Annotated in this window: 33 protein-coding genes (1 of these 33 running past the window's edge); 18 read left to right on the top strand and 15 right to left on the bottom strand. The window is 44.3% G+C overall.

Annotated features, from left to right (window positions below):
- The 5 genes from LX99_RS09195 to LX99_RS09175 form a co-directional block, all read left to right on the top strand.
- Nucleotides 1-289, top strand: a 289-nt coding sequence (locus LX99_RS09195) for a transposase (RefSeq protein WP_146203085.1), incomplete at its 5' end; no start/stop codon positions are given.
- 108 nt (nt 290-397) lie between these two features.
- Nucleotides 398-994, top strand: coding sequence for a TetR/AcrR family transcriptional regulator (locus LX99_RS09190; RefSeq protein WP_245927880.1), 597 nt, complete (start codon nt 398-400; stop codon nt 992-994).
- Between the two features lie 45 nt (nt 995-1,039).
- Nucleotides 1,040-1,855, top strand: a complete 816-nt coding sequence (locus tag LX99_RS09185) for an SDR family NAD(P)-dependent oxidoreductase (protein ID WP_109607571.1) — start codon at nt 1,040-1,042, stop codon at nt 1,853-1,855.
- Between the two features lie 22 nt (nt 1,856-1,877).
- A complete protein-coding gene (locus tag LX99_RS09180; RefSeq protein ID WP_109607570.1) occupies nt 1,878-2,645 on the top strand; it encodes an SDR family oxidoreductase in 768 nt (255 codons plus the stop codon).
- Between the two features lie 40 nt (nt 2,646-2,685).
- A complete protein-coding gene (locus tag LX99_RS09175; protein ID WP_109607569.1) occupies nt 2,686-3,690 on the top strand; it encodes an NADP-dependent oxidoreductase in 1,005 nt (334 codons plus the stop codon).
- Between the two features lie 506 nt (nt 3,691-4,196).
- Here the strand turns inward: LX99_RS09175 and LX99_RS09170 are convergent.
- The 3 genes from LX99_RS09170 to LX99_RS09160 form a co-directional block, all read right to left on the bottom strand.
- Entirely contained in the window at nt 4,197-7,586 is a 3,390-nt protein-coding gene (locus tag LX99_RS09170) for a DEAD/DEAH box helicase (RefSeq protein ID WP_245927879.1), read from the bottom strand.
- A gap of 61 nt (nt 7,587-7,647) precedes the next feature.
- On the bottom strand, nt 7,648-8,730 hold the full coding sequence (locus LX99_RS09165; RefSeq protein WP_109607568.1) for a phosphotransferase enzyme family protein: 1,083 nt from the start codon (nt 8,728-8,730) through the stop codon (nt 7,648-7,650).
- An 84-nt stretch (nt 8,731-8,814) separates the two neighbouring features.
- Nucleotides 8,815-9,840: a LacI family DNA-binding transcriptional regulator gene (locus LX99_RS09160; RefSeq protein WP_109607567.1), complete on the bottom strand. Its 1,026-nt coding sequence runs from the start codon at nt 9,838-9,840 to the stop codon at nt 8,815-8,817.
- A gap of 339 nt (nt 9,841-10,179) precedes the next feature.
- Here LX99_RS09160 and LX99_RS09155 point away from each other — a divergent pair, with 339 nt between their 5' ends.
- The 9 genes from LX99_RS09155 (at nt 10,180) to LX99_RS09115 (ending at nt 27,540) form a co-directional block, all read left to right on the top strand.
- Nucleotides 10,180-11,490, top strand: coding sequence for a DUF3472 domain-containing protein (locus LX99_RS09155; protein ID WP_109607566.1), 1,311 nt, complete (start codon nt 10,180-10,182; stop codon nt 11,488-11,490).
- Nucleotides 11,491-11,514: 24 nt separating this feature from the next.
- Nucleotides 11,515-12,864: a Gfo/Idh/MocA family protein gene (locus tag LX99_RS09150; protein WP_022829764.1), complete on the top strand. Its 1,350-nt coding sequence runs from the start codon at nt 11,515-11,517 to the stop codon at nt 12,862-12,864.
- Between the two features lie 495 nt (nt 12,865-13,359).
- Entirely contained in the window at nt 13,360-16,470 is a 3,111-nt protein-coding gene (locus tag LX99_RS09145) for a SusC/RagA family TonB-linked outer membrane protein (protein WP_109607565.1), read from the top strand.
- A gap of 39 nt (nt 16,471-16,509) precedes the next feature.
- Nucleotides 16,510-18,030: a RagB/SusD family nutrient uptake outer membrane protein gene (locus LX99_RS09140; RefSeq protein ID WP_109607564.1), complete on the top strand. Its 1,521-nt coding sequence runs from the start codon at nt 16,510-16,512 to the stop codon at nt 18,028-18,030.
- Nucleotides 18,031-18,113: 83 nt separating this feature from the next.
- On the top strand, nt 18,114-19,514 hold the full coding sequence (locus LX99_RS09135; protein ID WP_109607563.1) for an aryl-sulfate sulfotransferase: 1,401 nt from the start codon (nt 18,114-18,116) through the stop codon (nt 19,512-19,514).
- On the top strand, nt 19,515-20,537 hold the full coding sequence (locus LX99_RS09130; RefSeq protein ID WP_211318979.1) for a c-type cytochrome: 1,023 nt from the start codon (nt 19,515-19,517) through the stop codon (nt 20,535-20,537). It begins immediately after the preceding gene.
- 65 nt (nt 20,538-20,602) lie between these two features.
- A complete protein-coding gene (locus tag LX99_RS09125; protein WP_109607562.1) occupies nt 20,603-23,590 on the top strand; it encodes a glycoside hydrolase domain-containing protein in 2,988 nt (995 codons plus the stop codon).
- A gap of 7 nt (nt 23,591-23,597) precedes the next feature.
- Nucleotides 23,598-26,705 (top strand): DUF5107 domain-containing protein, encoded by a 3,108-nt coding sequence (locus tag LX99_RS09120; RefSeq protein WP_109607561.1) that lies wholly within the window; start codon nt 23,598-23,600, stop codon nt 26,703-26,705.
- Between the two features lie 139 nt (nt 26,706-26,844).
- A complete protein-coding gene (locus tag LX99_RS09115) occupies nt 26,845-27,540 on the top strand; it encodes an adenylate/guanylate cyclase domain-containing protein (RefSeq protein ID WP_109607560.1) in 696 nt (231 codons plus the stop codon).
- Between the two features lie 22 nt (nt 27,541-27,562).
- Here the strand turns inward: LX99_RS09115 and LX99_RS09110 are convergent, their stop codons facing one another.
- From LX99_RS09110 to LX99_RS09080, 7 genes are all read right to left on the bottom strand, one after another.
- Complete coding sequence (locus tag LX99_RS09110; RefSeq protein WP_109607559.1) at nt 27,563-28,453, bottom strand: SMI1/KNR4 family protein; 891 nt, start codon at nt 28,451-28,453, stop codon at nt 27,563-27,565.
- Between the two features lie 81 nt (nt 28,454-28,534).
- The gene (locus LX99_RS09105) at nt 28,535-28,936 is read right to left on the bottom strand and encodes a DUF1634 domain-containing protein (RefSeq protein ID WP_109607558.1); all 402 of its coding nucleotides are present in this window, start codon (nt 28,934-28,936) and stop codon (nt 28,535-28,537) included.
- Between the two features lie 9 nt (nt 28,937-28,945).
- Nucleotides 28,946-29,779, bottom strand: a complete 834-nt coding sequence (locus tag LX99_RS09100; protein WP_022832102.1) for a sulfite exporter TauE/SafE family protein — start codon at nt 29,777-29,779, stop codon at nt 28,946-28,948.
- A gap of 5 nt (nt 29,780-29,784) precedes the next feature.
- On the bottom strand, nt 29,785-30,432 hold the full coding sequence (locus LX99_RS09095; RefSeq protein WP_109607557.1) for a FadR/GntR family transcriptional regulator: 648 nt from the start codon (nt 30,430-30,432) through the stop codon (nt 29,785-29,787).
- Between the two features lie 244 nt (nt 30,433-30,676).
- The gene (locus LX99_RS09090; protein ID WP_109607556.1) at nt 30,677-31,717 is read right to left on the bottom strand and encodes a DUF6807 domain-containing protein; all 1,041 of its coding nucleotides are present in this window, start codon (nt 31,715-31,717) and stop codon (nt 30,677-30,679) included.
- Nucleotides 31,718-31,785: 68 nt separating this feature from the next.
- A complete protein-coding gene (locus LX99_RS09085; RefSeq protein ID WP_109607555.1) occupies nt 31,786-33,141 on the bottom strand; it encodes a Gfo/Idh/MocA family protein in 1,356 nt (451 codons plus the stop codon).
- 221 nt (nt 33,142-33,362) lie between these two features.
- Nucleotides 33,363-37,664 (bottom strand): hybrid sensor histidine kinase/response regulator, encoded by a 4,302-nt coding sequence (locus LX99_RS09080; RefSeq protein ID WP_109607554.1) that lies wholly within the window; start codon nt 37,662-37,664, stop codon nt 33,363-33,365.
- A gap of 174 nt (nt 37,665-37,838) precedes the next feature.
- On the opposite strand from LX99_RS09080, the gene LX99_RS09075 reads away from it, so the two are divergent.
- Nucleotides 37,839-38,051 carry a VF530 family protein gene (locus LX99_RS09075; protein ID WP_109607553.1) on the top strand — a complete coding sequence of 71 codons (213 nt, stop codon included), beginning with the start codon at nt 37,839-37,841 and terminating at the stop codon, nt 38,049-38,051.
- 105 nt (nt 38,052-38,156) lie between these two features.
- Here the strand turns inward: LX99_RS09075 and glgP are convergent, their stop codons facing one another.
- On the bottom strand, nt 38,157-39,806 hold the full coding sequence (gene glgP / locus LX99_RS09070; protein ID WP_109607552.1) for an alpha-glucan family phosphorylase: 1,650 nt from the start codon (nt 39,804-39,806) through the stop codon (nt 38,157-38,159).
- Nucleotides 39,807-40,071: 265 nt separating this feature from the next.
- Between glgP and LX99_RS09065 the strand changes: the two genes are divergently transcribed.
- Both LX99_RS09065 and LX99_RS09060 read left to right on the top strand, forming a co-directional pair.
- Nucleotides 40,072-40,455 (top strand): hypothetical protein, encoded by a 384-nt coding sequence (locus tag LX99_RS09065; protein WP_109607551.1) that lies wholly within the window; start codon nt 40,072-40,074, stop codon nt 40,453-40,455.
- A 117-nt stretch (nt 40,456-40,572) separates the two neighbouring features.
- The gene (locus LX99_RS09060) at nt 40,573-43,068 is read left to right on the top strand and encodes a cation-translocating P-type ATPase (protein ID WP_109607550.1); all 2,496 of its coding nucleotides are present in this window, start codon (nt 40,573-40,575) and stop codon (nt 43,066-43,068) included.
- Between the two features lie 104 nt (nt 43,069-43,172).
- On the opposite strand, the gene LX99_RS09055 is transcribed toward LX99_RS09060, so the two are convergent.
- The 4 genes from LX99_RS09055 to LX99_RS09040 form a co-directional block, all read right to left on the bottom strand.
- Nucleotides 43,173-44,678: an ATP-binding protein gene (locus LX99_RS09055; RefSeq protein ID WP_022833541.1), complete on the bottom strand. Its 1,506-nt coding sequence runs from the start codon at nt 44,676-44,678 to the stop codon at nt 43,173-43,175.
- Nucleotides 44,665-45,825, bottom strand: coding sequence for an FIST signal transduction protein (locus LX99_RS09050; protein ID WP_109607549.1), 1,161 nt, complete (start codon nt 45,823-45,825; stop codon nt 44,665-44,667). The genes LX99_RS09055 and LX99_RS09050 overlap by 14 nt, the downstream gene beginning before the upstream one ends.
- Before the next feature lie 11 nt (nt 45,826-45,836).
- On the bottom strand, nt 45,837-49,319 hold the full coding sequence (locus LX99_RS09045) for a PAS domain S-box protein (RefSeq protein WP_109607548.1): 3,483 nt from the start codon (nt 49,317-49,319) through the stop codon (nt 45,837-45,839).
- A 182-nt stretch (nt 49,320-49,501) separates the two neighbouring features.
- Complete coding sequence (locus tag LX99_RS09040; RefSeq protein WP_109607547.1) at nt 49,502-50,848, bottom strand: sigma-54-dependent transcriptional regulator; 1,347 nt, start codon at nt 50,846-50,848, stop codon at nt 49,502-49,504.
- Nucleotides 50,849-51,165: 317 nt separating this feature from the next.
- Here LX99_RS09040 and LX99_RS09035 point away from each other — a divergent pair, with 317 nt between their 5' ends.
- Nucleotides 51,166-52,615: the beginning of a PAS domain S-box protein gene (locus LX99_RS09035; protein ID WP_109607546.1), read on the top strand. Its footprint extends 2,411 nt past the window's final position; the window shows 1,450 of its 3,861 coding nt (coding positions 1-1,450); it begins with the start codon at nt 51,166-51,168; the stop codon falls past the right edge of the window.

Below are 52,615 nucleotides of genomic sequence, written 5' to 3'. Positions count from 1 at the left end.
AAGCAGAAAACTTTCTCATATCTTTTCAAAAACTCAAGACAAAGGTGTCGGGTTAACAAAACTTGCCCGGTGGTATGATGAAGTGGAAAGATCGGGTATTAAGGCTTTTGCTACCGTTTCCAGAACAATCCAAAACCATTATCAAACCATTCTCAATTACTTTGACAAAAGGCACACTAATGCCTCAGCAGAATCTTTCAATGCAAAGATTAAAGCCTTAAGAGCACAATTCAGAGGAGTAAGAAATGTCGAGTTCTTTATGTTTAGACTAATGAAAATCTATGCCTAATAAAACTATCCCCCCAACTTTTTTGCTTGATCCAAACATTGTTTTGTAAAATATACTAAAAAGTATAATTAATTAAACTTTTTAGTATATTTTTGCATCGTTAAACTCATGAGTATGATTACCAAAGCGGAAAGAACAAAGCAATTTATTTTGGAAACAGCGGCTCCTATTTTTAATCAGAAAGGGATATCCGGCGCTAATATAGACGACGTGCTTGCTGCTACTAAACTAACAAAAGGATGCCTTTACGGTCATTTTGAAGGTAAGGAGGACCTGGCCTTACAGGTTATTGAACATATGCTGAATGCTAACGGCGAGAAAATGTTATTGACCATCAGTAAGGGTAAAACAGCCAAGGCTAAGGTATTTGCTTTTCTCGATTTTTATAAGGATCCTTTGAATACTTACCTTAAGGGCGGATGCCCTATATTTAATATCGCGGTGGAATCTGATGATAACTTTCCAGCGATAAAGGAAAAGATTGCGGGTGTCATTCGCCATGGCCAGGAATTGTTTGTCAGCATTTTGAATCAAGGTATTGAAAACGGTGAATTTTCTAACAAACTTGATCCTGTTGTTTACGCTTTTAAGGCAGTAGCTGCCGTTGAAGGTGCTGTTGTGATGTGCAGAGCTATGAATACAGCAAAACCTATGGCAAGTTTACTCAAGAGTCTCAAATCGGAATTAGAGGGCTATGCGCTCTAATTTTTTTTAATATAAAATATACTAAAAAGTCTAAAATAAAAGATTATGAAATTAAAGAAACAAACGGTATTAGTCACCGGTGCTTCATCGGGCATCGGGCTGCTTGTCGCCGCCAAGCTCCACGAAAATGGCTACCAGGTAATCGGCACAAGCCGTAACCCGGAAAAGCACCAGTCAACAGTGCCATTTAAGTTACTGCCATTGGATCTGAATGATGACCATTCTATAGTATCTTTTAGTAAGGAACTGTTCAGCGAGATTAAAACTTTAGATGTGCTGATCAACAACGCGGGCTACCTGGTTAACGGACTTGCCGAAGAAACTCCTATTGAGTTAGGCAAACAGCAGTTTGAGACTAACTTTTGGGGAACCATCAAATTAACCAACGAGTTGCTTCCTCATTTCAGGAAGCAAAAACATGGAAAAATTATTACCATCGGTTCTCTCCTCGGTTTAGTGAGCCTACCATACGTGTCCTACTACGCAGCTTCCAAACATGCCCTCGAAGGCTATTTTAAATCGCTTCGGTTTGAATTGAACCAGTTTAACATCAAAGTGGTAATGGTGGAGCCAATGAGTTTTAAAACTAATATAGGCGAAAGCGGAATGGTAGCAACCGGGAAAAATATCGCAGATTATGATTCGTTCAGGAGAAAAATTATCGCGTACACTAAACAGACATTTGATAAGGCACCCGAGCCTGCACCGGTTATCGATGCCTTGCTGCGGGCGGTAAGGGAAAAAAATCCAACGTTTGGCTTCCCTGTCGGAAAAGGCTCATCGATCATACTGCTGCTTCAACATTTCGCCTATAAGCTGTTCGAAAAATCCATTCTGAAGTCGGTTAACGCATCGAAATAACACTCACATTAAAAAGTATATCATGCAATTAAAAGGGAAAACGGTATTGATCACGGGTGGTGCATCGGGTATCGGGCTGGAAGCAGCAAAACAATTTTTAACCAATGGAGCCCAGGTAATTATTACCGGCAGGAACCATGCAAAATTAGATGAAGCAAGGAAACTGTACCCGGCTATTACGGCCATAAAAAGCGATGTCTCAGATGCAAGTGACGCGCAAAAACTTTTTAACCAGGTACAGCGACTCGGCGGCATAGATATCTTATATAACAACGCAGGGGTGCTAACCGACCCGATCAACCTGGGAATAGCAAACGACCGGCATTTTGAAGACGCGGCTTACGAAATGAACGTCAACTACCTCGGGGTAATCCGGCTTAATAACCTGTTCATGGATATGCTGAAGTCAAGGAATGAAAGTGCTATTATCAATACCACGTCCATACTCAGCTATGTACCCTCATTACTGGAAGCCACTTATTCAGCATCCAAAGTTGCTTTGCGGTTTTATACAGAAACGTTGAGAAAGCACCTGCAAATTTTGAATAGCAGCGTGAAAGTGTTTGAGCTGTTACCACCTGTTGTGGCTACCGAAATGACCGCTGAGCGGAACGGTAAAAAAATGACTTCGGAAGATTTGGTGAAAGCACTTATTCGAGGTTTGAAGAAAGATCAGTTTACGATCAGGGTTGGCGACACGAAAGCGCTTTATATCGTCAACCGGCTTTTTCCAAAGTTGGCTTTTGGTTTGGTTAACCCCAAGCAAAGTCACGCGGTGATAGCATCATAAAATCATTACAATACTAAAAATAATTAAAAAACTAAAAATCATGCGGGCATTCATCGTAAATGGCTACGGCAAAAAAGAAAAATTACAGCTAACCGAATTGCCGGAACCAGCTTTAAAGGAAAATGAGGTATTGGTGCAAATATACTCAGCAGGTGTCAATTTGTTGGATTCGCTTATCAGAAACGGCGATTTCAAATTGTTTTTACCCTACAAGCCACCATTCATAAACGGCCATGATATGGCAGGTGTAGTAACTAAAGTTGGGGCAAAAGTCAGCCGGTTCAAAATCGGTGATGAAGTGTATTCAAGAGTGGGCGATCACAGAATAGGCACTTTTGCGGAATACATCGCAGTAGATGAAGATGATTTAGCCTTAAAGCCTAAAAACCTAACTATGGACGAAGCAGGCTCCATTCCATTGGTTGGCTTAACCGCCTGGCAGGCACTGGCTGAAATAGGGAATGTAAAAAAAGACCAGAAAGTTTTCATTCAGGCAGGTTCCGGTGGTGTGGGTACATTCGCCATCCAGTTGGCCAAACATTTAGGTGCTTATGTTGCCACCACGACAAGTGCGGCTAATAAAGATTGGGTAAAAAAGCTTGGTGCCGACCTCGTTATTGATTACAAAACTCAAGACTTTGAAACCTTATTGAAAGATTATGATTTGGTTATACACAGTAATCGTGACACCAAAATCTTCGACAAATCATTCCGTATCCTGAAAGCCGGCGGGCAGCTGATTTCATTGGTCGGGCCACCTACGCCGGAATTTGCAGCGGAGATCGGCTTGCCGTGGTATCTAAAATTGGTGACAAAGCTTCTGAGTTCCGGCGCAAAGAAAAAAGCAAAAAAAGCAAATGCGACCTTTCGCTTCTTATTTATGAGGGCAGAAGGCAATCAACTTTCAAAAATTACAGCATTAATAGAAGCAGGGGTTATTAAACCGGTGATCGATAAATTATTTGCGTTTGAGCAAACCAACGATGCATTGGCTTATGTGGAATCGGGCCGCGCCAAAGGAAAAGTGGTCATTAAAGTTAAATAATGAATGTTTGAGTGACTGTCCACTCCATCACAGTTGCAAAACAAAGTGTAGGAGGTTATAAATTAAGTCATAAGTATTTGTGTCGCTTTATGTTTAAACCGCCACATTACCGGCTTAACATTGAACTTACTACTTTAGGTTGGTAGGGCACTTTGGCGGAACGGTTTATACAATTGAGATAGTATTGTAGCCCCCACCCGCATGTTGAACTTAAAGCCAAACTATGTAACAGTAACGAATTCTGATTTATTTTAAGTTAGTTATGTATCCACCTGAAACTCCTTTTCGTTGTGCATTAATCCATTTAGAATTTTGAAAGGAATGCAATAACATCCGGCAAAAGTCTGATAAAGTTGGCTATGTTTTTTTATGTAGCTGTGAGATTACCTAATACCGATAAATCTTTTAAAAACTGGTTCGAATTCTGTACCGTCAGGTGCACTTAAAAGTAAGAGCCTTCAAAATCATCGATTTTGGAGGCTTTTCTATGTTCAAATTGACCCGGCCTAATTCAGCAGATCCAGCAGGTCATCCTTTGAAAGCGATGCCACAACCGCTTTATCGGGCCTGATGAGGTTATCGGCGAGGTCTTTTTTGGTTTGTTGCATGATCATGATCTTTTCCTCAACCGTTCCGGGGCAGATTAGGCGTACAGCTACTATGTTTTTATCCTGCCCGATACGGTGACAGCGGTCGATGGCCTGATTTTCAACCGCGGGATTCCACCATGGGTCTACCAAATACACGTAATCGGCTTCAGTTAGGTTTAAACCGGTACCGCCCGCCTTAAGGCTGATGAGAAACACCCGGACACCCGGATCGTTTTGAAATTCGGCTACTGCTGCTTCCCGCTTACGCGTTTGGCCGGTGAGGTAGGAGTAGCGGATATACCGGTTTTTCAACTCCTTGCGGATAAGATCTAGCATGGATACGAATTGCGAGAAAACCAGTATTTTATGCTGACGCATTTTACCCTCAATTTCCTCCATCAACATGTCGATCTTCGCGGATGCTTCACCGGGCATTTTTTCACCCTTTAATAACATAGGCGAATCGCAGATCTGCCTTAGCTTTCCCAAACCCTTTAATACGTTCATGGGGCTTTTTTTGAGCACCTCATTGGTAGTAGCCGAAATGTATTCCCTGAATTCTTTCTCATACGAATCGTAAATATAGCGCTGTTCCTGCTGCATTTCGCAATACAGTACCATTTCGGTTTTTTCGGGCAGGTCTTTAGCTACTTGTTGTTTGGTACGCCGAAGAATGAATGGTTTAACTTTGTTTTGTAATTCGAGCGCCCGCTTGCTGCCTTTAAACTTATCGATAGGCACGGCGTAAATATCCTTGAAATACTGCTTGCTGCCCAATAAGCCGGGGGATGCAAACGAAAGCTGACCATACAGGTCAAAAGTGTTATTCTCGATCGGGGTGCCAGTTATGGTGATCTTGTTACGCGATTTTAGCAATCGCGCTGCCTTGTACCGTTGCGATTCTGGATTTTTGATATTCTGCGATTCATCCAGGAAAACATAATTGAACCGGAAGCTTTTTAAAAAGTTAATATCCGAAAGCAGCGTTCCGTAAGAGGTAAGTACAACTTCATATTTATGCAGATCATCCGCATGCCGGGCCCGGTCTGCCCCATAAATTGTATGTACGCTGACAGAAGGCGCGAATTTCCGGAATTCCTGTTGCCAGTTAAACAAAAGGGATGTTGGTACCACGATCAGGTTGGTGTTGTTATCCGCTTTTGTTCTTTGCAAGAGTATAAACGCTATGATCTGGATCGATTTACCTAATCCCATATCATCAGCCAGGCATCCGCCAAAATTAAGTTCATCCAGATAGTTAAGCCAGCTTAAGCCCCGCCGCTGGTAGGGGCGAAGTGTACCGTTTAGCCCCTCAGGAACGGCGACCTCCGCAATTTCATCAGTGTTGCTTAGTTTCTTGTGGTAGGTATTGATCTCGTCGCGCACATCATTATCCAGCATCTCTTCATCATAAAACTGTTGAATTGCGCTGTAATTGCTTTTAGATGTATGTAGGGTGTCGTCATCACCAATCTCGCCCGAGTTAAAATAATCTGTAAACTTTTCAATCCATTCGGCGGGTAAAATGCCTTGGGTACCGTCATCCAGTTTAATGTATTTATTTTTGTTTTTAACCGCCTGGTGTACCTGTTTTAAGCTTGCCCGCTTTTTGCCAAATTTTACATCAATGATGGTGTTAAACCAATTGATTCCGCTTAACACCTTGATGTGTATGGTAACTTTATTGGCGTTTAATTTATTACCTTCCAGTTCGTTAAAGCCAAGTATCTCGATCTGGTGGGTACGCCATTGTTCAAAAACATCCAGGAACCAGTCCTCATCTAAAAAATGCCTTTTATGCAGGTAAAAGTATTCCAGGTCGTTATCAACCTGCTCGTCAAAATAAGGGTGCTGTTTCATCAGCAGGGCGGTAAACGCAATCTCCTCGTCGTCGCGCCGCTTTACCATAAACTGGTTACCCTTTTCGTCGGTACCGTAAATTTGTTTTTTGGTGCGGATGGGTATCTCCGCCTCGCCGTAACGCATCACCGGGATGATCATCACATGCGCGCCAAAATCCGAAAGGTAGATGATCTTTTCGGCAGGTTGGTCAAAACCTTCGTCTTTTATTTGCGTTGGTGTCGCCGGTTTAATATAAGTGTAATCGATAGTAAGCCTGGTTTCCAGTTTGTTAAGCAATTGCGTTTTTACATCGGCATATTTGCTTTTATGCACCTGCAGGCTGCCTTGCTTTTTCTTCAGTAACTCTACCACATTTAATACCTGCAGGTTATTGATAAAGTATAGCGTATCCCCAACCGAAATAAAATAATTGAACTTAACTTCAAGATCTTTAACATCATAAAGTAAACCATCAATATTAAATACGCCGTTTATTTCATAAAAATCGCCCCAGGTATTCACCTTCAAGTTGATGTCGCTTTGCAGCAGTTTCACTTTCACAGCGCTCACAGAACCTGCTGTAACATTGTTGGATATGTTAATGTTGTGAATATAAAAACTATAGTTCAGCGGGTTTTTAACTATAGCTTTCAGGGCTGACAGATCAGCTGGCGTCCGTTGCGTATTAATATGGTTTTGAAATTTGTGTACGCCGGTAAAAAACCTGAGCCTTGCTGCATCTTCCGTATCCCAAACCTGATCTAAAGGCGCCACAGGGGTTAAAGGATTTTTGATATTCCCGTCTTTAGTAGTCTGGGCGTTGTAAAGTTCAACAAATAGGTAATTGTAGTATTTGTGCTGTTTAAGCACCACACAAACTATCCTGTCGTCGGTCTCCGGGGGCGAAGATGGTTCGGGGTTATCTTTAATAATGACTGATTGCAGCGCGGCCAGGCTTTCTTTAGTTACAACTGTTAAGGCTGCTGAGCGCGGCGTTATTTCGAAACGTTTATGATGATAGCTTACCTCGAAGTATTGGTCGAGGTTGGTTTCATTTTCCAAACCGTAACCTCTCGCTATTTTCCTGATGTTTTGCTGCCTGAGATCATCATCAAAAAAAATGCGCAATTCATCGCGCTGAATAATAGCTGATAGCACCTGGGCCTGGTGCTCGCATAATTTATCATTTGGGGCGCTGCAGGCGCACGATAGTGAAAGCTGCCCGGGCTGTGCGGTTACCACAACTTCCGGAAAAGCTACTGCGGCGGCATGGTTAGTAAAAGCGCCATGATCAATTTCGATATGTTTTGGTATGATTTGCCGGTAGCTTTCTTTATCAAAATAAATACCCGCAGCGGTATGCCGCGCTATCAGGCTTTCGGTAAGGCCGTTAACAGTAATACCTTTGATGATGATATTGTGATTACCCGAATTATCGTCCCTATAGCTTGTTATCCCGATCAAGTGGCGTTTCTTTTCAGGATGGAATATTACGCATTATTTGGCAATAAGCCGAAACAATGTTTTAAACGCCGGTGGTATTCAGCAATTCTTTATTTACACTTGCAATAAGCGCTTCAAATTCTGGAATAGCTTTTTGATATTCGCTTAGCAACCTGAACTGGTTTTTTGCCCGCATCAGGTTATGCCCTTTGTATTGTGCGCCATAATAAATATCGTTATTTAAAAAATCAGTTAAAAAGCGCAGCCCCTGCATGTAGATCATCATCTCGCCCGAAAAAATAAACAATTGCTTTTCGGTTTCAGTGAGTATATTGCCCATTTCGGCCATGTAGCCGCCGTATATCGCCTTGAAAAAGTTATGCCTGATAACAATTTCATCCAGTTTTTTTTCCTCTTCATTTGCTGCGGATAGATACGTGCGCATCATATCGCCTACGTCGCTCAGGTAATAGCCCGGCATAACGGTATCCAGGTCAACCAGGCACAGGGCATTGTGGTTGTCATCAAACAGCACGTTATTTATTTTTGTATCGTGATGAATTACCCGAAGCGGGATTTCGCTGTTTTTTACTATCTGGCTGTAAGTATGGGCAATATTGGCGTTACCGTATGCTTCCCGTATCTCGGTAGCAGCTTCTTCCAGTTTATCGGTGTCGGTATGGGTAGCAGCCTGTTTAAACTGATCAAAGCGCAGCTTCAGGTTATGAAAATCTGGTAAGGTATAGCTAAGCTGATCAATGTCGAAATTATTGAGCAAACGGGTAAAACGACCGAATTGAAGTGCCGCGTTATAAGCTTCTTTCTCTGCCTTTAAAAAATTAACGGTGTGCGATCCTTCAATAAAAGGAAATAAACGATAATAGTCGCCGTTGGTATACCGGATAATTGATTTGCCATCCTTGCCTTTAATGGGTGCTACAAACAGGTAATCGGGGTTGTTTTCGGCAAGGTAACCCTTAATGAGGGCAAGGTTTTGGTCTATCGCGTCGGGGTTTTTAAATACCGCGTTGTTAATCTGCTGTAAAATATATGATTGGTTAACACCGCTTACTTTATAAGTATGGTTAATAAGGCCTGAACCAAACGGCTGCGCCTTGTAATCAGAAGCGTTTAATCCAAAATTAATAAGGATATCTTTAAACATAATACGGGCATTAACTCGCTCCAAACATAGCCATTTGGTTAATGATAGCCATGCGCAAACGTTTGACTGTTTTTTTATTCAGGTTTATTTTTTGTTCTCTACCAGTTGCGATTCGATGATCACCTTATAAAACGCGCTTGGTTCATTACCGGTGGCGCCCTGGTGGTGCAGCAAATCCATTAAAATATCGGTGGCTTTTTGCCCCTGTAAATAGGGGAACTGCTCAACCGAAGCCGCCGGGATATTCTCCATATAGTTAATGATCGGCAGGTTGGCATAGCTCACAAACTCCAGTTCTTTGTTTATGTTGATATGGAGCTTTTGCGCGTATTTGATGGCAAAAAGCGCCACATAATCGTTAAATGTTACAATTGCGGTTGGTTTACGTTTGTTGTTAAGCAGTTCATCAAGCGCTTTTTGGGTGCCTTGCTCTGTAAGATCGCAGGATACGATAAGCGACGGATCATATTTAAGCCGGTTTTTGGTCATGGCCTTGATATAACCCTCTTTACGCTCGCCGGTAGCTACCATAGTTTGCGGCCCGTTGATCATGCCGATGGTGCGGTGCCCCTTTTTCAATAAATAACTCACAGCTTCGATAGTGCCTATCTCCATATTGCAGGCCACATAATGGATATTGGGGATAGAAGGGATCCTGTCGAAATAAACAACCGGGATATTATATTTTTTAAGATTTTCGAAATGCTGGTACGATGAGGTGTTTTTGCCAACCGAAACCAGCAGCCCATCAACCCGGTGGTTTTTCATCTTTTCAACCAGTTGCTTTTCTTTTACCTCATCATCGTGCGATTGTGCCAATAATACCGTATAATTTTTCTTGTACGCGGTATCCTCGATGGCGCTGATGGCCGAGGAGAAAAAGGCTTCCGAAAGTTCGGGCAGGATAACGCCAATGGTGTGGGTTTTTCCTTTTTGCAGGAATATGGCGGTTTGATTGGGTTCGTAACTGAGTTCGGTAGCCAGCTTTTTTACTTTGGCCCTGGTGGTAATACCAATACTCGGATGATCATGCAATGCCCTCGAAACTGTTGAAACAGAAATACCTAAAATTTGCGCTATCTCTTTAATTGTAGTTGGTTTGCCCTGCATGTATGCCCTTTTTTGCCCGTTTTATTTTTAAAGTTAAATGATTATATCGAGATAAGCTACTGCAAACGTTTGCGTGGCACTTTTGCTTAACGGAAGAATTGACTGTAATGTGCCGCCCGATTATCTCAGTTGAATATTGGGCAAATCGCTGCCGTATTGTTTTGATAAATAACCGCTTATCATCATACTGTTTGTATAGCAGTCCATGAGCAATTATGGCAATATTTAAGATAAAAACAGCCATATTTCAAACGTTTGCGTTAAAATTACGCGTGGTATTCTTTTCCAAAACAAGTAATGCAACTACATTTATAAAAACAAGTCGCTGATAAGCCGATCATGAAGAAAATCATTTCAATTTGTGTAACCCTATTTTTCGCTTTTACTTACTGCCATAACGTAATGGCCCAGGAACCCCGTATCGATGCATCAAAACTGCGGCATAGTATTCCGCTTGGAGGCAATGCATGGGTTAACAGGCCTGACTCGATTACCGATGAGGGCCTTTACAACTGGAGTAACCCCAAATCAACTGCCAACGTGTATGTTAGGTTGAGTGAGGCGCAGGATGTAAAACTCGCTTTAAGGGTAAGGGTGCAAGAGGGTGTAAGCACCATAAAGCTATCCGCGGCGAAAAAGGAGTTTATAAAAAAGCTGAGCAATAAAGCGTTTGATACGGTTGAATTCGGCACTATCCATGTAAGCCAGGCCGGTCATTTGAAGGTAAGCTTAACAGGGATCAGCAAAACAGGAAAGACTTTTGCCGATGTATCTGATCTGATCGTTACCTTGCAGCACCCTGATCAGGATATCGCTTATGTTCCCCAGGGCAGTTCATTCCATTTTGGCAGGAGGGGGCCATCGGTACACTTACGCTACCCTGTTGCCGAAGACAAACACGCTAAGGTAAAGTGGTTTTACAACGAGATTATCGTACCTAAAGGGCAGGATGTTATAGGGTCGTATTTTATGGCCGATGGCTTTGGCGAAGGTTATTTTGGCATGCAGGTAAATTCAGCTACCGAGCGGCGGGTACTGTTTTCGGTATGGAGCCCTTTCAACACCGAAGACCCGAAAAGCATTCCTGATAGTATGCGGATAAAGCTGGTTAAAAGCGGTGACGGAGTTCATATAGGCGAATTTGGCAACGAGGGTTCGGGCGGCCAAAGTTATATGCGCTTTACGTGGAAAGCCGGACAAGCCTATGCCTTTCTGTTAAGCGCCGAGCCTGATTTTGCAAAGAAAACAACCACTTATACCGCGTACTTTAAAGATGTTGAAGCAGGTAAATGGTATTTAATAGCAAGTTTTACACGGCCGCAAAAAGCAACTTATTTAACTAACCTGTATTCGTTTGTAGAAAATTTTGAGCCGGAGAACGGCGATAAAATCCGCAGAGCGTTATTCACTAATCAGTGGATAGGCGATAGCAACGGAATTTGGCAGGAGCTAACCCACGCCATTTATACGGGCGATGCAACAGCCAATGCCAACTACCGTAAAGATTATGCGGGTGGAACAGAGGGCAACAAATTTTACCTGCAAAACGGCGGTTTTTTTGATAATTATACCCGGCTTAAATCGCCATTCGACCGGAAAGCAACAGGCCAGAAGCCGGTAATCGATTTTAAAAATCTACCCAATAAATAAGCCCCAAAACATAGAAATATAAATATGGAAAGAAGACAGTTTCTTAAAACCGGCGCCCTTGCGGCGGCAGGTTTCAGTATTTTACCAACAGGGAGCCTTTTCGCTTCGGCCCCGGCAAAGGTAAGGTTAGGTTACATTGGTGTAGGTGCCCGCGGCATGAGCCACATTGCCGAGGGCTTGCTGCGCGATGATGTGGAAATCATAGCTATTTGTGATACCCAGGAAAGCTCCCTGAAAATTTGCCGTGAATATATCGCCAAAAAAGGGCATGCACCGGTAAAAGAATACACCGGCGGTTTAGACGCTTACAAGAAACTGCTCGATCATAAAGATATCGACGCCGTGATCATTGCTACCCCATGGCAGTTTCACCACCCGCAGGCTATCGATGCCATGAAAGCGGGTAAATACGTAGGCTGCGAAGTAATTGCCGGCTTAACGGTAGAAGATCACTGGGATATTGTCAATACTTCCGAAAAAACAGGTATACCTTACATGACCCTCGAAAACGTTTGCTACCGCCGCGATGTAATGGCCGCCCTGAACATGGTACGCCAGAATTTATTCGGAGAAATCATTCATCTTGAAGGCGGTTATCAGCATAACCTGCGGCAGGTATTGTTTAACAATGGTAAGCAATATTATGGCGGCGGCGTGGAGTTTGGTCCAAAAGCGCTAAGCGAAGCACAATGGCGTACACAATTCAATATTGATGTAGATGGCGATATTTACCCCACCCATGGCGCAGGCCCCTGCATGCATTATGCCAATATCAATGCAGGTAACCGTTTTACCAACCTGGTATCATTCAGCAGCAAGGCCCGCGGTTTGGCAGCCTATGTTGAAGAGCAATCACCAGGGCATCCCAATGCCAGGATCAAGTATAAAAACGGCGATGTGACCACCACCATGATCAACTGCGCTAATGGCGAAACCGTATTGCTCAGCCATGATACCCATCTGCCGCGTCCGTACTCATTAGGTTTCCGTGTTCAGGGCACCAAGGGCTTGTGGATGGATGTAAACAAAAGTGTTTACATCGACCATCAATCCAAAGAGGATGATGTATGGGACCCGGCCAAAGACTGGTTTGATAAATACGACCACCCGCTATGGAAAAAATACGAGAAGTTTGCCGAAGGCGCGGGGCATGGCGGTATGGACTGGTTTGTATTCAACGCCTTTATCGAATCGGTTAAGCAAAAACGCCAAACGCCTATTGATGTTTATGATTCGGTTACCATGAGCGTAATTACACCGCTATCAACCCAATCGCTTAAAAAAGGCAATGCCAGCGTGGAGTTTCCCGATTTTACCAGGGGTAAATGGAGGGAGAGGAAGAATACTTTTGCGCTGGACGACAGCGGATTTTAATTATTAAGTTCTGATAGTTTAAATACCAGGCCCGGCGCAAGCCGGGCTTTTTTATTGTAATAGGCTACCGCGGGTTTAGCGGCAGCGTAACGATCTCTGGTCGAAGTTTAGCGCACCTTCGGCCGGTATCGGCTTACACCACGGGTTACGCTATCCTAAAACCGCGGCCGTTGGGGAGGGGGAATCGCCTCGTAATCAATTTCTTCAAGCTACTCATCAAAACGCGCCGATTCTCTCAAATTGATAATCAAAAGCTTAGGGTAATCCATCATAATTACCTCAAAAAACTCCTTATTTACCCGATTCTTTCCCCGCAAACCGCTTCTGGTCAAACGTTTGCGTAAAGCTAAAATCTTCCAAAACAAACGTTTGCGCTGTGTTTGAGGGCCTGATTTTTTGCTTTCGCATCCCGGTATCTCTAATTTCCAATATTCAAAAACAGAACTAAATCACAACAAAAAACTAACAATTAATTAATACTAACACCCACCACGTATGATTAAAATCTACTCAACCCCAAAACAGGGTTCAGGTAAACCGATTAATTTAAGAGGGCAGTTGAACGGCCTTTTTAAATTAATTTGCTGTACCCTCTTTTTTTTATTGCCGGTACTGGCCAGTGCGCAAACAGTGATCAGCGGCAGTGTAAAGGATAAAGACGGACCGATAATAGGCGCCACCGTTACTCAAAAAGGTTTAAAAAACACCACCTCAACAGATGTTAACGGTAAATTTAAGTTAACGCTTAAAGGTAACGCCACAGCGCTCCTTGTTTCGTACATTGGCTATAAAACCCAGGAAGTAGCCATCGGCAACTCAACTGAGCTAACCATCACCCTGCAGGAAGACCTCAACAAACTGAATGAGGTAGTGGTGGTGGGTTACGGTACAGTTAAAAAAGGAGATATCACCGGTTCGGTAAGTTCTATAAAAAGCGATAACCTTACGTTGGGCGGTACCACAACCAACATCGGCCAGGCTATCCAGGGTAAAGCCGCCGGTGTGCAGGTGCAGCAATCAAGTTTTGCGCCGGGGGCGGGCATTAATATTACCGTTAGGGGTGGTAACTCTATCAATACATCTACTCAGCCGCTATATGTAATAGATGGTTTTATCAGCGAAGTTGGTAACCAGGTTAACCCTAATGATATTGAAGATATCCAGGTTTTAAAGGATGCCGCCGCTACCGCGATTTACGGTTCAAGGGGAGGAAATGGCGTTGTTTTGATCACCACAAAAAAGGGAAAAAATGGTAAGGTTACCTTAGATGCCGACATATCCGGCGGTACGCAATATCTCACTTACAAGCCCGATTTGCTAACCGGTCAGCAATATACTGATATACAGAACGCTACTGCCATTGAAGATGGGAAACCACAACCGTATCCTTCAAGCTTTCAGGTGGCCAATACAAACTGGTTGAAGCTGGCTACCCGTAACGCAACGGTGCAAAATCAAAGCATCAGTTTAAGCGCCGGCGATCAAAGCTCAAAAATTTATGTTGCCGGTAATCATATCAGGCAGTTTGGTGTGTTGCAGCACACCGGCTTTGAAAGGTACACCGCACGAATTGGCGCTGAAAAAACGGCGAGCGAAAACCTGAAGATCAGTGCTAACTTTTATGGTGCCAGTTCCACATCAACGTTACAATCTTATTCGGGCGATATTACTGCGCCTCTGTTTAGTTTACTTACCGCGCCACCAAATGTTGCACCCTATAATGCCGATGGTACTTATAACTATTATGTTACCCAGGGCACTAAAACCAATGCTTTGGCGGGCCTTTTGGAGCCAACTAACAATAGTGGTAATAAGTTATTCAACGCTAATATTGGTTTGGATTATAAAATCATCAACGGCTTAACTTACCACCTTAACGCGGGCAGCGAATATAATCAAACCACTACCGGCCAATACCTGCCAACAACTACTATTGCGGGCGCGAAACAGGGTGGGGTAGCCGCCGAGCAGATCTACTCGAATTTCAGATGGATAGTGGAGAATTATCTAACCTACAAGTTCAATATCAAAAAAGATCATGATTTTACAGTGTTGTTAGGTACTTCTAACCAAAAAGACGTTTCAGAATCATTGCTCTCCGGCTCTAAAGGCTTTTCTACCGATGCTTTTTTATATTACAATCTTGGCGCGGGATCGTTAACTAATGGCTACGGGAGCAGCAAAGGCGAGGCTTTCCTTACCTCTTATTTTACCAGGTTAAACTACGCTTACAAGGATAAGATACTGGCATCGTTCTCTTTCCGTGATGACCGTTCATCTCAGTTCGGCCCCAACAAACGTTCGGGCTTCTTCCCTGCAGGTGCTATAGCTTACAAGCTTACCGATGAGGACTTTGTGAAAAATCTCAACACCTTCTCCAGCTTAAAGGCACGCGTTAGCTACGGTATCACCGGTAACGACCGGATCCCATCGAGTCTGTATCTGGCTACCTTTGGTCCTTACGGTGTTGTGCTTAATGAAAGCGGTAATTTGCAAACAGGCATCGAACCTAAAAATCTTTCTAACCCTAACCTCAAATGGGAAAGCACCAGGCAACTTGACATTGGTTTGGATATGGGTTTTGCCAATGGTCGTATTAATGCCACTGTTGATTATTATAGTAAAAAGACTACCGATTTACTGATCCAGGTGCCGATTGGAGCACAGTGGGGCTCTACAAGCGGCACGCAATATATTAACGGCGGCGCAATTCAAAACCGGGGTATCGAACTTTCGCTAAATACCAGTAATTTACGGAGTAAAGATCTGTCGTGGAATACTACAATTACCTTCGCTTATAACAAACAGAAAGCTTTGGACCTTGGCCCAGGTGTAAAGATCATCAGCACTAATACCGCAAACCCAAGCGGAACTGTTTCCGGACAGGAGTTTACGAGGGTAGTTCCGGGTATTGAATTGGGTGAGCTTTACGGGTATGTTTACGAGGGCGTAATCAAAACCGGCGAAAAATACGCGCCACAGCCAAATTCAAAACCAGGTGATCCAAAATATAAAGACGTTAACGGTGACGGCGTGATTACTCCGGCCGACCGTACTTATCTCGGCAATTCGAATCCGCATTACATGGCCGGTTTTGGTAACGATTTTCATTACAAAGGCATTGATCTGGGGATCTTTTTCCAGGGCGCGTTTGATTATTACCTGTACAACATGAACGCCATGGTATTGGAATCAACCACAGGCGTTGCTGCGCTGAACAGGTTTGTTGCCGGTAAAAACGAAAATACCTCTATCCCCCGCGAAGGTTATTACTTAAGCACTTACGGCAGCTACGTAAACTCACGCTTTGTTGAAAATGCCTCTTATGTGCGCCTGAAATCGTTAACACTGGCTTATAATTTCCCGTCGGCGTGGTTCCAAAACATGAGGATATTACAGGGGGTGAAAGTTTATGCTGAGGCACAAAACCTATGGACTATCACCGGATACAAAGGTACCGATCCCGAAGCGAACGTGCATGCCGATGATACCGGGCTACATCCTGGTCAGGTAGCCTTACGATCGGCGCTTGGCGGCGGCCTGGATTTCAATTCCTTCCCGGCATTTAAAACCGTGACCTTCGGTATCAAGGCATCAATTCATTAATGAATAATCCGTTAAGGGATCATAAAATTTAAATCGAAAATGAAAAAATATAATATCTTCCTATTGGCCGCGGCGGTACTTACACAGTTTTCATGTAATAAAACCAGTCTCGAGCCTAAAATATACAGCAGCTTAACCAGCCAGAACGCTTTCCTCACCAAATCCGACGCTATCGCGGCTGTTAACTCTGTTTATGCCCGCCTGAAGGGCCCGGCTGTTGGCGATAACTTTGATTACTGGACGGTGAGGCACTTCGCCCTTACCGATTTAACTACCGACGTTGGTCACTGCAGTTATGCGGGCGACCCCGGTCAGCTATCGCAGGTGCAATGGAATTCGGCAAACGGTTTGATTGCCGAAGACTACAGGCAGATCTACAAACTAATAGCCAACGCCAATAACGCTATCTACAACATCGGGGGCATGAGTAGTATTTCGGCTGCCGAAAAAAGCCAGTTTTTGGCCGAGATGAAATTTTTGCGCGCAATTGCCTATTCTGATTTAACAGATGCCTGGGGCCCGGTAATTCTGAATACCGAAAAAGACGTAGCCAACCCCGATTATAAAGCGCAAACCAAACCGAGCCCGGTGGCCGATGTGGATGCCCTAATGATCACCGACCTGGAAAATGCCATCAGCGTTTTGCCAATCGATTACACTAAAAGCAGCATTTATTCAACCAATGATGTTGGTCGTGCAACAAAAGGCGCTGCCATGTTTTTACTGGCTAAGATATACCTGCGCGAACATAACTGGCAAAAAGCTGCAGATTTAACCAAACAGGTGATGGATCTGGGTATTTACCAGCTATACCCAAGCTATGCCGGTTTGTTTAAAGAATCGAATACCTGGTGTTCTGAAAACATCTTCTCAGTATTAAGCGATGCCAACGTGAATGGTACCGAACTGCTGAACCACTTCGGGCCGTTAAGTCACCCGGTATTAACCGACAGGTGGCAATATTACGCTGTAACATGGGATTTTTATAACAGCTATGGTGATGAAGACGACCGCAAAAAAATGTTCTTTACCGAATATCAGGGCGTTGACGGTTTAACGCATAAACAGGCCCCATCATTAGGCGCAACCGCTCCGGACGGTGTTTTGTACATGCCCGATGTTGCCACCATGAAATACGCCGACCCGAACGGCGCCAATACCTACTATGATGGCCATAGCGTGGATGTTTTACGCTACGCGGACGTATTACTGAGCCGCGCCGAGGCCCTAAACGAATTAGGCGGTCCTACTGCCGAAGCCGTAGGTTTGGTAAACCAGGTAAAAGCCCGTTCACATGCCAAGCTTTTGGTAGCCGCGAACCTTACACAGGCAACCTTCCGCGACGCGCTGTTGCAGGAACGTGGCTGGGAACTTTACTATGAGGGAAAACGTAGGGCCGATTTGAAACGTTTTGGTAAATACGACGTGATTGTGAACGCATACTTAAAACGTATAGGCTCTACTAACACGGTACAATTACCGCGCGACGAGTATTTTCCATATCCGCTTAACCAGGTTAATATCAACCCTAACCTGAATAATGCGGGCAGGCAGCAATAAGCTTAAATGATGACAGGATAAAGAATATACGGCTCACAAAGCCGTGTATTCTTTATCATTTAACCGCGATACCAAATTAAGTAATGAAGCATTGGTTTAAAATTTTTGCAGCAGGATTGCTGGTAAGCGTTATCAGCGCCTGCTCGGAAGGTAGCCTTGTCAAGGAAATTCACCTTGGGCTTTACAATCATAACGAGTTGAAGATAAGGCTGGACGTTACTACAGCAAAGCCTGTTGAGCTATATGCTGAATATTGGATTGATGGTAAACAGCCCGAAAAATACCGGTCGTTAAATACCGGTAAGGCCTCACCGTATAAGTTGTTGCTCACTAATATTTTACCCGATACTACTTACTCGTATCACATTGTAACGGTTGATAATGGAGATACTACGGTAGGTAAAACCTACAATTTTAAATCGCACCGCTTGCCGCTGTTTTTGCAGGAGCAGTTTAACGCGAAAGTAGCCGCGAACACCACATTACCGGGCGAGTTTAAGGACGGACTGATGCTGATCAATAAACGTTACGCGCCCGGTGTGGCTTATTTGGTTGACTATAAAGGGCAGATCAGGTGGTACCATACCATAGATGACCTGGGCTTTAAGGTGATCAATTTTACTAAAGATAAAACCCTGCTATCCATTTTAGGCCGCAATGACGAGCCAACCAGCTACGGCAGCGAGATATTGGAAATCAATTTATTGGGAGATACTTTGCTGCACCTTAAAAAAGGCCTGGGTGATTTTAAGCAAACCATTCACCACGAAATTTTGAAGAATGATAAAGGGCAACTGGTAGTTATTTATGTAGATAAGCGGGTGACAGACCTTTCGTTAGTTGGCGGGGCTAAACAGGATACCGTAAACGGCGATGGCATCATGGTGATGGATAAAACCGGTAAGCAGCTTTACAAATGGAGTGTGTTTGATGTAATGGATCCGCTTAAAGACCCCAAAATCCTCAAAACAAAAAAAGACTGGATGCATGCCAACAGCCTGAGTTACGACCGGGACGGCAATTACCTGATGTCGTTTTATAACAACGGTCAAATCTGGAAGATCGATGTCAAAACAGGCCAGGTAATCTACAAATTCGGCAAAGGCGGGACGATTGCAATGCCTGCCGGTTGCAATTTTACACAAGCTCACGCCGCACACATCAACGCGCAAGGCAGTCTTATGTTTTTTGATAACGGGGTAGAGAAACATCAATCGGGGGTTTACGCGATGAAGATAGATGAGAAGGATAAAACAGCATCCATAGCGATGCATATCCAATTACCCAAAGAAATTTTTAACGGCCGTATGGGGAGCGCGTATCAAATTAATGATACTACTACGCTTGTATGCTGCTCAAAAAGGCACATTGTGGTTCTTGCCGATAACAAGGGCCGCCTGCACTGGACAATGGAAACATCTGTACCAACCTACCGCGCCGGTTTCATAAAATATGAACAGCTCAGTCCTTATTTAAAACCATAAATGATGATGAACAGGAAATTTAAATATTTAACCATTTTGCTGCTGTTGTTTGTTTTTGCTAACGCGATGCAACTAATATCGTGTAGCGGAAGCAAAGCGGAAGACGCTAATAATGCCGATTCCACGGCATCCGAAAGGCTGGTTTCGGTGGATACCACCAAAATACCGCGTGGCAAATACGGCGCCGCTGTTCGTTATGGTCGTGAACTGATGTTGCATACGGCTTATTATATCGGGCCAGAAGGCATAAACGGCCATTACACCGGCAATAAAATGAACTGTACCAATTGCCATCGTGATGCGGGTACAAGGCCTTACGCTTTTAACCTGATTAGGTCGTTTCGCGATTATCCGCAATACCGGGCCAGGGAGGGGAGGATCCTTTCATTGGCCGAGCGGATCAATAACTGTGTAATGCGGCCAAATTTAGGAAGACCGCTGCCGCTGGATAGCAGAGAGATGGTATCGATTATGGCTTATCTGAAATTTTTAAGCGATTCTTCGGGCGTTACCAAATCAACCAAAGGCATTAAAAACCTGGAGGTGGAGTTGCCTGACGTTGCCGCGTCATCAGACAGGGGAGAAGTGCTGTACGCCCAAAACTGCGAGCGCTGCCATGCCAAAAACGGCGAAGGCAAAATGCGTTTTGATAACGTAACTTACGAGTACCCGCCCGTATGGGGCTTACTGGCTTACCGTCCCGGCTCGAGCATGCACCGGGTGGTTAAACTGGCACAATGGTTAAAAGCTAATATGCCATATGATAAAACAGAGGTGGGCAAACCTTATCTTAGCGATGCCGATGCGCTTGATATTGCCGCTTATGTTAACGATGATAAAAAACACAAACGGCCTTTACCATCAACCACTAAAGAGGTTGATTATCCCAACTACGAAGAAAAGGCGATAGATTATGATAAAGGGCCATTTAAAGATCCTTTTTCAGAACAACAGCATAAGTACGGGCCTTATAAGCCTATTATTGATTATTGGGAAGGAAAAGGAATTACGCCGACGATATAGAAGCCTAAAAACGGATGAAAAAAATCCGAAGGAGATTATAAAAAAGTACTGACTAAATTTATTCCATGAAAAAACAATTTTTGGCTGCAGCCATCCTCTTAACCGGTTTTACGGCATCAGCACAAAATATTCGCTATACCAATTGTGAAAATTGCTGGCTTGCCGATTCCTTAGGCAACCACCGCGTGGTTTTAACTTTTAACGGTACAGGCAGGGTAGCTAAAGCATTGATTAACTGGCGAAGAAGGGATGAGAACCCCGAAAACAAGCGGATCATTATTGAAGATGCCAAAACCAAACAGAAAATAACCAACGTAAAAATCGGTTCCATAAACCGGGAAAGCGGGGAGTTATATTTCGAGCCGACATCGGGTAAGGGCGAATATTTTGTATACTACATGCCTTACAAAAATGAAGGCCGCTCTAATTACCCCAAAGGCGTTTACCTAAAACCGGAAAATACCGCCTCGGGGGATTGGCTGAACATCCTGACCAGTGATGAGCAGATTCCGTTAGCAACAGTAAGGGAATACCAGTCGATAGATGCTTTTAACAGCTTTTACCCCATGGAGGTGATTGCGACCAAAGCCGAAATTGGAGCATTGATCAGTAAGCATAAAGCCGAACCATTCCTGGTTTTCCCGGAGGACAGGATGAACGCTATCCGTATGACGAGGGATTTGCCGCAACGGTGGATAGAGGCCGGTCCGCAGGCAAAATATACCGGGGAAGCGGCCAGGGGCGAGAACTTCGCTTTTCAGTTGGGCGTTTATGCTTTACGAGATGTGGAGAACGTACAGGTAAAATTCAGCGATATGAAAGCGGCTAATGGAAAATCCATCCCCGCAGCTAACCTGTTTTGTATTAATACAGGCGGTACAGCTTATGATGGCAGACCGCTTTCCAAAACCGTGAATGTAAAACAGGGGGAGGTACAGGCCATGTGGTGTGGTATTAACGTTCCTATGTCGGCAGTTGCAGCTACTTATAGCGGAAACGCAACCATCAGCGTTAATGGTAAGGTCGGAAAAACCATTGCGATAACTATCTGTGTAAACAATAAAGTATTGAAAGACGGCGGCGTAAGCGAACCTTACAAAATGACACGTTTAGGCTGGCTAAATTCAACCATGGCGCAGCAAAATACGGTTATTGCGCCTTATACGCCTTTACAGGTGAGCGGCAATACTATCAGTTTATTGGGCCGAAAAGTTGAAGTAAACCAGGACGGTTTCCCTAAACAGGTACAAACATTTTTTACCCCGGAAATGACGGAGTATACCACCGCGCCAAACAACCTGTTAACCGAGGCCATACACTTTCATTTTGTAAATCCCGCCGGCAATAAAGCAAACCTGAAAAGCCGTGGTGTGGTATTCACAAAAAAAGAGGGCGGCACGGTTCAATGGACGGCAATAAGTGCCAACGACAGCCTGGAGATGAATGTTAGCGCCTCGTTGGAGTTTGACGGTTTTATGGCCTATACCGTTAAAGTAAAAGCGTTGAAGGATGTGAGCCTGAAAGATATCACCATGCATATTCCCTTTAAAAAGGAATTTGCAAAATATATGATGGGGCTGGGTCAAAAGGGCGGCTATCGCCCCGAAAACTTTGAATGGAAATGGGATGTAGCGCATAAAAACCAGGACGGGGCCTGGATAGGTAACGTAAACGGAGGCCTGCAGTATTCCTTACGTGACGAAAAATACGTGCGTCCGCTGAATACCAATTTCTACCTGCAAAAACCGTTATTACTGCCAACATCATGGGGTAATGATAACAAAGGCGGTATTAAAGTAGCCTTCGATGGTAACGCGGTGTTGGCTAACAATTACAGCGGCGAACGCGATTTGAAAAAAGGCGATGAGTTGTACTATAATTTTACGTTGCTGATCACGCCGTTTCATACTATCAATACCGATTTTCAGTGGGCTACAAGGTTCTATCATGCCTATAAGCCTATCGATACCATTAAACAGGCCGGTGCTACGTTAATCAATATCCATCACGCCACTGCCATTAACCCAACCATTAATTATCCTTTCATTGCCTGGCAAAAAATGAAGGCTTATGATGATTCGGCACACGCGGCAGGGTTGAGGGTGAAAATTTATAATACCATCCGCGAATTGTCAAATCATGCTTACGAAACCTTTGCCCTGCGCAGTTTGGGCCACGAAATTTACTCGCCGGGTAAAGGGGGAGGCTTCAGCTGGCTGCAGGAACATGTGGGCAACGATTACATAGCCGCCTGGTTTGTACCGGAAATAAAAGACGCGGCCATTATTAATAGCGGTATGAACCGCTGGCATAATTATTATGTTGAGGGGATGAACTGGTTAACCCAAAACGTAGGTATCGATGGTATTTACCTGGATGATGTGGCCTTTGACCGTGTTACCATGAAGCGGATTAAAAGGGTATTGACCAAAGACGGTCACCCCGGTATTATCGATCTGCATTCGGCCAATCAGTACAACAAAAGCGATGGCTTTAACAACAGCGCCAACCTGTATATGGAGCATTTTCCATACTTGAACAGGCTTTGGTTCGGCGAGTATTTTGATTATGAAAAAAATGATCCCGATTTTTTCCTGACCGAAGTTAGCGGCATCCCGTTTGGCTTAATGGGCGAGATGCTGCAGGGGGGCGGTAATAAATGGCGCGGCATGGTTTACGGCATGACCAACAGGATGCCATGGAGCGACGGCGCCGACCCGCGCCCGATCTGGAAAGCCTGGGACGATTTCGGTATGAAAGGCACCAAAATGATTGGTTATTGGGTTGATGATAATCCTGTAAAAACGGATAAAGAGAAAGTGATAGCCACGGTTTACAAAAAAGCCGGAGCCGTTATGGTTGCGGTAGCAAGCTGGGAAAATAGCAATACTGATTTCAAGTTAAACATTAACTGGAAACAGTTAGGCATCGATCCGGCGAAAGCTACCATTACCGCACCCGAGATCAAAAGTTTTCAGGCTGCTAAAACTTTTGGCCTGAACGACAGGATCCCCGTTGAAAAGGGAAAAGGCTGGTTGTTGATCATCAAATAGATAACCCATGCGTAAAAAATGGTTTATAGCCCTGTGCCTTTACATTAGCGGGTTAAGTGCCCTGGCCCAACAACAGGCAAGCGTGCACGAGTACCAGAAAGCGATGACCACTTATCCATTTTCGGACCCGAACGCTATACCGGCGTTTACCAATATTTATCCGTATTTCCGTTACGACGGATTTACGGATAAACCCATCCAAAAACAATGGAAAGTGGTAGAACTGGAAAACCAATATATCCGCTTAACCATTTTGCCGCAAATAGGCGGGAAAATCTGGTCGGCTGTCGAAAAATCTACAGGCAAACCAATTGTTTATGAAAACCACGTTGTAAAATTCAGGGATATTGCGATGCGCGGCCCCTGGACAAGCGGCGGTGTCGAACCTAATTACGGAATTATTGGCCATACCCCCAACTCGGTTACCCCGGTAGATTACCTTACCCGCAAAAACACCGATGGCAGCGTGAGCTGTTTCATCAGCGTTTTAGATTTGCTTACCTCAACCACCTGGACGATGGAAGTAAACCTTCCGGCGGATAAAGCTTTTTTTACAACCAGGTCGTTTTGGCATAACTCAACACCGCTGGAGCAACCTTATTATCATTGGATGAACACCGGTATTAAAACCGGCGGCAAACTGCAATACATTTTTCCGGGTACCCGCTATATCGGTCACCAGGGCGAATACAGCGACTGGCCTATAAACAAACAAAACGGCAAAGACCTTTCGTTTTATGATAACAATAATTTTGGCGGTTATAAATCGTACCATGTATTCGGTAAATACACCGATTTTTTCGGCGCTTACTGGCATAACGACAATTTTGGTATGGTCCGTTACAGCAATCACGCGGATAAAGCCGGTAAAAAGATCTGGATCTGGGGATTATCAGACCAGGGCATGATCTGGGAGAAGCTGCTTACGGATAATGACGGGCAATACTCTGAAATCCAATCCGGCAGGTTATTTAACCAAACCGCCGCCAAAAGCACTTTTACCCCTTTTAAGCACAAAGGTTTCGCGCCGGGCGCAACTGATACGTGGACGGAATATTGGTACCCTGTGCTCAATACCCGCGGCTTTGTAGAGGCCAATAACTACGGAGCCCTTAATGTTAAGGCCGAACAAGGCTGGCTAAAATTATACTTTAACCCTGTACAGCATATTGATGATTTACTGGAAGTTAAACAGGGAGATAAAGTGATCTACACCAAAAAAATAACACTATCCCCGCTTCAGCTTTTTGCTGATTCGGTAAAGGGCGTAAATGGCGATGTGCTGGTAACCTTGGGCGCAAACAAGCTCGTTTATAACTCCAAACCCGATGCGGATAGTTTAAGCCGTCCGCTTGATCTGCCTGAAAATTTTGACTGGAACAGCGCCTATGGTTTATACACGCAGGCAAAGGAACTGATGGACCAGAAAATGTATCGCGAAGCGGAGGAAAAGCTGCAGGCATCTTTGAAAAAGGATCCATATTTTCTGCCTGCCGTTGTACAATCGGCAGCGTTAATGTACCGCGATATGCGCTATGCCGAAGCGCTAAGTTTTGTTAAAACAGCATTAAGCGTGAATACCAATGATGGTGGTGCAAACTATTACTACGGCATCGTCAACGCGCAGGCAGGAAATACGGTTGACGCCAAAGACGGCTTTGATATGGCAGCTTTATCTTTTGAGTATCGCAATGCCGCTTACTCGGAGTTAAGCAGCCTTTATCTTAAAGAAAAGAATTTTCCTAAGGCCCTTGAGTTCGCTACAAAGGCTTTGGATTTTAACCGCTTTGATATTTCATCTTTACAGGTTAAGGCTATGGCGTATCGTTACTTAAATGACAACCGGAACGCCGACCGGGTTTTAGATACCATACTGGCTTATCAGCCGCTAAGCCATTTTGCCCGGTTTGAGCGATATCTTCACCAGCCGGGCGATGATAATAAAACCGCGTTTATATCCATGATCCGCAATGAACAGCCGGTTGAAAGTTATCTTGAACTGTCAGATTTCTATTACAAGAATGGATGTTTTAACGAGAGTGAAAAAGTTTTATTGCTTGCGCCCGTCAACTCGCTGGTAAGCTATAAACTCGCCTACCTTCAAAACAAAACGGGTAAACGCTATACAGAAGAGTTTAATAAAGCTAATGCCTCATGTGTTGCATTTGTATTCCCGTTTCGTAACAGCGATGAAGAGGTATTACAATGGGCTATGCGGCAAAGCAGCAGCTGGAAACCAAGATATTTGCTGGCTTTGCTTTATAAAGACAGGAACCGTATTGCCGAAGCCAGGCAACTGTTTGCCGCCTGTGCAAATGTACCCGATTTTGCTCCTTTTTACGCTGCACGCGCCGCTTTGCGATCGGGGGCTGACCAGCTGACCGACTTAAACCGGGCCTATACGATAGATAAGGACTGGCGTTACAATAAACTACTTGGCGAATATTATATAGACCATCAACAATATGCAATGGCTTTGAATACCGTAGAGCCATTTTACAAATCGCATCCGGCTAATTACATTATTGGGATGTTATATGCCAAAACATTGTTACTGAATAAGCGCTATCATGATTGCGGAAAGCTTTTGGCGCGAATCCATATTTTGCCATTTGAGGGCGCTACCATAGGGAGGGAATTGTACCGGGAAACCGAACTGATGCAAGCCGTTGCAAAAATTAAATCCAAAAACTACAACGCCGCCTTAAATTATATTGCTGAGGGAAGTAAATGGCCCGAAAACCTTGGTGTTGGCAAACCCTATCCCGAAAATGTTGACGACCGGCTGGAGAATTGGATGAGCTACCTGTGTTATGTTCAACAGGGAAAAAGCGATGTAGCCACAGGGTATTTACAAAAAATAATGGCATTTAATCCGCATATCGACAACACGGTAAGCAACTTCCTTTCGGCTAATCACCTCGTAACTGCCTGGGCTACCGAAAAGTTGGCAGGCAAAGAGGCTGCCATTAGATGGCTGGATGCTGAGTTGCAAAAATACCCGGACGATAAACTGATCAAATGGAGTAAAGATGTTTACCTGAGCGGCAAATTCAGTGATGTTGATGTAAATGACGCCGGGGTAAGGATCCTGAAAAGTTTATCGTATAGATAGCGCATAAGGGGTTAGCTGCCGCTTGTCATGTTAAACTCTGAATTAGGTCATCCGTTTATCACAAGCAATGGATTTAAATTTTATTTAAAATGTTTTCGTGAGCTTCGCGTCTGTATTGGTATAACGTAAATACACGCTCATGAAAAACTTCGACGTAGCATTAAACGGAGCATGCTCCATCAACATAAACACCTCTGCCGACGAGGAAAAAGAGTTGGCCATTTTATTTCTGGATATCCGCAATTTCACCGGCCTGATGGAAGCGCAACCGGGCCAGGTAGTGATTAACGTAGTGCGCCGTCTGTTTACCGCTTTTAACCAAATAATCAAAAACTTTCAGGGTAAAGTGGTGGAGATTGCAGGCGATAACTTATACGCCGTGTTTGGTTTACAAACAGGCATCCGCGAAGCGGCTAATAATGCCTACCAGGCAACTAAAGCTATATTTCAAACCGTTGGTATGTTTAATGAAGCTTATGCCGAACCATTTTATGGGGGGCCGCTGGAAATAGGGATAGGCTTGCACACCGGTAAAGTGTTTGTGGGAGAATTTGGCTTGGATGGTACGAGTAACTTAACTGTAATGGGTTTACCTGTAAACATTGCCGCAAGGTTGCAGGCAAAAACCAAAGACCTGAATAACGATCTGTTAATCTCCGAAGAGGCTTATAGCTTATTGGAAAGCGATAGAGATAGTTTCCCTGCGCAGACAATTAACCTGCAGGGAGTATCCTATGGTCAGCAGATACGGTTGGCGGGTAAACCTTATAATAATGGTAAGTATTTAAACGGCGGTGGTCAGGATTTTGATTATTTGCTGGCTATTTCGGGTTAAGAATAAGGTCGCTTACTACTTGTTAGAATGAATTGAATATTTTTGGATCATCTTCTCCACCTTTCGCCGCATTTGTTTTTACGATGGGGTGTATCGTGTCTCCATCGTCGCGGGGTGATTTTTGACCAAAACTTGCCAATCCCGAAGTCCAATACATGATCATTTCCTTCCAGTAAGGTATATCCTTTTTGGCGGCATCAAGGTATGCCCGTTCTTTGATTTCTTTCAGTTCATTGATGTCTTCCGGATAATAAATGCCGTATTCGTCAAAGTAAACAAACGTGGAAAGATTCAGATGAACGGATAACTCATTTAATAAGTATAAACGCATGTCCCAGCCATATACAATAATATCCGACCCCCATACTGATAACACAGGCCTGTCAGCAAGGTAACTTTCGCTTACCAAGAACCGGTGCGATGTTAAGGGGAGCAACCTGGGAACTTTATTAAACCATGCGGAAAATATTGCCTCACGTGCCTCGTCTGTTTCCGGCCGCTTTCCCCATGATTGCAGCCATACGTTATTTACTTCTTGAATATCCTGCAAAATAGTTTCATAAGGCCATTCAAGCTTCTCTTTAATTTGTTCGTCGTCGGTTAACCAGTTGTAAAAAAAAGGGCGCTTATTAATCGTCTGTTTTCCATCGATGTTGTATTCGATTTCTTCTTTCCTGTCGATGGCGTGTAGGATTTTTAAAAATTCGCGGTGTTCGGGCATAAATCTGATGCCATATTTTTCTTCTGTGGCATTGATATCTTCTTCTTTCATCCCAATCCACCGGGCACCCTGCATCCATTTTTCGCAGCCAAAATCTTCGGCAGATGTATCAGGGTTTCTACTCCAGAATAATTCGGTTCGTTCTCTTACCCAATACAAAAAATCGGTGTAGTTCTCAGGTATGCGTAACATGGGTATATTTATTGCCGAACATGTGGTAAAGCTATGCAAGTTTTTGGATTCTGCGGCCACATTTAACCTAAAGTGATTACTTTACACCTTCAATCCGCCTATGGTGCTGAACAGCATTACGCAAAGCACAATGGTGGTGATGGCTACATAAAGCCAGTCTTTTTCTAACCCGAAGCCGAACAATGATAACGCTATCCGTAAAACAGGCGTTGCAATCAGCACCATTACCCCGAATTGAATAATTCCTTTGGGGTTGAGCTGCCAGGTGTTTGAAATAATACCACCGAAGGTAGTGTAATCCATATTCTCGCCATTAAAATGATGATAGGACGGCATTGGTGCCGAGCCATGCCTCATAAGAAACACGATCCCGCCGATCAGTACAATGCAACTCGCGGTTATTACACCTGCACGCAGCAAACGGCCAACAAGCAATTCAATATCGCGGTCGGCCAGGGAGTTGGTTTTATTCTTGATGTCCATTTTGTTTAATTAAAATTTGTGTTGAAATCCATTATAGATCATTTCGGCGGCTACAAATACGATGGCCGCGCAAAAAATATAGCGCAGCACTTTCGGGTCGAGCCGTTTAAGCAGCTTGGCCCCGGTAAAAGCACCGCCTAAAACACCTAAAACTACCGGAAATGCAATAGCCGGATCCATGTAGCCACGCTGCAGGTAAACTACCGCGCTGGCAGCGGCGGTAACGCCAATCATAAAATTGCTTGTGGTAGTGCTTACTTTAAACGGGATATGCATGGCCGAATCCATGGCCAGTACCTTGAGCGCCCCCGAACCTATCCCGAGCAACCCCGAAAGTATGCCGGCCAGTGTCATGATAGAAAAACCTGCGCCTACGTTTTTAAGCTTATAGCTAACAGGCCCGGCAGGGGTAGGGTAGCTCCCGTCGAGCTTTAAAAACGCCGAGGTTTTGCTTCCCTCGGTAAGTGCCACCTGGTTCTTTTTTCTCAACGTCATGGCTGCCGAAAAAAGCAGGATGGCGCCAAAAAGTATAGCGATGGTGTTGGTTGGGGTATATACGGCCAGTAAGGCGCCTATTACCGCGCCAACCGTAGTGGCAATTTCCAGGAACATGCCCAGGCGGATATTGGTGATGCCCTCTTTTACATAGGCGCTTGCCGCGCCCGATGAATTGGCTATTGAAGCAAGGAGCGCCGCGCCAATTGCATAGCGGATATCTACCTGGAATACCAGCGTTAACAAGGGGATTACAATGACGCCCCCGCCGAGGCCGGTTAATGAACCCAGCAGGCCGGCAAGATAAGATCCGGCCAATAGTATGAGGGTGAAAGTTAAAATGGTCATGATTTTTAATAATTATTTTTTAATATTTCGGTAGTGATCTGCCTTGCGGCTTCGGCATTGCCTTTTGCTATGGCCTGGTAAAGCGCCTCGTGCAGGTGATGGCTCATCGCAAAATGACTAATGCCCTGTTTTTCGCGTTTTTCAAAAAAATCGCGGATGATGATGGTGAAGCTATGGTACAGGTCGGCCAGTACGCTGTTTGCGGAAGCCTTTGCAACGGCCGAATGAAATGCCAGGTCGGCATCTATACAAGCCACACGCTGTTCGGCCATGATCGCATCTTTACGTTGCTGCAATTTTTCTTTTATCTCCCGCAGGTTATTTGCTGAGCGGTTTTTCGAGGCCAGTGTAGCGATCTCCAGCTCAAGCATCTGCCGCACCGCGTTGATCTCATCAAAAGCGGCCCTTTTTAACCGTTGGTCAATATTTTCTGATTCAGTTATCGGGTTTACAAATGTTCCAGATCCCTGTTGTACGCGTAGTATTCCGGCATCGGCAAGCGATTTAATGGCCTCGCGTATGGTTGAGCGGCCAACCCCATACAGTTCCATCAACTCAAATTCCGAAGGCATTTTACTTCCTTCGGCCCATTTGCCGGCAACTATATCATTCTTTATGAGCCGGATTATCTTGTTGCTAAGTTTTTCTGCCATTATCTTTTCATTAACGTTGCAAATATATGATGTTTATTTAAACATCTGATGTTTTAAATTATTTTTTATTTCAGAATGAATATTTGTTCGAAGGGGGGCTGTTGATCCTGAGTTTATAAATCGAATGGATATATATGGATGGTGCTTAATGAGCGGGGAGATTTATCACTACTGTATTATAACATAAAAAAGGCCCTCTTTTAGGTTAGGATAGGCCTTTTTTACGTTGTTCTTTATCGGCGTTTTATTTTGCAAAGGCAGCTGCCTGCTCATTTAACCTTAACACGGTGCTGGTTCGTGTACCGTTATGTATTATTATGCGGTACCTGAAGGTAACCGATTCCCCTTTTCTTAATTTCAGGTTTTTTTCCGATTTACCGTTAGTGAAAATCTTTTCGCCAAGAGGGTTGGCTGCAAACAGGCCGTAACCACGAGCATGCCAAAACGTAGGATAGTTTGGGTTTTGCGGATGATCGATAATTGCAACACTTACCGAGTCTGTACCTATTTTACCGTAAACTTTACACCATACGCCGCGGGTACTCCAGGCATTGTTACCGGTTTTGCCCTCGCTGGTAAGGTAGGTTCCGCTGGCGGTTTTATCTGTGCCCCCCTTTACTATGGTTACATTACCTTTGTCATCGGTAAATTTCTGATCGGCGGTATCGGGTATCTGCAGTTCATGCGCCAGGCGCAAACCGAGCATACCATCCTTGGCATCCTTAAAAAATGCCGCTGTATCGGCTGTTAATGTGGTAATCCTGTCAATGGTCCTGTAATGGGCTGTGCCGCTAAATTCAAAGCGGGTGTTTTCCTGCAGTATACTATGCTTTTGTTGATCTGTCCAGTTGGCATGATAAGCGAGGATCCCTTTTTTGCCGCTTTGTATTTTCGTGATCCTATCAGTACGGATCCAGCCATAACTGCCTTTTTTATTGACAGGTATAGCGTAAGAGTTATTCCAGAAATCGAGCCCGTTCAGGTTCTCAAAATTAAACCAAAGCCCGATGTGGTGCGGATGGTCGGTTGGGTCGCCCGGCCGGGTGGCCAGCGGGAAGCCACGGGTAATCAAGGTGCCATTTGCCGACCGGATAGGGTAGAGCACCGGTTTTTCCAGGCTATCTGTGTAAAGAAAACCGGTAAAAGGTTTCCCGCCTATCCAAACCTCAATTTTGTTTTTTGTAGTTTGGGTGATTGTTACTTGTTCGGCTTTTTGGGCCTGAACCGGCAACGCAAGAACGACATTGGCGATGATGCCAAAAATACACTTTCTTGATATTTTCATGTTTGGCAGATGGTTATAGCAAAACCTTTACGGGCGATTGTATAATAACCAGTAAAGGAAAAGCCAGGTTAATATTTAAACACTTTACCATTGGCCATTACTTCCTGCGTGGCTTCGTTAAAGGTGGCCTTATAACCTGTATGTACTGCCGCATTGGTCATGATGTTGGCTATCGAGTGGCTATAGCCCGCCTCCACTGGCGCGTTGGGTTGCTTACGGCTGCGCACACATTCCATCCAGTTACGCACGTGGTTGGAGGTGAGTACATCGCCACCGGTATTTGCCGATGCCACTACCTTTTCGGTATTGGCCAGGCTTAGTTCGGGCAGCAGGTTGGCATTCATGTGCATGGCATCAGCCATTTTTTGGGTGAGGCCGCCTTCGGGCGATACCTTGTTGGTGTTGAGGTTAAGTTCGCCGCCGTTTGAATAATAGATTTCGGCGGGGCGCTCATCGCCGTTGTGCATGCGCGAGCCAAAAGTAACCTGGAAGCCTGTTGTAAGATCATCAAGCGGACCATAATCAAAGGCGGCCAAAATGGTATCCCAGTTGCGGCGCCCATCTTTCCACATATAAATACCTCCGTTGGCAACCACGCTCCGCGGATGTTTCAGGCCCGTAAACCAGTGTACCGTATCAATCTGGTGGCTCATCCACTGGCCCGGCAACCCTGACGAATAGGGCCAAAACAGTCTGTATTCGAGATAAATCCGCGGATCGAAATCTTCATACGGTCGGTTCATGATAAAGCGTTTCCAATCGGTATTCTGTTCTTTTAGCTGGCTTAACAATTCCGGCCTTCGCCAGCGCCCGGGTTGGTTTACATTCCAGGTAAGTTCAACCATGGTTATCGGGCCAAATTTACCCGAACGGATAAACTCGTTGGCCGCATGGTAATTGGCGCCGCTGCGGCGCTGCGAGCCGATCTGCACGATTTTGCCCGATTCTTTAACCGCCTTTAGGGCGGCACGGTTATCTTCCATGGTTTCGGCAAAGGGCTTTTCTACATAAGCGTCGCAACCGGCTTTTACCGCTTCGATGGTATGGCGGGCATGCTGAAAATCGGCCGTGCTGATAAATACGGCATCAACCGTTTTGCTGTCATAAAGTTCCTCATTGTTCCGGTAAGCCTTTACATCGTGCTGCATTTTATCTTTCCACAGCGCGGCGCCCTCTTCACGGCGTTTGTTCCAGATGTCGGATACGCCTACTACATCAAAATTTAGCTCTTTATAGTGGTTCATAAAGCTTGGCACGTGCGAGCCTTTGTGCCTGTCTGAAAAGCCTATTACGCCAACCCTTACCCTGTCGTTAGCGCCGATAATACGCTTATAGCTTTGGGCGCTCCAGCCTTTTGAACTTACAATAACGCCGGCACCGGCCAAAGCGGCCTGCCTGATAAAAGTACGACGCGATTTTTCCATAATGTAGATTTTGAGTTGCAGATTTTGATACAGCAATAACGCATACCAAAGCCATACGCTATTGAGTTGTTAAAGGTAAATTGGTTTAAAAGCCTCGCTTAAACGCAGCTAAATCAAATATCGAAGAATTGCATTAAAATGCAAACGGGGTTGGTAACTGTTACTGTAACAATTGTAGTGAGATACACCCTTTTAGCGCCAATTGGTATTGAACGGCAGGTTTACACATACTTGCCATTAGGCCTTTTCATCATTTTATATGCTGCCCTTAATACATTAATCAGCGCTTCGGTTTTCATGGGTTTGGCAACATAATCGTCCATACCCTCGGCAATGCAAAGGTCGCGGTCGTCAGGGCCTGCGTTGGCTGTCATGGCTATGATAAAAGGTTGCTTAAAGGCATATTGCCTGATGTGCCGGGTAGCTTCAAAACCGTCCATTTCAGGCATCTGCACGTCCATAAAAACAACATCAAAATTTGGGTCGGCTTTTAATTTTTCGAGCGCTTCGTAGCCGTTTTGAGCAAGCGTGAAGTGATAACCCAGTTTTTCGAGCATGCGGCTTATAAGTTTCTGATTTATCACATTGTCTTCGGCAACCAATATGTTCAAAGGGTGGGCACCGGCAAAACCGGCATCAAACAATTTATCTGTTTTATCGCCTGCTGATGGAGCAACTGCTTTGCCCTGAAACTCGGCCTGTATGCTTTTGCCTAACTGAGCCTGCTTTACAGGCTTGGTCAATATACTTGAAAAAAGGCCCGGATATTTACGTTTCGATCCATCGCCTATGGAGCTTAACATAATTACCGGCAAGGCAGAATACTTTTCTTTGATAGCCCTTGCAAGGCTTACCCCGTCCATTTCGGGCATTTCCATGTCGGTGATTACCAGGTTAAAGCTATCGGCTTCGGCGAGGATCTCCATGGCCTGCTTACCCGATGCTGCCACCGCTGTTTCAATTCCCCATTGCTCCAGTTGTGTTTGTAATATAAAACGGTTGGTTTTGTTATCGTCAACAATCAATACGCTTTTACCCGCCAGTTCGGCTGCATCAAATATGATCGGGGCTTTCGATGTTTTTTTACTGATCGTTGTTTTAATGGTAAATACAAATACAGATCCCTCACCAAAAAAGCTCTCCGCCCAAATTTCGCCACCCATAAGTTTCACCAGTCGCTCGCTGATCACCAGCCCCAGGCCTGTGCCGCCGTATTTCCGCGTGGTCGACGAATCTACCTGGGTAAAGGCATTAAAAAGCGTTGGAAGTTTATCTTCGGGGATGCCAATGCCGGTATCCATTACGCTAAAACCTATTTCAATTTCCCGGTCGTTAATGGTTTTCGACAAAAATACCTTGATAAAAACCTCGCCGTGCTCGGTAAATTTTACGGCGTTGCCGGTTAAGTTGGTAAGCACCTGTTTAAGCCGCAGGCTATCGCCGATAATTTGGCCCGGCAGGGCAGGATCAATCTGGTAAACCAGTTCCAGTTCGCGTTTGGCAGCGGTTTGCGAAAAAATGTCCATCACTTCTTCAATACAAAGGCGCAAATCAAAATCTTCCTGTTCCAGGTCCATCTTGCCCGATTCTATCTTCGAAAAATCAAGGATATCATTAATTACATTCACCAGGCTATCACCGCATGATATGATGGTATCGGTATAATCCCGTTGCTCGGGGTTAAGCTCGGTTTCGCCTAACAGGGAAGCCATGCCTATAACACCGTTCATCGGGGTCCTGATCTCATGGCTCATGGTGGCTAAAAATACGCTCTTGGCCTGGTTGGCTTTGTCGGCTTCTTCGCGGGCCTCACGTTCCTGTTCTCTTTGTAATTGCAATTCTTCCGACTGGGCCAGTAATTCTTCGTTAACAGCCTGCAACTCTTCCGATTGGCTTTGCAATTCGTTATTTAATTCCTTCAGGTTTTCAGATTGCACCCGCAGTTCTTCCGATTGCTGCATCACTTCGGCTGTGCGCTCAGCAACTTGTTCTTCAAGTATTCGCTTTTGCCTGATCAGCAGGTTTACCTTATAGCGGTAAGCTCCGTAAATAATGGCGGCTATCAATAAAACAGCGAGGCTGATAAACCACCAGGTAAGCCAGAAAGGCGGCAACACAGTTACCTGAAGGCTAACCTCGTTTTTTGACCATCTGCCTTCAGTATCCCGGCTTTTTACCCTGAAGGTATAGTCTCCGGGCGGGAGATTGGTATAGGTAGCCGAGTTTTTGTTGCCCACATAATTCCAGGCTTTATCAAACCCCTCCAGCATGTAGGCGTAAGATTCCCGGTTGCTCAGCGCGTAATCCATCGAAACATAATCGAAGGAGATTACCGATTGCGAATGCTTCAGGGTGATTGATTTTGCTTCGGAAATGTCTTCTTTTAGCGGCGATGGGTCATTGCTGTTTTGCGCTACCCGGATGGATTTATTAAAGATCTGAAAATCAGTTAATACCAGGGTCGGGTTATAAATATTATCCGCGATGTTATCCGGACGGAACATATTAAAGCCGTTAACGCCGCCGAAATAAAGCGTGCCATCGTGGCTTCGCATGGCCGAATGCGGTTTATACTCGTCGGCCTGCAGCCCGTCTTCGATATTGAAATTTCTGAATTTATTGGTCTGAGGGTTATAACGGGAAAGCCCTTTGTTGGTGCTGATCCACACATTACCTTTATTATCTTCCCTGGCCGCGTAGGTGTAATTGGCCGGGAGACCATCCGCCATCGTGAAATTAGTGACCTTACCTGTAGCCGGATTTAAACGGTAAAGGCCACTGTAAGTACAAATCCATATGTTGCCCAGGTGATCTTCAAACAAATCAAGGGCGGTATTATTGTATAAGGCGCTGTTCAGCTTTTTGCTTTGTACCGGTTCAAACCCGTTAGTCAGGCTATCGTACAAACTAACGCCGCCATAGTTGGTACCTACCCAAAGGTTCCCCTTCGAATCGGTAAGCAGCGAATTGATATTGTCGCTGCCGATACTCCTGGGATTGTTCGCATCGTGCCGGTAATGGGTAAACTTATTGGTTTTAGGATCAAAACGGTCAAGTCCGGCACCTATGGTGCCGAACCACATCTTTCCATCCTTTGTTTTTTCAATGGCGTAAATGTTATTCCCACCTATGCTGTTGGTATCCTTATCATGATGACGGTATGATTTGAACGAGTTGTTTTGCGGGTTCATCACACTCACCCCATCGCCCCAGGTGCCTACCCAAAGGTTGTTTTTGGCATCCTCATTTATAGCCAGTACATAATTGCCGCAAACGGTGTTTTTATCGTTATCGCTGTGTTTATAGGCTTTAAAATTTCCTGTTTCCTGGTCAAAATAATTAAGTCCGCCGCCATCGGTACCCAGCCAGACCCTGTTTTTCCGGTCCTCGTAAATGCTCAGTACAAAATTGTTCGAGAGGCTTGTTTTGGAAGCGTTATGCTTGTAATGGATAAAATTTTCGCGTGTTTTTTTATAAAAATTCAAGCCCGATGCAAAAGCGCCAATCCAGATATTGCCACTCCTGTCGCGCAGGATAACATCTACCGAGTTGTTGGCGATACTGCTGTTATCTACATCATCCTGAAGGTGGTTGTTAAAGTTATTGGTTGCATAATTAAAAATGCTCAGGCCGCCGTTTTCGGTACCTATCCAAAGGTTGCCGCCGCTATCTTCGGTAAGGCACTGCACACTGTTGTACGACAATGAATTACTGTTATGCGGATCATTTTTAAAATGGGTGAAATTTTTTGTTCCCGCGTTGTACAGATTAATCCCGCCATCGCTTACACCTACCCAAAGGCGGCGCCTGCTATCCTCAAAAATAGCGTTGATTTTGTTTGATGAGAGCGATGAAGGATCGCCCGTAACCTGCGTAAACCGGGTGAAATTGTTGGTTTGCCGGTTATACAGGTTAAGGCCACCATAAGTGGTGCCTATCCACAAATTATTTGCCCTGTCAACATAAACAACGCGCGTATTATTGTCGCTCAGGCTATTGCTATCGGCTGGGTTATATTTATAATGGCTGAATTTATTTTTGCCGATATCAAACCGGTCCAACCCTTCCTTCTGATTGCAGATCCACAGGCTGCCCGTTTTATCGAAGGCTATTTTAACCAGCATATCGCTGCTGATGGAATTGGTGCTTTTTGTATTATGACGATAGTGGTAAAAGCGATCTTTGTTGCGATTATACATATTCAAACCGCCGCCGCTGGTCGAGATCCAGAGATTGCCCTTTGCATCTTCAACAATATCCTGCACAATACTGTTGCTAAGGCTGGTGGTATCGCCGTTTATATTTTTAAATACCTTAAATTTATTGCCATCGTAACGGTTAAGCCCATCGCGGGTTCCCACCCATATAAATCCCCGGCTATCCTGGAAAATAGCGTTGATATTTAGTTCAGAAAGACCTTCGTTACTACCTATATGCTGAAAATGGAGCGGACGGTTTTGCGGAAATGCGCATAGTGTAATAGCCTGCAACAGCAAAACAAGGTAACACTTAAAGCTATTCATTAAAATATTATTGGGCAATTTGAAGCAGCGGTTTAAAGGGCGCCTTGCAGCTTTAAATTTAATAAAATTTATTATTTATTAAACGTCAGTCCATAAGCGCTTAGCTGTTTAAACGGAATGTTAACAAATTAGGTTATACTATTTTACCGAAACAAAGATTTACTTTTGTGCGATATGCAACAACAGCCCAATAATCCGCTCCACGGAAAAACACTTGAAGCTATAATAACCGAGCTGGTGGCTCATTATGGATGGAAAGAGCTTGGCACACGTATCCGCATTAATTGCTTTAACGATAACCCGAGCATTAAATCGAGCCTGAAATTTTTAAGGAAAACGGATTGGGCCCGTAAAAAGGTTGAAGAATTATACCTGAACCGCGATTAACTGATTGGATGATCAATTCAGGATTTAATTATTGCCCGGTAAAAAAGCCGGGCAATAAATGTTGCATATCAACGGGGTACAAAATATGTTTGTTTCCGGTACTCATTAACGGTACATTTTTAAATAATATTCGTCGGCCATCCTGGCCGAATCGAAGGCCGGGGCCACGTCATTTGCCGCCTGCTTCATAACAGAGAGCCATTGATCCTGGTTATGATAATACATAGGCAGTACCACGTTTTCCAACGTATCCATAAGGTTCCTGTTCTCTGTAAAATCCTTTTCGTCTTCAGATTCAGTACCCGGAGCAGGCTTAATCAGGAAGCAATTATTCCCGTCCTTCGCAAATTCAGGAACCCAACCATCTGGCATTGAAATGTTTATGCTTCCGTTCATGGCTGCCGTCATGCCGCTGGTGCCCGATGCCTCATGATAAAGCCTCGGGTTGTTAAGCCATACATCCGATCCTTTTTTTAACGTAGCTGATAGTGTAAGCTCGTAACCGGTCAATACCGCGCAGCGTTTAAACAGCCTGGTTTTAACAATGATCTGGTTAAACTCATTTATAGAGTCTTCGTCTTCGGGATAAGGTTTACCTGCCCAGATTAACTGTACCGGTAAATCACTTCGTTCTATCAAACGGGTAAAACGCTCCCAGTCCTTCATGATCAGGTCGGCCCGTTTGTAGCCCGCGAAACGCCGCGCCCAAACAATGGTTAATATGTTTTCGTCAAAAAGCTTACCGCACTGGTCGGCAACCACTTTGAACAAGTTCCTTTTCATTCGTTTTTTCCAGGCGATCATGCGGTCGTCAGCATTACCGGCAAACGCTTCGTTAAGTTCCTGCTCGCCCCAATAAGCTTTGTTTTGCGCGTTGGTGATCGAGGTGATTTCGCATACACCCTGGTTTCCACCCCACATTTGCCGGGCAACCTCACCATGGAGTTTTGAAACACCATTCGCTTTTCCTGCAAATTTGAGTGCCGCGAGGGTATAATTAAACCGGTCGCCTTCTATGCCGGGCATTAGCTTCGCCTCAGCATCCGGTAGGTGATAAAAGAACGACATCTCTTTTAACAGCTTGTAGCTGTGCGATTCGTTACCGGCTATTTCGGGGGTATGGGTTGTAAAAACTACGCGCTTTTTTATTTCGGCAAGGTTTTTAAATTTATCAAACAGGTAAAAATTAAGCGCTACCGAATGCCCCTCGTTCATATGATAGATCTCCGGTTCCAATCCCAAAAGGTCGAGCAAAGTTGCACCACCAATACCCAATACAATGCTTTGCGCGATGCGTGTGGCTTCATTAGGGTCGTACAGGCAATGGGTTATTGACCGCGAAAGCTCATCGTTTTCGCTGATATCAGTACTCAGCAGGAATAACGGGGCCGTTCCGAATGTTGCAGGCGGCAGCAAATATGCCTTTACATGCACAGGGGCATCATGAACGGTTACCTGGAAAACGATGCCTGAATCTTTTAAAAACGCGTATTCTTTACGTATAAACGCTGCTTTCATCAGGCCTTCGCTATCCCTTAACTGGTCATAATAACCATATGTCCACAAAATGCCAATCCCGATCAGATTTTGCTTCAACTCATAGGCGCTACGCAAGTGCGAACCCGATAAAAAACCGAGCCCGCCGCTGTAAATCTTCAGCGCCTGGTCAATAGCAAATTCCATCGAAAAGTAGGCTACGCTGGTTTGGTATTTTTCATCGGGCGTATACCCGAAAATTTCATTCCTGGTTATCATAAATAGTTTGTTTAATAAATTATTTGCGGCACGGCCTTTATACTTACCCCGCCTTTAGTTCCTTGCTAAATATGGCCATTGCCAAGTTTAACAATGCCGCAAATTTAGGTTGCAGCTTTGGCCGCGAAATGACAATACCGCTGTAAAAAAATTGATGATGATCATTTATGCCGTTAAACGTTGATTTAACCCTGCATGACGAAGATCACACTTGCAATTGTCGGCCGTCATTCCGCTCATGCAGCGTACACTGCAGCTTTGTACCATGAAAAATCATATCAATATCAAATACGTTAAAAACCTCAATAATGATGCTTTGAGGGCCGTTGAGTTTTATATACAAGAACTTAACATTTTACAGGAGCGGCTACAGGAAGTAGCGACAGATAACACAGCGCGTGAAGTGCAGGAAAAAGTTGAGCATTTTCAAAATCAATTCAGCATCCACCACGAATATCTGAACAAGCTGAAGGAGGATATTCAAGCAAACGACCAGGAAATAGAGGCCGAATTATTGATTACCGGCAATGTGATTTCTGAAAACGTTGCCGCCGGGCACGGCCGCCTACACGAAAACTATATTACCGAAGAAAAGATTTTTAACGATCTGCGGCACGAATTTTACCGTTTCGCCGCGGAATGGATGTAATTTTATACTATATTGTATAACTCTTTTAATACGTGTTATTTAGATTTTGTTAAAATGAGCGAGGTAACTAAGCAGGCTTAAAGTACAGGGTTCTTTTTTAATCGATGCAAGTAACCAATGACTGAAAATAATTTCGATATCCGGGGTTTGAGCCAGGCGGAGGTTATTGCCGCGAGGGAACGGTACGGCCTTAATCGTTTTTCGGTTAAAAAGCGGTCAGATTTCCTGACTATGTTAAAAGACCTGGCCGGAGAGCCGATGGTTATTTTACTGTTAGTTACCGCCGTTATATATTTAATAAGGGGACAAAATGGCGACGCCTTGTTTTTAGCGCTGGCGGTATTTTTAGTAGCCGGAATTTCTGTTTTTCAGAACGCCAGAAGCAAGGCTGCCTTGGATAAGTTGAAAGACTTTACACAGCCCAAGTGCAGGGTGATCAGGGAGGGCGTTGTGGTTGATATCAATAGCGACGACCTGGTTGTGGGGGATAGCCTGATGGTGGAAGAGGGGATGTCTGTAGCTGCTGATGGAAAGATAGTGCGCTCCAACGACTTTTCTGTTAACGAGAGCGTGCTGACAGGCGAGTCGCTACCCGTATTTAAAGATCCTTTGAGTGAAAACCCGGCTGTATTTCAGGGTACAACAGTGGCGAGCGGGCTTGCGGTTGTTGTAGTTTCTGCTATCGGCAACCAAACCCGCCTTGCTGAAATTGGCAGGGGGCTGGAAGCCATAGTAACAGAAAAAACACCTCTTGAGTTACAGATCAACAAATTTGTAAAAAAGATGGTTGTTGCTGGTGTAATTGTGTTTGTGGTTGTTTGGGGCATCAACTATTTCCGTTTTGCCGATTGGCTGGGCAGCCTTACCAAGGCGTTAACGCTGGCCATGAGCATTTTGCCCGAAGAGATCCCCGTAGCTTTTACAACCTTTATGGCTTTGGGGGCCTGGCGGCTGATGCAGCTGGGGGTTGTAGTAAAACAAATTAAAACAGTTGAAACGCTGGGCAGCGCCTCGGTAATATGTACTGATAAAACGGGTACGTTGACCGAGAACCGGATGAAGCTTGCCAGGTTGTATGTATTTGCTTCCGGGCAGTTTTTTAATGCAGACCAACCGGTGGATGAAGATGCAAAACAACTGGTGGAACTGGCCATGTGGGCAAGCGAACCCATTCCTTTCGACCCTATGGAGGTTGCTTTACATGAAACCTATAAAAAGAGTTGCAGTACCGATGAACGCCCGCGATACCACATGGTTCACGAATACCCATTAGGTGGCAAGCCGCCAATGATGACACACGTGTTTGAAAACAACAGCGGCTCAAGGATCATCGCGGCAAAGGGCGCCCCTGAGGCATTGCAGGCAGTATCCGGTTTGAGCGTTGAAGATAGTAAGATTGTTGAAAGCGCTGTCAGGGAATTATCTGCAGAAGGTTTCCGGGTATTAGGTGTAGGAAAGGGGCTTGTTGAGGGGGACGGGTTTCCTGCAACACAGCAGGAAATCCGGTTTAGTTTCGCGGGCCTTGTGGCGTTTTACGATCCGCCCAAAAAGAACATCAGGCAGGTACTGGAAGCTTTTTACAACGCGGGGATCAAAGTGAAGATCCTAACCGGTGATAATCCCTTCACTACACGGGCAATTGCAAAAGAAATAGGCTTTCGTAACGGCGATGAAACGCTATCCGGCGATGAACTGCTGTCCCTGCCCGGAAACGAGATCAGGGAAAAAGTAGAGCGCGTGAATATTTTCAGCCGGATGTTTCCCGATGCCAAGCTTAAGATTGTTAATTCGTTAAAAGCCGCAGGTGAAATTGTTGCAATGACCGGGGATGGGGTTAATGACGGGCCTGCCTTAAAGGCGGCGCATATCGGGATAGCCATGGGTGCCAATGGAACAGAAATAGCCAAAGATGCCGCTTCGTTGGTGCTGGTAGAGGATGACCTGTCAAAGATGGTTGACGCCATAGCCGTGGGGCGGCGTATTTACACCAACCTTAAAAAGGCTATACAGTACATTATTTCTATCCATATACCTATTATTCTCACCGTTTTTATACCGTTGGCATTAGGATGGGTTTACCCTAATATTTTCTCGCCGGTTCACATTATATTTCTGGAGCTGATCATGGGGCCCACATGTTCTGTAGTTTACGAAAATGAACCTATAGAAAAGAATACGATGCTGAGGCCGCCGAGGCCACTGGCCGCTACCTTTTTCAATTGGAGCGAGTTGATGACCAGTATCATACAGGGTTTAGTAATTACCGCGGGAACCTTGTTGATATACCAATATGCGGTAAATAAAGGTTTTAACGAGCAGTTAACCCGCGCCATGGTTTTTAGCTGCCTCCTCTCGGCCAATATCATGCTTACCCTCGTGAACCGGTCGTTTTACTATTCGCTTTGGGTTACCCTTAAGTATAAAAACCGGCTGATGTTCCCGATGCTTGCTTTTACCCTGTTGCTGGGATTAGCCTTACTTTATATAGGGCCTTTGGCAAAGTTTTTTGAATTTGAATCGCCCACCGCATCACAGATAATGATAAGCGTAGGGGCGGGGGCTTTATCTGCCGGGTGGTTTGAAGCCTTTAAATGGGTAAAAAGAAAAAAATAGAAATACCGCTGAACCGGGTGAGACCGCTTGGGGGGCCAACCTGGAAATCCGTTGTTGGGTTTCTATGGAGGCTGCAACCTATGGCAGTTTAGTGCTGTTTGCTTTTAAGCGTACAGGTGTTTTTTTAGTTTCACTATCAAATCGTCGGGGTTAAACGGTTTAACTATGCAATCCAGCATGCCGGCCTCTATTACCTTTTCGAGCACATCGCTTGTAGCGGAAGCGGTAAGGGCAATCATGGGCGTTTCTTTGTTAAATGTTCGTATTTTTTTTGCGGCGGTGTAACCGTCCATTACCGGCATCTGCAAATCCATTAACACCAGATCGTAGGTTGCTTTTTGCACCATCGCCACCGCTATTTCGCCGTTATCTGCTATGTCAACGCTGGCATCCCAGCCTTCCAATAACTGCGTAGCATACAGCACATTAAACAATGTGTCTTCAACCAGCAACAACCGTTTGTTTTTCAAGGTAAAATCCGCTATGTCGTTTTGTAGTTCATTAACGGCTTGGTCGTTAACTATCGGCAAATCTAAAACAAAGTGAAATCTGGAGCCTTTCCCCGGTTCTGATTCTACATGAATATCGCTCCCGTAAAGCTTCAAAATACGGCGCGTTATAGCTAAACCTAAACCTGTGCCGCCGTATTGCCTGGTAATAGAGGTTGATCCCTGCATGAAAGGGATAAAAATATTTTCGAGGTTTTCTTTTGCGATGCCTATCCCGGTATCGTGTACCGAAAAGTGCAGAGAAGCATGGTCGCTCTTTAGCTTTTGAAGGTCAACACGTACAGAAACGAAACCTCTTTGCGTAAACTTTACGGCATTTGATATCAGGTTGTTTAAAACCTGTCCAAGCCTTAAAGAATCGGCCAGGAAATAATCAGGCAGCCTGTCGTCTAAAACCAGCGACATCCGGTTTTCACGTTCGTTGGCGGCATTCGTATTGGCGGTTACAATATCCCTGACCAGTTTTTTTATATTGAAAGGAGCATTGTCAAGGTGCAGTTTGTTAGCTTCTATTTTGTTGAAATCAAGAATGTCATTAATCAGCACCAACAGGTTATCTGATGATGTTTTTAATGTCCGCAGGTTATCTTCCTGGTCGGGGCGTGGGTTGTTTTTTAGCAAAAGGTGGCCCATCCCGATTACGGCGTTCAGCGGGGTACGGATTTCATGGCTTATGATAGAAAGAAAATCAGATTTAGCGATGTTGGCTTTTTCGGCTTCTTCCTTCGCGAAAATCAGTTCAGATTCAACTTCCTTCCGGCGGCGTATTTCGTCATTTAACAGGTCAACAATCTCAAGCAGGTCGCCATATTCGCCGTCTACAGCGTTAGTGTTATCAAACTTGATGTTATTGAGGGTTTCTTTTAGTTTTTTAACCGATAGCTTGCGGTACTCGATCTCTTCATGAAGCTTTTGATTGATGTCGGCAAATTCCTGCTGGCTAACGGTAAAGGCATGGTCTGATAATTCCTTATCCCTGTCGAAAGCGATATACGACTGGTTTACGGCGTCAATAAACCCGGCAAAAGATACGCCCGACGAAAAATTATCATCGTCATAATATTTTTTTAATTGCCTGGCTAAAAGTTTATGATAAGACATCCTGATCAGTTTCTTCAGTAAAGGTAGTTATTGTCATGGTTTGATTTTGTAACGCACAAGGGTTATTTTCAGTTACAGGTGATATTTCACCGTACGAATAAAAGCCGGTTAAAATAGTTTCGTTACCAAAAATTTCCTTTACCGCTTCCGTTTCCTCATCTATACGGCTGCCTAATATAAGCTTTCGGCCCACGCAGCTTATCAACAAGGCCAGTTTAGGTTTTTTGCCCGTGAATTTTACAAGCGATTTATTGGCCGCGGACGTAGCCGCGTCGATTATTTTATCAAAATTGGCCTTCATAAATCTCACATATGCACCTTCGGGTATATCGCCTGCAAAGATCATGCTTTGCTCATCATTATCTATCGACAAAATTGTACGTACCACCGAATCGCAATTGTCGTCTGATCGTACGTAAAGCGGAAACAATAACGCAGAGCGAGGCAGTTCATCCGCGTACCGGCCAAGATATTGTTTATAAAGTTCGAGCGCGCTTTTATGGTCAATTTCAAACAGCCGGTTTGATACCGACCGGGTAACCCGCTTTTCGGGGCCAAATATATCCCAGCCACCCATCGAGCCGTGACCGACTTGTAAATTACTTCCGTAAAAACCTATCGCGGCTATGGCTCCGTGTTGCGGAGGGCCATTGCAACCTACTATGGTGCTGATAAACTTATCGCCATCGCCGGCCAGGCCGCCTGTAATAGGTATTTTTCTATTGTTTTCCTGTTCAAGCCCCCTCACCAGTTCGCTCCCGTTAACCAGGCTCCCATCTGATATGATGAGCATATAACATAACCCGTTCATGTTTAGGCTGCCAAACAGGGCCCGGCCTGCTTCATAGCTATTGGAATGGTCCGCTATGTTTATACTCACCGTTTTTGTGGCGGTTTGCTCAAACAGGATTATGCATACCGACACGGTTTCATCTAAAACGGTATCATCATATATTTCGCCGGCTGTTGAGCAAAGTACAATATCGCTATTAAAGAAACGGGCCGATAGTTGCCCATAAATATCATCTGCCATTAAAACCTGCTTGTCGCCAAAAGCAAGAATAAGTGCCTTCGCATCACGCGGAATCCGTTCGCCGCTTTCTAAAATGAACCGGCCGTCGCTGTATAACATTTGTGCTACTTTCATGATACGCGTTGTTAAGCAGGGTATTCGTTTTTTATTTTTTCAATTACTTTCTCAACGGTGGTTTGCAGTAACTGTATGTTTTGTGCTAAAATGGTTGTGTCGGTTTCATTGGGATCGCAGTTTTCTATATCCCTGATGGTTTGCTTAATGGAGTTTATTTTTAAGTTATCAATGCTCGGCTTCATTTTATGTGCCATAAGCCGTATAACCTCCCAATCGTCATTATTATAAGCCGTTTGCATATCGCTTATCATCATGGGGGTTTGTTCACAAAATATGTTCACCATTTTTTGCACAAACGCTTCATTGTTTTTACTGATTGTTTTAAGCAATGAAAGATCATACATCGGGCTGTCGTTGCTCATGTCGGTATCTGTTTTAGGGCTTATGGACGAATTGGGCCGGAGCCAAAGATCAAGGACCTTTAAAAATTCGGCCTCATTTATCGGCTTCGTAATATAATCATTCATCCCGGCAGCCAGGCATTTTTCCCGTTCTCCTTTTATCGCCTCGGCTGTAAGTGCTATAATTGGGCTGTTATTTCCGGTTTCCCTGATTATTTTGGTGGTTTCCAGTCCGTTTATTCCCGGCATCTGGATATCCATCAGTATAGCGTCGAAACTTTGTTTCTTAAGAAGTTCAAGCGCGTTCACCCCGCTTATCGACTCGGTAACCATCGCCCCATAGTTTTGCAGTATCACCAGGGCTACAAGGCGGTTTAGCTCGTTATCGTCTGTTACCAGGATATTTTTGCCCCGCAAAAATTCCACATTACGATATTTTTCCGCTTTGTCAGGTAAATCGGCGGTCTTGCCTTTTTTAAATTCGATGGTGAGCGTTATGGTAGTACCCACATGTTTTGTACTTTCGGCAAAAATACTGCCGCCCATCAACTCAACAAGGTCCTTGCAGATACTCATGCCTAAACCGGTACCTCCATACTTCCTGCTTACCGATCTTGTTTCCTGGCTGTATTTATCAAAAAGGTGTTTTAAAAATTTCTCGTCCATACCTATACCTGTATCTTTAACTTCTATTTGCAAAAGCTGTGAATCACGGGTATCGCTGATTAGTTTAAATGTTAAATCAATTGTGCCCATTTCTGTGAATTTTACCGAATTATTGACCAGATTTAGCAGGATCTGATTTAAGCGATAAGGATCGCCGACGAGGATAGGCGATATATTTTTATCAAAATAGGAATTTGTAAGCCTCAACCCTTTTTCTTCGGCCTTATGCGATAGTACCTGTATAACCCTCGCTGCCGACTTTCGGGGCTCAAAACCAATATTTTCGATATTCAGTTTTCCGGCCTCAATTTTTGACAGGTCGAGAATATCATTAATAATGATCAATAAACTCTCCGAAGCATTGTTAATAACATCAAGGTAAAATTGCTGTTGTGGTACCAGCTCCGTTTTTGAAAGCTGGTTGCTCATCCCCATAATGGCATTCATGGGCGTGCGGATCTCGTGGCTCATATTAGCCAAAAATACCTCCTGTACGCGCGCCATGTGTTCGGCATGCTTTTTAGCTTCTATCAGCTCTGTTTCCTGGTTTTTTTGATCAGTAATATCCAAATGGATACCGATTGATCCCACTACCTCGCCTTTATTGTTATAACGGGGGGCACCGCTTATCAGCCACCATTTTTCCTTGCCATGTTTATCATATACCCTTGCCTCATACGCGTCGGAAACACCTTGTCTGCGAAGATTATTTTTCTCTAAAAAGAAATCTTTTAATTTTTCGCCCGCCAATAATGATATGGCATTTTTACCCAACAGTTCATTTAACGTGTAGCCGCTCATGGCGCAAAAGCTGTTGTTGGCAAATGTGATGTATTCATTATTATCAACTTCGGCCAAACCAAGGTTCATGTTGGCAATAATGCCGCGGTATTTTTCCTCTTCATTTTTCAGGGTTTCTTCAATGGTTTTACGTTCGGTAATATCATTCATAAAACCCGTAAAAACCTTTGCCCCGTTGGCGTCTATGTACGAAAACGAAGAATATACAGAGTGCCACCTGGGTGGCTGACCGGGTATCAACAAAACCGACTCATCATAAAAAGGCTCAAGCGTGTTTTTGCAATGCTCATTTTTTTTGATAATCCTGTCGCGGTCTTCCGGATGAATATAGTTGAGGTAATTTGAAAAATCGTCGGGTTTTATTCCAAATATCCGTTCAATTGCCGGGCTGATATAGCGGAGCCCTTCAGTGCCATCAGGCCTGAATTCGTATTCATATATCACGCCGGGTATGTTTTCAGACAGGGCTTTAAACTGTAAGGCACGGTTTTCAAGTTCCATTTCGGTTTGTTTAATTTTCGAAATGTCGGTATGCGTACCCGTTATCCGCAGGGGCGTATTGCAACTGTTGTACTCAATTACTACGCCACGGTCCAGTATCCACCTCGTGGCTCCGTTGCTGTCAATAATCTTGTATTCGAGGTTGTGCGAGTCTATCTCGCCTCTTTTGTATTTAAGATAGGTTGCTTTAAGTAACTGCTGATCTGCCGGATCGGCAAGTTCCCACCAAAACGAGTTCTGGTCGGTTTTAGAATGCTTTCTGTAGCTTAACTGATGTTCCGAATTTGAAAAGATCGTTTCGCTTGTTGCTAAATTGTGCTCCCAGACATTGTCTCCAATTTTTTCAAGGGCGAGCCTGAAACGGGCTTCCGATTGTTTGACACGTTCTGAAGCCCTTTTTTCATTGGTGACATCCTCTTCCAACGCGAAAAAGCCGGTCAACTCCCCATTAGAGTTAAGTATGGGCTGCCCCTGGATGCGCACCCAGTATTCTCTGCCGGATTTTGCGTAATTTATAATTTCGGCGGCAAAAGGCAGCCCTTGTTTTACCTGGTTACTCAGGTAATCACTGGTTTGCTTATCACTTTGAGGGCCCTGGAGCAAATGTCCCGGTTTTTTATTTAAAACCTCTGCAAGGGTGTAGCCGGTTATTTTGGTAAAGCTTTTATTAACCCAGGTAATATGGCCATGCTTATCTGTAAAGATAACGGCGTTGATGTTCTCTTCGGCTATTTTCGATAGTACTTCAAGTTTTTCTTCCCGCGCCTTTTCCGCGCTGATATCTTCAACAACTGCGAAGTATTTCAGGGCTTTGCTTTCGCCCCAGGTATATGATCGCCCCTTTACCCGGGCCCAAAACCACGTACCATCTTTTCGGTAATGGATCAGTTGTTCGTTAAATGATGTACTGCTGCCGATAGCCTGTTTGATGTGTACTATCGTTTCGGGCCGCGTAAGCGGCCCCGTGCAAAAATCAAGCGTATATTTTCCTATAATTTCCCGGGCCTCATAGCCCATCATTTTACAAAAGCTATCATTTACCCAGTAAATTTTACCGGTATCATCATTAAGCACAACACCGTTTTCGTTTGCTGCGGCAACAATGGCAAGTTGTTGCAATTCATCCTCGTTAAAACCTCCGGGCGAGGAAAGAGGGGAGAGAAAGGTACTTATGTGCTCCATTTGTTAACAGCTGTTTAAACCGCTGCGCCCACGGCAACCGATGCGATAAGCGCTTTTGTCCTATTTGCAGTAAAAGCGTACCAAATGAATATTTATGTGTTAAGTAACTGGTAGTTAATTTATTAATCGTGGTTTGGTTTAGCTTGTTTTCCGGATTTTGGAATTTAATCCGGATAGTGGAATTATTTTAATTCGCCGTCCTGTATCATTTTATAAATGGTGCTTTTGCCTATATCAAGCGCCCGGGCAGTAGCTACAACGTCATCGTTATTTTTCTTCAGGTACATTTTAATGATTTCAATAGTATATTCCCGGAGTGTTTTTTGACCGGATAAAAAAGGTGCATCCTTGCCTGTAGAATTAAACATGATATCGCCCGCCTTAATTTCGTTGTTATTGCACATTACCGCGGCCAGGTCTATAATGGCTTTAAGTTCACGCACATTGCCCGGGAAGCGGTAATTTAAAAGTTTGCTTTTGGCATCTGAACTTAAGGTGATAGTTCCCAGTTTGTTTTGTTTGGCAAAGTCGTCGGCAAAATAGCGGGCAAGAATCAGGATATCGTTTCCACGGTCTCTGAGCGGCGGTAAATCGATAGGGAGGCCTATGATCCGGTAATAAAGATCTTCCCTGAAATTGCCTTTTTTAACCTCCTCGGCAAGGTTTTTATGGGTGGCCACCATCACCCTGATATCCAATTTTATTTTCTCGTTACCGCCTATGCGTACCACTTCCCGTTCCTGCAGCACACGCAAAATTTTACTTTGAACGCTTAGTTCCAGTTCGGCTATTTCATCTAAAAAAATGGTGCCGCCGTTGGCTTCTTCAAATTTGCCGACTTTACGGGCCACAGCGCCGGTAAACGCGCCTTTTTCGTACCCAAAAAGTTCGCTTTCAATCAATTCACGCGGTATGGCAGCCATGTTTACCGGTACAAAAGCTTTCCTTTTCCTGTCGCTGGCGTAATGTATACTTTTTGCCACCACCTCTTTACCTGTTCCCGTCTCACCGGTTATGGAAACATTGATATTGGTTTTCGATGCTTTTTCCATCATCGAGAAGATCTGCTTCAGCGAGTCGCTTTGGCCGAGAATGGTTTTCTCAAACGAAAATTTTTGGCCCAGTTCTTCCCTCAGCGTTTCCACTTCTTTTTTAAGGCTTTGGTTTTCGCGGATCCTCACAATACTGTTCCATAAAAGATCCTTAGTCGAGTCGTCCTTTACAATATAATCGGTAACGCCCATTTTGAGCAGGTTTACTGCCACGGCTATCTTTTCCTGCGAACTGATGATGATAATGGGTACGGTTGAATTTATCTCCCTTATTTTTTGAAATAACTTATCGCCCAGCATGTCCGGCAGCGAAAAATCGAGCGTGATCAGATCGGGCTGCTGGTACAGGTTATTTAAAAGCTCTTTGGCGGTTTCAAATCGGGTTACTTTATAGTCTGGATTTAAACTGATATGGTATTGAAGAATTTCACCGTACCAACGGTCGTCCTCAACTATAAAAATATGGTAAGCGCTCATGTAATTAGGTTATACGGTTTTTAATACGCAAAGATTGAATAAAAGTTACCTGGTCATCAACAAGATAAGCGATATCAACAGGATGAAGCTCTCTGAACAGGTAGCCGTGGTCCTAAAATAAAATATTTTCGGGTTAGGCGCCATTTACACAACCTTTTACCCGGTAAATATCGTTTAAATAATTATTGGAGATATAGTTTTTTTTTCTAACATTTATAAAATAACATCCTCAAGAACTCCGAACCTGTTTATTTTAAGTATTATTTCATAGAGAATGCTCGGTAAGCAATATTTCTCTGTTACTAATTATAAATATTATGCCGTTTCAACCTGAACGCAATACGGAGCCGAAGCACCTATATGATGAGCGGGGCATACGGCACATTAACTACGCACGGCTATGCAGGGCCATGATCAATAATATAGTGCAGCACCGTGCATTGATATTAACTGATCCCGACGGCATCATCATCAGCTTAAACAAGGAGGCCGAACTTCTGCTTGGATATCAGGAAGCCGAAGTTTTGGCCGAATCGATCGCTCTTTTTTATCCGCAGGAAACACTTAAAACGGATAGTCCTATTTATAACCTGCAGGAGGCGCTGATCAATAACAACTATCAGATAAACGGATGGCGGTTAAAAAAAGACGGCACCGTTTTTTGGGCAAGTATCCGGTACACCGCGTTGTATGATGAAGACAGGGAACTGCTGGGCTATACCAAAATAATTGATGATATAACCGTAACCGGTAGTATTGCCGCTGGACATATTATAATGCATGAGCCTGCAAGGGGTAATTTAAGCTTTCGCAAGTTAATTGAAAACAGCTACAGCGGCATCTCACTGCTTGATGCCTCTATGAATGTGATATACCGCAGCCCCTCAGCTGTGCGTATAGCGGGCTGGAACGATCATGAGCGGGCTAAGCTTACCCTCGCCGATCTTGTTCATCCTAACGATATAGCGATGCTGCGCGGATTGCTTGACGAGGTGTTAAAATTACCCGGAGTTCCCAAAGCCGCCAGTTTTCGTACAAAACATGCCGATGGCGGCTACGTCTGGCTCGATTGCGTGTTTTCAAATTTTCTTCATGAGCCTGATGTAAATGCCATTGTTTGCAACTTTATTGATAGCACCGAACGCAGGTTAAGCCAGGTAAGGGCGGCAGAACGGGAAAATTTTATAAAAACTATCACCGATAACGTGCCGGCCATGATTGCCTACTGGGATACAGGCTTAAAATGTCTTTTTGCCAATAAAGCTTACTACAACTGGTTTAACAAAACGGCCACAGAGATTATTGGTATGAATAAAGCCGATCTGATGTCGGCAGTAGGTTTTGAGCAATTAAAGGACAGGGTTGCAGGGGTGTTGGCCGGCTCACCGCAAAGTTTCGAACAAACATTTGTAAACTCCGGAGGCACTGAAATTTATACACATACCCAATACATTCCTGATATTGCAGATGAGGTTGTAAAGGGTTTTTATTCAATATTTTATGATGTAACTGATACGAAAATTGCCGAGCGTGAATTAACTGCGAAAAACGATCAGATTGAAGATTTACTTGAAAATATAGCAGATGGTTTTATTGCCCTTGATGAACACATGTGTTATACCTACGCCAATAAAACTGTCGGAAAGCTTTTGGGGATGCCTACCGCGGCATTAATTGGTAAAAATATATGGGAATTATTTCCTGACGCTGTAGGATCTAAAACTTACGATGCAATTATGGAAGCTTACAGCCGTAATGTATATGTAT

The sequence above is a fragment of the Mucilaginibacter oryzae genome (assembly GCF_003148845.1).
GTDB classification, from domain to species: domain Bacteria; phylum Bacteroidota; class Bacteroidia; order Sphingobacteriales; family Sphingobacteriaceae; genus Mucilaginibacter; species Mucilaginibacter oryzae.
This window is presented reverse-complemented; position numbering and strand designations above follow the sequence as displayed.

Bases quoted from the DNA above. Each gene is read 5' to 3' on its own strand.
- LX99_RS09190 (WP_245927880.1), top strand. From the start codon at position 398: ATGAGTATGATTACCAAAGCGGAAAGAACAAAGCAATTTATTTTGGAA.
- LX99_RS09185 (WP_109607571.1), top strand. From the start codon at position 1,040: ATGAAATTAAAGAAACAAACGGTATTAGTCACCGGTGCTTCATCGGGC.
- LX99_RS09180 (WP_109607570.1), top strand. From the start codon at position 1,878: ATGCAATTAAAAGGGAAAACGGTATTGATCACGGGTGGTGCATCGGGT.
- LX99_RS09175 (WP_109607569.1), top strand. From the start codon at position 2,686: ATGCGGGCATTCATCGTAAATGGCTACGGCAAAAAAGAAAAATTACAG.
- LX99_RS09165 (WP_109607568.1), bottom strand. From the start codon at position 8,730: ATGTTTAAAGATATCCTTATTAATTTTGGATTAAACGCTTCTGATTAC.
- LX99_RS09160 (WP_109607567.1), bottom strand. From the start codon at position 9,840: ATGCAGGGCAAACCAACTACAATTAAAGAGATAGCGCAAATTTTAGGT.
- LX99_RS09155 (WP_109607566.1), top strand. From the start codon at position 10,180: ATGAAGAAAATCATTTCAATTTGTGTAACCCTATTTTTCGCTTTTACT.
- LX99_RS09150 (WP_022829764.1), top strand. From the start codon at position 11,515: ATGGAAAGAAGACAGTTTCTTAAAACCGGCGCCCTTGCGGCGGCAGGT.
- LX99_RS09145 (WP_109607565.1), top strand. From the start codon at position 13,360: ATGATTAAAATCTACTCAACCCCAAAACAGGGTTCAGGTAAACCGATT.
- LX99_RS09140 (WP_109607564.1), top strand. From the start codon at position 16,510: ATGAAAAAATATAATATCTTCCTATTGGCCGCGGCGGTACTTACACAG.
- LX99_RS09135 (WP_109607563.1), top strand. From the start codon at position 18,114: ATGAAGCATTGGTTTAAAATTTTTGCAGCAGGATTGCTGGTAAGCGTT.
- LX99_RS09130 (WP_211318979.1), top strand. From the start codon at position 19,515: ATGATGATGAACAGGAAATTTAAATATTTAACCATTTTGCTGCTGTTG.
- LX99_RS09125 (WP_109607562.1), top strand. From the start codon at position 20,603: ATGAAAAAACAATTTTTGGCTGCAGCCATCCTCTTAACCGGTTTTACG.
- LX99_RS09120 (WP_109607561.1), top strand. From the start codon at position 23,598: ATGCGTAAAAAATGGTTTATAGCCCTGTGCCTTTACATTAGCGGGTTA.
- LX99_RS09115 (WP_109607560.1), top strand. From the start codon at position 26,845: ATGAAAAACTTCGACGTAGCATTAAACGGAGCATGCTCCATCAACATA.
- LX99_RS09110 (WP_109607559.1), bottom strand. From the start codon at position 28,453: ATGTTACGCATACCTGAGAACTACACCGATTTTTTGTATTGGGTAAGA.
- LX99_RS09105 (WP_109607558.1), bottom strand. From the start codon at position 28,936: ATGGACATCAAGAATAAAACCAACTCCCTGGCCGACCGCGATATTGAA.
- LX99_RS09100 (WP_022832102.1), bottom strand. From the start codon at position 29,779: ATGACCATTTTAACTTTCACCCTCATACTATTGGCCGGATCTTATCTT.
- LX99_RS09095 (WP_109607557.1), bottom strand. From the start codon at position 30,432: ATGGCAGAAAAACTTAGCAACAAGATAATCCGGCTCATAAAGAATGAT.
- LX99_RS09090 (WP_109607556.1), bottom strand. From the start codon at position 31,717: ATGAAAATATCAAGAAAGTGTATTTTTGGCATCATCGCCAATGTCGTT.
- LX99_RS09085 (WP_109607555.1), bottom strand. From the start codon at position 33,141: ATGGAAAAATCGCGTCGTACTTTTATCAGGCAGGCCGCTTTGGCCGGT.
- LX99_RS09080 (WP_109607554.1), bottom strand. From the start codon at position 37,664: ATGAATAGCTTTAAGTGTTACCTTGTTTTGCTGTTGCAGGCTATTACA.
- LX99_RS09075 (WP_109607553.1), top strand. From the start codon at position 37,839: ATGCAACAACAGCCCAATAATCCGCTCCACGGAAAAACACTTGAAGCT.
- glgP (WP_109607552.1), bottom strand. From the start codon at position 39,806: ATGATAACCAGGAATGAAATTTTCGGGTATACGCCCGATGAAAAATAC.
- LX99_RS09065 (WP_109607551.1), top strand. From the start codon at position 40,072: ATGAAAAATCATATCAATATCAAATACGTTAAAAACCTCAATAATGAT.
- LX99_RS09060 (WP_109607550.1), top strand. From the start codon at position 40,573: ATGACTGAAAATAATTTCGATATCCGGGGTTTGAGCCAGGCGGAGGTT.
- LX99_RS09055 (WP_022833541.1), bottom strand. From the start codon at position 44,678: ATGTCTTATCATAAACTTTTAGCCAGGCAATTAAAAAAATATTATGAC.
- LX99_RS09050 (WP_109607549.1), bottom strand. From the start codon at position 45,825: ATGAAAGTAGCACAAATGTTATACAGCGACGGCCGGTTCATTTTAGAA.
- LX99_RS09045 (WP_109607548.1), bottom strand. From the start codon at position 49,319: ATGGAGCACATAAGTACCTTTCTCTCCCCTCTTTCCTCGCCCGGAGGT.
- LX99_RS09040 (WP_109607547.1), bottom strand. From the start codon at position 50,848: ATGAGCGCTTACCATATTTTTATAGTTGAGGACGACCGTTGGTACGGT.